Source organism: Bifidobacterium magnum (assembly GCF_000741255.1).
GTDB lineage: Bacteria > Actinomycetota > Actinomycetes > Actinomycetales > Bifidobacteriaceae > Bifidobacterium > Bifidobacterium magnum.
In genome coordinates, this window is sequence record NZ_JGZB01000001.1 from 173,015 (window position 1) to 225,629 (window position 52,615).

Below are 52,615 nucleotides of genomic sequence, written 5' to 3' on the forward strand. Positions count from 1 at the left end.
GCGGCCGCGAACGTCTGCGCAAGGTTGCCCGGCAGCATGCTCAGCGCCAAGGTGGGCGCGAACGAGCTTACGAACAGCACAAAGGCCGTCACATTGAACGCGATATTCACAGGATGGTCCACGCTCGTGTTGATCGCGAGGAATGCGGCGCCCGCGCTAAACAGCACCACGAGCGCGGAGGACAGGCCCGCGAACATACCTTCACGCAGGGCCAGGCGCTCATGCGCGTTCCGAAGCGCCTCAGAACGTTCCATAATCATGCGCAGACGTGCGTCGCCTTGGTTGAAGTGGATAATGCGCGCCAAGCCCCGCATGTCGTCGAGCATCTGGTCGTTGAGCTGAGCCGTCTCCTCACGCAGTTGCGCGCCCACGCCGGCCTTGTTCAGCACCTTGTGGAACAGCTGCGGCACGAGCACGCCGATCACGAGGTAGGCCACCACCATGAGCAGCGCCGTCATCGGGTTGAACAGCGCGCACGCGGCGACAATATAGAGAATCGACGTGGCCAAGGCAATAATCACTGGCGAAATGGTGTGCGCGAAGAAGATTTCGAGCAGTTCCACATCCGTAGTGACCAGTCCCACAAGATCGCCCTTGCCGTGGTGAACGAGCTTGGCGGGGGAGAGCCTGCGCAACGCGTCGAAGGATTCATTGCGGAACAGCGCGAGCATGCGGAACGCCACATTGTGGTTCATGTACTGTTCCGCATATCGCATGAGACCGCGCAGCAGCGCGCATACGGCCATCAGCGTTATGGCAAGCGACATGTTCATGCCCCACACCTTGTTGCCCGTGGCGATGAACAGCGCCATCACGCCGAATACGGGCACCATCGTGCCGGCCAAGTGGCCCACCGTGCCGCACAGGCAGGCGAGCAGCATATGGGAGCGCAGCGGGCGTACCGTAGAGGCCAGTCGCGCGGCCACCTGCAGGTCGCTCAAATGCGCGTCGGCCGCCGGAGTACCGCCTTCCAGTCCCGACGCGTCCGCGGATACGCCAGTGGTACCAGCAGTACCAGTAGCGCCCGCAGTGGCCGGATCGTTGCCGAAGGCCGTGACGGTCTTACCATACTTGAGTCCGCGCTTGCCGTCTTCGCGGTGGCCAACGGACTCGACCTGCGCCTGCGTGCGGAACATCGTCGCGTATAAGCCGTTCTGTTTCATGAGATCGGCGGGTGCGCCGCATTCGGCGACCGTACCGTTGTCGAACACGAGCACCTGGTCGGACTGCGTGGTGTTCGCCAAACGGTGCGTAATCTGGATCACCGTCTTCGTACGGGCCAGTTCGCGGATCGTTTCGTTGAGATAATTCTCGCTGTCCACGTCCACGCTGCTCGTCACCTCGTCAAAAATAATGATCGGGGAGTCGTGCAGCAGTACCATCGCCATCGCGATACGCTGGCGCTGGCCGCCGGAAAGATTCGCGGAATCCGGAGCGATCGGCATGTCTAGACCGCCCGATTTCTCGACGAAGGTGTCGATATGGGCGCGCTTGAGCGCCGCCATCATCTCGTCTTCCGTGGCGGACGGACGCGCCATCAACAGATTGGAACGCAAGGTTCCCGTAAACAGGCGGCTCGACGCGCCCACCATTGAGACGGCCTGCGAGAGCGAGCCGACCGTAAGATTGGCGAGTTCCGTAACGGAACCGTCTTTCGATTCCAGAGAGATAATGCCGCGGTAGCCCGTCAACGAACCGTTGAGAATATGGCCGAGCGTCGTCTTTCCGGAACCGGACTTGCCGACGACGGTCGTCAGCGTGCCCGGACCGGCCGTAAACGTGACGTTCGTGAGCGCCATCGGTACGGATTCTTCCGTCTGTACGGACTCGTAGATCGGTGCGAGTGTATCCGTATACGCGTGCTGTTCGTCGATTTTCTTGCGGATCGATCCCGTGTTGCCGTTTTGCGAGGCGACATCCGCATACGAATAGGCGACGCCCTTCAGTCGCAACGTGAACGCGCTGTCGTGCGTAACGGGAAGCTGCTGCGTGCCGCGCTCCGGTTCGGGAGCGTCGAGCAGCGCGAAAATGCGGCTCGTGCTCGTCATGCCGTTCATTGCCACATGGAAATACGATCCGAGCTGGCGCAGCGGCAGGAAGAATTCGACCGACAGCAAGATGATGATCAGCGCGCCTGCCACCGTCAGCATCGGGCCGTTCAGGAACGCGTAAATGCCGAAATCAAGATGCAGATGTGTCGAACCGTTATGAATGTACTGCCACACGGCCGTGCCGATACCCGCGGCCATGCCGCCGTAGGCGACAATATCCATGGCCGTCAGCGACCGCAGCTGAATTTGCAGCACATTCATCGTCATCTCGCGGAAACGTTCCGACTGCTCGTTGAGCTTGCGCGCCGCATCCTCGTCGGCGTCAAAATTCTTAAGCGTCTCAAGACCAGCCACATCGTCGAGGAACAGCGAACCGAGATCCGTGTACTCGCCCCAATACTTCTTGAAAATACGCGAGGCGCGCATCGCAACCAGGCCCACGATCAGCACCATAAGCGGCGCGCACACAAGCAGCACGAGCGCAGCCGGCAGATTCACAGGCGCTAACACGCAAAACAGCGTCACGGGAGCAAGTACCGCGTACACGAGCTGCGGTAGGAACCGGTCATAGAAGCTTTGCACCTGGTCGATGCCCTCGCTCACGGACTGGATCACGTCCGCCGTTTTCACACGCTGCGCATAGCTCGGCCCCAAGGAGAGCATCTTGCGGTACACGGCCTCGCGCAACGCCACTTTCACCGACTCCGCGGCGCTCGAACCCAACCTCGCCACAAGCGTGGTGGCCAAAAACTTGATCAACGCGATGCACGCGAACAAAATAAGGTAGACCGCAATCACTTGGCCAGGCCACAATGTCTGCCAAATCAGCGTACGGTCCGAACCGATGAACCAGTAGGCGTTGATCAACGCCATAAGATCAAGGCAACCGCCATGGGCGGGAATGCACACATGCAGCTGCGGCGCGTGCTTGTCCGCAACATCCAACAAATAGCCCAACAACGAAACCGAAGTGAACACCAGCGTAATGTTCGCCAGCAAATTCACCCACATGCACGCGACCTTGCCGGCAATGCGAGAAGCAAGGCCCGGCACCAAAGAAAATAGTCGTCTGTCGAACATGCGCCCTCCTCATGGTTGTGTTGCAGCGACAAACCTGAACAGCAAGCCTAACGGAACGGCCTGAACAAACGCTGTGACCGGTGAACATATGGAAATACTGAGATTGTGCAAGGATGAAAGCATGACGTTTATACATAGCAAAGCCGCCGCCAGCGTACCGCGCATCAGCCTCGCGGACGGCGCCACCATTCCGCAAATCGGACTCGGCGTCCTACGCATCGACGACGAAGGCGTAACCCCCGTAGTCGAAAGCGCCATCGAATCGGGCTACCGCCATATTGACGGCGCCGCCGGATACAACAACGAAGCGGGCGTGGGCAGGGCGCTCGCCAAGGAAGGCGTGGCCGGCAAGCACGCCAACGCGGACCGCCGTGCCGCCATGTGGGTGACCACAAAACTCAAGGATTCCGAGCAGGGCTACGACAGCGCCATGCACGCATTTGAACGCCAGCTGCAACTGCTGCAGCTCGACTATGTGGACATGTACATGATCCACTGGCCTACGCCATTCGACTGGCGCGCTGCCGAAACGTGGAAGGCGTTCGTGAAGCTGCGCGAGGAAGGCCGCGTGCGCACGCTGGGCGTATGCAACTTCATGCCCTCCGACTTGGAGCGTTTGCACAAGGAAACGGGCGAATACCCGACCGTGAACCAGATTGAGCTGCACCCCACGTGGCAGCAGCGCGATGTGGTGGCCTGCTGCAAGCAGCACGGTATTGCCGTGGAAGCGTACTCTCCAATGGCCCGCGGCGCCGACCTCAACGCCGGCGACGGTGTGATCGAGAAGATCGCCAAGGCGCACAACGTGAGCCCCGCGCAGGTGATTTTGCGCTGGCATATTGAAAACGGCACGATCATTATCCCGAAGTCCGTACACGCGGACCGCCAGCGCGAGAACCTCGATTTGTTCGGCTTCTCGCTCACCGCCGACGAGCATGCGGCCATCGACGCGCTCGACGGCCCGACGCGCGCGGGACATGATCCGGCCACGTTTACGTATGCATAGAGAAAGTACCGCCAAAACGGAGATAGCCAACGTAAAATAGCCGTTTTGGGCAATTTTTGCCTTCTATCTCTGCTTTTGACGGTGTCTCCTGTGTGCTACTCGCAAATATGAAGGAATTGTGCGCATTTTAGAAAACCTCATATGACGAGCGTCATATGAGGCGTACGATGAATTTGGCGCTGGAAACATACCAACCTATGGGTCCGGCGCCATCTTTTTATGACGCCGTCTTTTTTATTCAGTCGTCATTCGGCACTTCTTGGCCCGGGCAGCCATGCAGCACGGACAGCATCGCCTGCTTCTCGGCGCTCGTGACCGTCAAATCGTATTTATCTTTCACGCCGATCTGTCGCGCCACATAGTCGCAGCGGTACGCGCTATTTGTGGGCAGCCAGTACGCGGCCGACGACGATCCCTTTTCCTGGTTCGCCGGCCCGTCCACAGCCAGCAAGTTGTACATGTCGTTGCCGAACTGCGTGCGCTTGGTCTGGTCCCACTTTGAGGCGCCCGACTGCCACGCGTTTTCCAGCGCCACCACATGGTCGATCTGTACGGCAGCGCTCGTCTTCTGTCCGCGCTGGAAATGGATGGTCGTGGCCGTGTACGGATCTTCCAAAATGCCAGTTTTCACAATGCATCCGCGGCTTTTGTAGATCACGTCCGTCATGTCGCGTGCGAGCACATCGTCACGTACGTCGCATCCGTTGCCGTCGTCATCCGTGGTGCGGTACCCGAATGAGTCGCGGTCGTAGCCCGCTTTGGAAGGATGATCGTCCACGGTGAGACGGTTCAGCGTTTCCGCCGCCGTTCCCGTGGCCGTGTACTGACCCGTTACCGATCCGACCGAAGAATTGATGCGCGGCAGGATCCAGCCGAGAATGACGCCGATTACGATGGCCGCGATAATAAGCAGCCCGACCAGATTCTTGATTTTCGCCTGCTTCGTGCGGGCGTTGCGGAATCCGTGAGCGTAGGAAACGGCGTCATTGAGCAAATCCATATTCGTTCGGGAGGAACGTTTTTTACGAGTCATAAGCGCTCATTGTACCTCTGTACATCAGTGCTGTGCGTCGGCGGCGTTCACGTGGCCGTGTGGATGCACGTGTTCTATCGCGCGGCGAGCAAGCGCGGAAGCCGAGCCCGCGTCGTATCCGCGCACGCCCACGATAACCGTGATCAGCATGAGCACGGAAATGCCCGAGCTGATCGTCAGCGCCCAACGGATGCCGAAAATGTTGGCCAAAATCGCGTTCTGCGCCGACGTGCCAATCACGGACTCGCGGTAGGCCGTGAGCGTGGACATGATCAAAATCAGCACGGGAGCGCCAATCGCGCCTGCGATCTGGCGCACGGTGTTCGTGACGGCCGAGCCTGCGGACACGTACTTTGGTTCGAGGCAGTTGAGTGACCATGTGGTCACGGGCATCAGCACGCAGCCGATGCCGAGCTGGCGCACGAACTGGCAGATGGAAATCGACCAGATGGGGGAGAGCGGGTTGATCATGAACGTCATGCAGATGGTGCCGATTACGAGCATTGTGGTGCCCGCCAAATTCACGGGGCGTGCGCCGAAACGGTCGAGTGCACGGCCGCCAATAAACTGCGCAATGGCCTGGCCAATGGCGCCCGGCAGCATCACGAGACCGGAGATTGTGGCCGAGTAGCCGCGGCAGTCCTGAATGAACAACGGCAAAATCACGGTAAGCGAGCTGAACGAGAAAAAGCTCATGGCCGCGATAATCGTGCCCGTGCGGAAACCGCGGTTGCAGAACACGTTCACATTGAGCAGCGCCGGCTGGTCGCTGTCGCCCTGCTCAAAACGCTTCGTGTTCTTGAGCTGGCGCAGAATGAACCATACAATGCCGGCCGCGCCCACGAGCATCGGCACCCACACCACGGGATGCGTGAACGGGTAAGCCTGGATGTTCGTAAAGCCGTACATCAGTCCGCCGAAGCCGATCACGGAAAGCGCCACGGAGAAGAAATCGGCCTTGGCGAGCTTGTCGGTGCCGCCGAAGTTGTGCAATACGAAGAACGCCAATACGAGCGCGGCGGCGCCAATAATCGTGAGCGACATGAAAATGGATCGCCAGCCGTTGAAGTCCGTTTGCAGACCACCAATGGTCGGGCCGATGGCCGGGGCCACGCTCATGGCCATGCCCACGGTACCCATGGCCACGCCGCGCTTGTCGAGCGGGAAAATGGAGAAGACCGTGATCTGCAGCACAGGCCACATGACGCCCGTGCCAATGGCTTCCAGCAAACGTCCCGTAAGCAGCAGCGGGAAGCTTGGCGCGAGCCATGCGCACAGGGAACCGATGGTGAACACCACCATGGAAGTGAGCACAATCTGTCGCGTGGAGAAGCGGCGCGTAAGGAATGCCGTGAGCGGCACCATCACGCCCATGACGAGCTGGAAAATGGAGGTGAGCCACTGGCCCGTGGTCACCGTGATGCCGAATTCGGAAACGATGGTCGGCAATGCGGCCGACAGCTGCAGCTGCGTGAAGTTGCCGAGGAACGTAATAAGAGTAAGGACCGCGAGCGAAAGGAACGCCACGTGCGTCAGATGTCCGTTGCGGTATGAATCGGTGCGGCTCAGCGGCATGGACAAGTCTTCGCGGTACCCGCGGAATCCGGGCTTGCGAACACGCTCCGGAACTTGTTCTTCTGCTGGTTTGGTATAAGGTTTTCCTACTGCTGTATGGGATTGCGAACTATGTTCCGGTGCGTCGTGTTCGTTGTCTTGTGCCATGTAAAAATGCCTAATGTGTCCTTTAAGTACTAGCTGATACTAGATTTCTTCCTAGTGCAGTTTTGACCTACCGTAGGACATACGGGGGGATAAAAGACACGAAAGCGCTTTACAGATCCTTGTCCACAATTTCTTGCGTCAGCTTGTCGTCGGCCGGTTCTTCCGGATCCGCAGACTCGTCTCCCTCATCCTCGTCCGATTCTTCATCGGCCGCGTCAGCTTCGTCCTGTGAATATTCGACCATGTTGAGCACAGCCACGCCGTCCGGAGTCTTGACGAGCACGTTGGCACGTCCGCCAATTTCCTCGAGTCCCTTGAGCAGGTTGGAAATCGGTTCGGAGTCGAGTACGGGAAGAATTTGCGCCACCCCCTCGGCGTCGATCACGCGCAGCGCCTGGTCCATGCTGCCCGTGGCAAGCATGCTGTCCACTTCCTGTTCGAACTCGTAGAGTTCCTGGTTGTCGGTATTAACGTTCTGCGTGTTCGTTTCGTTCGCTGCTGCGTTTTTCTCGGCGATTCGTTTGGCAATGCGCATGTTGTTCTCCTTGCTGTCGTTATGGTGCATATCCTAACGGTGAACATGTTTCGCCTTATGTTTCTTGCCTCACGGCGAAAGCTTGGAATAGAAGCTTTCCATAAGATTTTCGGGGGCATATTCATTTCACTGTGCAATACGACAATTTCGAGTTCAATATCGCATTATTGCTATAGTGAGCCGTATATTGGGGCAAAAATACAACGAAATTAAAAATTATTACTAGTAATAAAACCCCGTGAATATCTAAAAAAAATTACAATGAGTGTTGCATTGTTGAAGTGAACGCACCGAGAAAAATCAGCACGTAGATACGCATGCAGATTTGAGCAGTAAGGAGGACGCCTCGTGTCGCAGGGATTCGTATCTCAGCTGGCTGAGCTGTCGTCAGAACGATCATCGCAGGTGATGAGTTGGCGTTTTATCTTGAATTTCTCGTTGATGGTATTTGACGCGGTGGTGTATATTGGCGTCTCCCTGTTCTTTTTCCTCGCGATGTTCAAGAATGTTCACCCATATGCGGAGCGTTTCGATTTCCCGTTCCCGATGCCCGTGTATGTGATAGTGTGCGCGTTGATCTGGATTATTTCGACGCGTGTGGCGGGCGTGTACCACCGTCACATGCTGGGTGACGGCTACCAGCTGGGCATGGCGTTGTTCAAGGGCGCGTTCATGGCGTGGCTGTTCATTTGCGCGTTCGATTTCATCTTCAAGATCGATATTCCGATGCGCCTGATCGTGTATGTGATCGCCGTTTCGTGGTTGGTCACGCTGATCGCGCGTTGTGTGGTGAGCGCGTTTTTGAACCGTGAGCGCAAGCGCGGCTTGTACATGTATCCGACGGTGCTCGTGGGGTCTCCGGAGGGCATTGGCCAGGTGCTTACGTTCCTGCGTAAGCGCGGCCAGTTCAACTACCGTCCCGTGGCGGTGTGCCCGATTATGGTGGACCGCAAGAGCGGCGAAATCATTAGTGACCCGGACTACGACCTGATGCGCAAGGAGATTAAGAAGCACGGTGGCGCTTCGTTGCCGATCATGCGCTATGACGAGCATTTGGCCGAACGCATTTCGCGCATGGGCGGCCAGACCGTGATGGTCACGGATGTGTTGGAGCGTTTCTCGGACAATCTCAACACGTTCTCGCTGCGTATGGAGTCTCTGAATCTGGAGATGGCGTTGATCACGTCGGCGGTGGATATCGCGGGCCATGTGACGCAGATGAGGAATTTGCGCGGGGTGACGATCATGACGATCCAGTTGCCGCAGTATTCCTTGTTCGCCAGGTTCAAGAAGCGCTTGTTCGATATTGTGGTCTCGTCGCTCGCGTTGATTGTGTCGTCGCCGGTTATGTTGGGTGTGGCGTTGGCGATCAAGCTTGAGGACGGCGGCCCGGTGTTTTACAAGCAGGAGCGTATTGGTTTGCGTGGCAAGCCGTTTTATATCCACAAGTTCCGATCCATGCGCGTGAACGCCGATGCCTATTTAAAGGAGCTGCTCGAGGAGCAGGGCCAGGAGATGGGTGCGCGATATAAGCTCAAACAGGATCCGCGCATTACCAAAGTCGGCAATTTTATTCGCAAGACAAGCCTTGACGAGTTGCCGCAGTTCATTGATTCTTTCCTTGGTTCCATGAGTGTGGTGGGTCCGCGTCCGCAGCGCCAGTTTGAAGTGGACGAGTATGACTCCGTGTATGCCACGCGTTTGCTGGTCAAGCCTGGTATTACGGGCCCGTGGCAGGTGTCGGGCCGCAACGATTTGAATGAGGAGGAGTCGCGCCAGCTGGACGTGACCTATGTGCAGGACTGGAGCGTGCTGGGGGACATCGTCTACATTCTGCGCACGGTGGGCATCATGATCCACCCCATGGGCGCTTATTAAGGATAAAGAAAAGGGGCTTGGAAAACCAAGTCCCTTTTCTTATTACGACGTTTAATTAAGCGATCTCACGCGCGCACTTCGAGCAATGCGGAATCGATCTGGCTCAGCACAGATTGTGCGTCATCGGCGTCGTTCACGAAATCGAAGCGGTTGCCGTCAATGCGGATCTTCGGGCTCTTATCATAGGACTCAAACCACTTCGGGTACGCTTCGTGCACCTGGTGGTAGTAGGCCTGCAGGGACGGGTCGTTCTCCACCTGTTCGAAGGAACGGCCGCGAATCTTGATGCGCTCCAGCATCTTGTCGAAGGAAACGTCAATGTAAACAAGCAGATCGGGGGCCTTCTTCGGCATGCCGTCGAGCTCTTCCATCATGTTGTCGAGCAGCTCGTGGTAAATGCGCTGTTCGGTCTTCGTCACGTTGCCGTTCTGCACGTTGAGATCGAGGAACAGGGCATCTTCGAAAATGGAACGGTCGAGCACGTTGTTGTCCTGCTTGTAAGCCTTCTTGATGGACTCGAAACGCTTGTTCAGGAAGTGGATCTGCAAAAGGAACGCGTACTTCTTGGGATCCTTGTAATAAAGGTCGAGTACTGGATTGTCGTCAACAGACTCGTAGAACACGTCGGTTCCGTAATGGTTGCCAACGAGTTCAGCAAGTGAAGATTTACCGGCGCCAATGGTTCCCGCTAATACTAACAACAGTTGAACTCTCCTTTATTTAGTGTCTCTCTATGTGCGTTTCTCTAGATATGGGATTTAACGCGAAAAATATTATCTAGTGGCACTATGACAAAATCGGGGGCAAACACACCGGCCATGGGGTGACGTATCTTCTTTTCTCTTGAAAATCCGCTATTTTACGAATCTATGTGATGTACATCTCTTGCGTTGTTTCGGCGAATGCAGTAAGCGTTGATAATAGGAGATATTGTTCAGGAAAAGGCAGAACCAGTGGACGGTAATAGTCAACGCGGCATACATGAAGATCCGGCAACTTTGCAGCAACAACGCAAACGCGATCATCTCACCTTCGCGCAACGCTATTACGACCATACACATCAGGATTCCGTATTCCGTGATGTTCGTCCTATTCATACGGCATTGCCTGAATCTTCCGTTGCCGCTGTGGATACGCATGCGGATCTCATGCAAGGCCTTCAACTGGAATGGCCGTTCTATATTGAAGCGATGACGGGCGGAAGTCCCGAGAGCTTGCGGATCAACGAACAGTTGGCGGCGCTCGCCGCAAAATATCAGTTGGCCATGGCCAGCGGATCACAGAGCATTGCCGTAAAGCATTCCGATAATGCGGATATTCGGCGTTCGTTTACCGTAATACGAGAACAGAACCCTGATGGCATCGTATTTGCCAATGTGGGAGCCCATACGGGCGTGGGCCGGGCCCGTATGGCAGTAGAGATGCTGCAAGCCAATGTATTGGAGGTGCATGTAAATGCTGCCCAGGAAATCGTGATGCCTGAAGGGGACAGGGGCTTCTATTGGCTGGAAAACATCGCATCCATTGTGCAGGGTGTGGATGTGCCTGTAATCGTCAAAGAGGTCGGATTTGGCATGAGCAGGCGGGACATAGAGCGCCTTTCCGAGGCTGGCGTCCGTCTTATTAATGTGGGTGGCCGCGGTGGCACCAATTTCGTACTTATTGAAAACGCTCGCAACGAAGACTTGGACTTCAGTGAACTTGAAACATGGGGGCAAAGCACACCGGAAGCCTTGCTTGAAGCGCAAGCCGCTACACAAAAGATGACTAACCCTCCTGCAATCCTTGCGACGGGAGGCGTGCGCTCGCCGCTGGATGTGATTAAAGCGGGCATGCTCGGTGCGTGTGCAGTCGGTGTGGCAGGATACTTCCTTAATGTGCTGCTGTCTCAAGGATCCAATGCCTTGGATGAGACAGTTGACTGTTGGCAGCGCACGCTAGTGCGCATGATGACGCTGCTGGGATGTAAGTCTTTTAGCGAGCTATCTCAATGTGATGTAGTGCTTACAGGCAATCTTCTGGAATATGCCAAGCAACGCCATTTGCGATAAATTTCTAGAAGATCTTCCCAACTGTCTAAAAAATTGTTAATTTTAGTTCTTAGCTGAGAACTCTAGGAAGGTTGGGCTTCCAAGTATTACAGTGGGCGCGAATAATTTAGATAAAAAATTTATATAATAAATTTTTGGTTGTTTGAAAATTAAGAGATGAGGTGAGATTATTTTACTAGCATTAGTTGGGGTAACGGGGATTGGGAAATCCTATTTCACCGATCTTATTTCTGAACGCCTTGATGTAAAAAAAGTTCATACCATTCGGACGCGCCCCATGCGTCCTGGGGAAGTGAATGGCGTAACGGGCTATTTCATGACCGATGATGAGCTGGACGATCTCAAGCGACAAGGCAAAATCGCATATGATTTGCCGTTGTTTGGTGCACGATATGCATATTTGAAGGAAGAAGTGCTCTCTTCTGACCCGTATGTATTTGAGATGCATTACACCATGCTGCGTGACTGGCAGAACCTTGTTCCCGACTTGGTCACCATCTATCTCTTGCCAAAAGACGTGCATGAGGCCATCGACCATGTAAAACAGCGACACTTGCCGCCGGAAGTGGAGCAGGGCCGTATTGCCGAATTGGAAGAGCATTATCAAAAATTTATGAGCAGCCCGGAGTTGGAAAACAATTTCGATTACATTGTGTATAACAACTACGATGCCGCTTCCTCTGAAAAAATTATTCATTTAGTCAGCGATATTTTACAAAAGCAGTAAAGTAATTAGGTGAACTATGAGCATTTATTTCACATTGGATGATGATTTTGCGCCGATCATTCGTGAGGCGCTTCCGAACGCCACCGTCACCGATATGCATCAAATCACTACCGGTTGGACCAATATTGTGTACGAGGTGGAAACGGACAAAGGCAACTATTTCTTCCGTTTCCCGCGTGACGAATTCTGGTCCCGCACCATTGTGAAGGACTGCGAATTCGCTGACTTCATCAAGGGCAAGACGAATTTCCATACAAGCGAACTTGAGCTGCACCGGGACAACGGCCGTCCGTTCAGCGTGCACAAGAAGATTGAAGGCACGCCGCTTGCGGACAAGATGAAGGATCTGTCCGACGAAGAACTCAAGCAGGTGTCCGAGGAAATCGCACAGTTCATGGCCGAATTGCACCAAGTTGAATACACCGATGAGCACATCTTCGACATCGACAACATCGGTTTGGACCTGCATAGCTTCCTCACCGAGCTGCTGGCCAAGCATGTGAGCCGCGAAGACATGGAATTCTGGAAGCATGTGACGGCGGTGGAACCGCAGTGCTTGGTACATGGCGATCTCAACCTCTCCAACGTGCTGCTCGACGAGAACAACCATATTGCGGCCGTCATCGACTTCGGTTTCAGCGGCTACGGCAACAAGTATGACGATGTGGCCCGCATTCTTTCCAGGGACACCGATCGCAACTTCAAGAACGATGTGATCGAGGCGTATGAGGCGTACACGAAGTCGCCGCTTGACAAGGATCTGCTCGAGAACAAGATCGCCGAGTGGAATAACATTGATCAGGGCTACATCACTTACATGCGCGGCATCGGCATTTACGAATAATGCTGCGGCAGGTGGGCGTGGCTGCGCGGGCTATGCTCACTGAGTAGTTTCCGGCTGTTTGGCAAATCGCCGCTCTAAGCTCATACGTAGTTTATGCATGATTACGCAATGTCAAGGAGATGGTGATGAGCGCACAGAGCAGCCGGAAACCCCCAATTTCACGCGGTTTTATTGTTTGTTTGGTCCTGTTTGTAGTTTCGTTGATCGGACTGATTGCGTCGCTGATCAATGAAGCCCTGGGTCACGAAAATACCGTGGTGTTCAGCGATATTTGCGTGGAAATCTCCGTGCTCGTGCTCTTCATCGCGGGCTTCTTTATGGGCACTCGTCGCCAACAGTTCATCTATCTGATCGTGGCGAACCTCTACAACATTGTCTTCCTCGCCATTTTTGGCAAACTTTCCTATGACGCCGCCAACCACGGTATTGGGATCCTGTTCGCCATTCAGATTATCTTCCTCATCATCAATCTAGTGCCGATTGTGATCCATCACTTGGCGAAGAGTGACTTCTACTTCACGTATCAGAACCAGTTGATGTACCCGACGATGTTCTTCCTGTTCTTGCTACTTTCGCGTTTGCCAGGCAGTGAAGTGCTCGTGGAGCAGATTTCCCATGAAGTGTTCTCGCTGATCATCTTCTCTCAGGCGTTTAGCATGTTCAACGCATTCCACAAGATTGGTAAGGCTTATCACTTGGCTACCTTTGCTTCGGAAAGCACAGAAGCTGATGGCGACGATGAGGAAGCGGAGCTGTAAAGTTAGGTTCTGGATAAACAAAAATCCCCGCCAATGGCGGGGATTTTTTAAGGGAGCGGACAACGGGACTCGGACCCGCGGTCTCGACCTTGGCAAGGTCGCGCTTTACCAACTAAGCTATGTCCGCATGTTTCTTGGTAACCCAAGCAACAGAAGTAAATAATAGGGGAAGTGCGGGAGAAACGCAAGCCTCGGCGCGTCGCGGTAATGACAGCTACTGAACAAGTGTGCAATTTTCAGCGCGTCGCGTTCGTGGGAATCGCATCGCATCTGTGAGAGATAGCGCGCTGCTTCGCCAGTAGCTCAGGATTGGCGCTTTTCTCAGCAACCTATTTGACAATGAAAACCAGTCAATACTGTCAGTTGATATGTGATATGCGCGGTGAAACACTGCGTGAAACATTATTGTGGGGAGCGGAGAACTATGAACAGTGCGTCAACAACGGTGCAACAGCGTACCAACACCAAAAAGCCAAGAATTCCTTCGGGATTCATTGTGTGCCTAGTGCTCTTTATTGCATCACTCATTGGCCTGATTATCTCGTTAATTGTGGAATCGGTAGGATCCAATGCTGCAGTAACACTCAGTGACATTTTTATTGAAGTCTCTGTACTTGTGCTATTTATTGCCGGTTTCTTTATGGTTACACGGCATATGCAGTTTATATATCTGCTCTTCGCCAACCTGTATAACATCATATTTCTTGCAATATTCGGCAAGCTCTCGTATGACGCTGCTAATCACGGCATTAGCATTTTGTTTATTATTCAGATCATCTTTCTGGTAATTAATCTGATCCCGATCATCGTCCATCACCTCGCGTACCGTGACTTCTACTTCACGTACCAGCGTCAGCTTATTTACCCAACCATGTTCTTCCTGTTCCTGCTGCTTAGCCGTTTGCCAGGAAGTGAAACGTTAATTGAGCAGATTTCTCACGAAGTATTCTCGCTCATTATTTTCTCGCAGGCATTCAGCATGTTTAACGCTTTCCATAAGCTCGGCAAGGCCTATCATTTAGCCACTTACTCGGCAGAAACTCCTGATGAATATGCCGAAGAGGATGAGGAAGAAGAGTTATAGTTAATACTGTCTGGTAAGTACCAATGACTACGCGGAAGCAGGGGAGTCATGGCGCTCACGGAACGCGAACGGGAAATACTCGGGTAGATTCATCAGAACCCGATGATTAGCCAGCAAGAACTTGCCCAACTATGCGGCATCACGCGTTCAGGTGTGGCCGCACACATTTCCAAGCTTATTCACAAAGGATATGTGCAAGGCAAAAGGATACGTGCTCGCTCCGCCAGAATACACGGTTATTGTGGGCGCCATTAATATGGACATTTTTGCTATTGCTGACGAACATATGGTGGAACTGAGCTCCAACATGGGACACATCACCATGTCGCTCGGCGGTATTGCGCGCAACATTGCCTTTGAACTCACGCGACTAGAAGTACCCTGTTACCTTGTTTCCGTATTTGGCAGCGATCATAACGGGGAGCTGTTTAAAGTGGATGCGCGCGCCACTAATGCGGTTATTGATACAAGCCTGACTGCTGAGGCTATTGACTGGATTTGTGAACATGTAACGGGACGCATTTTTGCGAGAGTCGTGTCCGTGAATAAAGCGCAACGACTACTGCCCGTGCTTGACCATATTGATACCGTGGCGCTCAGCAGTAGTGAAACTGAAGTGCTGCTTGGCATTACCGTAACCGATGAGGCGTCGGCAGACGCATGCGCTGAGATGCTCATTAAACGCGGTGTAAAACATGTGCTGATATGCGTAGATAACACGGGCATGCTATATAGAAATGCTACGCAATGCTGCTTTATGCGCTTTAGTGAAGAAGAACGCGGGCAATGGTATAAAAATGGTGTGGCATCAGCCGCTCTTGCCGCATTGGTATGGGCTGCTCACGAGCGTTTGGAATTTGAGGAGAGCTCTCGCTATGCGATTGTAGCAGCGAATGTGACCATGCGTGGCATTCCTTCGACGAATCCTGATTTCTCGGAATCAGAACTTACTGAAGTGTTGCGTGCTCCAATCACTCAGTTTAGGGATTGCTGCAATTCCCGCGAATCTTCCCATGAATCGCGCGAATAAAACAAGTGAGAACCGGGGATAATAATAAAAATCCGGGGAACGGCGAATAGAGGCGGGCGCGTATCGATGAGGATACGCGCCCAAGTATGTGTATAGACATTATGCGTCATTGCGGGCCCTCACAATGCTTCCAAAACTATCGGCCGGGAACATTGTGGTGAAGACGCGCATGCAGTAGACACCCAAAGGAGCTGAATCATGGTAGAAAAAATTATTCTCGATTGCGATCCAGGACACGACGATGCGGTAGCTATTATTCTCGCCGTAGGAAACCCAAACATTGATTTGCTCGGAGTAACCACCGTAGGTGGCAACCAGAGCCTCGAAAAAGTCACCTACAATGCGCGCGCCGTACTCGAAATGGCCCACGCCACCAATATTCCGGTGCATGCCGGATGTGACAGGCCCATTGTGCAGCCACAAGAAATCGCCGCCTCAATTCACGGTGAAACAGGATTAGATGGCGTAGAACTTCCAGTTCCCAGCCGACCGCTCGACGAGGGCCATGCAGTGAACTGGATTGTTGACACGATTATGAACAACGAACCTGGCACAATTTCGCTGGTGCCAACCGGGCCGCTCACAAATATTGCGCTTGCTGCTCGGCTTGAACCGCGCATTGTAGAGCGCGTGAAACAAGTGGTACTCATGGGTGGCGCGTACCACGGTGGTAATTGGAGTGCGTGCGCGGAATTCAACATTAAAGCCGACCCTGAGGCTGCGCATATTGTGTTCAATGAATCATGGCTCGTAACCATGGTGGGTATTAATGTGACCGAACAAGCGCTGTGTACTCCGCCGGTACAGCAGAAAATTCAGGAAATTGGTACGGATTTATCTCAGTTTGTTTCTGATTTAATGGATTTCTTCCGTGATTCGAGTTATAAGAACGATCCTGATTTTGTGGATCCGCCAGTACACGATCCGTGCACTGTGGCATATCTGATTGATCCAACGGTATTTACTACGCGTCGCTGCCCGATTGATGTGGAATTGCGCGGTGATTTGACTGTGGGCATGACCGTGTGTGATCTACGTGGTTTGGAACCGAGTGCTGATGAATGCAATAAACAGGTGGCAGTAAAGTTGGACTTCAATAAGTTCTGGGGCTTGGTGGAGGATGCCATAGCGCGAATTGGGCGATGCTTATGACAGTAGCACGTACCTGTTGCATGACGGTGATCCGTACATATTTGTACTGGATTGGCATCATGCTGGGAATGTGGTACGTACCACTGAATGTACTATTTACAGCGATTTCTGATGCTCCTGTAATGGTGCCATACGGTATTGCAGGAGTGTGTTCAGTACTCGTATTGCTTAGTATTGACCGGCCTACTACGTGGGGAAACTATGTTGTGGGTCAGTGGATATTGCGATGCGGTGGAATAAGTCTTGCATCGCTTGCTTTCACCGTGCTTTATTGTTCCGACCGGTATAGTAGCTTCACAAGCCACGGATATACTCGAATCCGTAGTAATTGTGTATGTGTTCCCACTCGCAGGAATTCTCACAGGCATTATCCTCATGGGTGTTGATGGCCCAAGCAGATGGGCTGAAAATTCATGGTGGCAGTGGGCGGCCAAATGTATAGCAACACTAATTGCGACAGTATTGATTTACCCGCTTTTAGGCAGCGATTCGATGATTCTGCGGGCGTTTATAATAGCGGCTTGGGCGCTGTATGTGTTTGTGGCGTTGGGTGGAGTGGTTTCTAGAAAGCAAAATTAGAGATTAGTAGTTATTAGTAGTTAAAGGTACATAAGACTTAATGGATGTGTAATTCATTTTCAGTCGAGACTGGTGATTTCTTTCATATATGTTTGGAATCGTCTTCCACCCGTTCAATTTCGCATTGATCTAAGAGCCTTGCAAGGAAACTATATGCACCTAGTCGCTCCATAGCATCTTGCTCTGTAAGTTCATTGCGGGAATGAACACAAGGATTTCTTACAGTATTCGTGAGTCCCTCAGCAAAAAACATTAGTGCTTTTACCAACGAAGGGATACCCTTATTCATATCTTTTGAAACCATCGAGTTGTTGTGTTCTTTAGACCAACGTAATCTTGGTTGGCCTTTGTCTGCGGGATGCTCTGACAAGGATTGTTGCCAAAATTTCGTGCCATCTACATCCATTCTCTCTAATTTCTCGCGCCAATGGTTTGTGAGGGCATTTGCGGCTTCGCTAAGTGCTACGCGATACTGGTGGGTCGTCCAATGAGGTGCAGCGGCCTGCCAGATTAATTTATGCATACTTGCAGGTGAAAAAGTTGGGATAGCGTCTCCTGAGCCATCTACTCCCATTTCATTTAGGTCAATCATTTGTTGTAGCCTTCCGCGCACAGTGGAGATACAACGTCTGATTTCCTGAGGAGAAAGCACAGCTTTTGGCATTGACATAATGCCCCAATTAGATAGTGGATCTATTAAACCCATACCCTTTATCTGGATATATGCGCCAGTAATGCGTACGGCTGTAGCAGCTTGTGCACTTGCCTCTCCCAACTTCACTTCAGTTTCGTTGATGCGATCCTTTGGGATACCAGATTTATTAAAGACTGTAGGCATTAGGCCTGGAGCAAGTAAAGGATCAGTTTCTTCCTGAGTTTTCATCCATTCCGAGAAAGCCTCCTCATAGTGATCGAGACCATTTTGTAGGTATTGGAGATATTCGGTGGTATAAGCCATACATTTCCTTCAATATCTTGATATCTATAGAAAAACAGTAAGTGTATGGCAACTGAAATATCGATGATGCTAAAATTTCGCTTGCCGATACCGCTAGCTGTTCTTTTAATTGAGGGTTTTGTGTTTATTTTTGTGCTAGGGGAGTGGGATGTCTATAGGGTAGAGAGGAGATATTATTCTATAGAATAGATTGCTTTAAGTGTTTTAGTTTTTATGAATAGATAAAATATTTCTTAAAATGTGTAATGACTAAAACAATAGCGTGGAAATAAATAAGATGTGAATGGTAGAGGGTCATTGTGGCATCGATGTCTGATGAAAAAGGCACTTATGCAGCGACTAATGCTAACAATAAGGAACAGCATGATGGATTGACACTAATCGATCTTTTTCATGTCCTTTTTAAACACGCTATAACAGCTATTATTGGTTTTGTCGTGGTTTTTGGGTGCGCGTGCGTTTACTTATTAATGGCAACGCCGCAATATTCTGCAACAACGCAAACATTTACTACCTATAGTGATACGTCCACAGCAGACGACAATTATTCTTCACTTGGTAGCGCAGCCTCTTATATCAGCACTCAAGTAAAGTCCTATCCAAACCTGATTAAAACCGATGTAGTGTTACAGCCGGTTATTAATCAGTTGCATTTGGATATCTCAGTGAATGGTTTAGCAGGAATGGTTACTGCGACTAACCCAAGTAATACCGCTTTCATTAATATTTCTGTAACCTCTTCAGATCCTCAGCAAGCTGCACAGATTGCCAATGCCGTTGCCTCTTCTTTCCAAAATGTAGTGCAGTCTTCACTATATGCAGATGGTAAGCCTTCCCCTGTGAAAATTACCGTTGTACAAAATGCTTCGGTTCCTTCCTCTCCAACTTCTCCGAAAACAGCTCTTGTCTTACTTGCTGGCATTGTGGGTGGTTTAATTGTTGGAATAGTAGCCGCCTTATTAAAAGATATCTTCACTCGCAAGATCCAAGATGAATCCGAATTGGAATCCTATATTAATGCTCCGGTATTGGGTCGTATTCCAGAAGATGAAGAAATCGGTAAGGATGCTTCGGTAATCGTGAGCCAGCCAGGTAGTGTGGCTGCGGAAGATTATCGTCGAATCTGCACGAACCTTACCTTTATTGCTCCGGTTTCCGGTACAAATTCACGTCTAATTGTGGTATCTGCTGTTGGTGCGAATGAGGGTAAAACCACAACTTCTGTCAATCTTGCTGCGGCATTGGCTGAAAATGGTGCCACGGTATTGCTAATCGACGCGGATCTGCGTCATCCTTCAGTCGCTAACAAGTTGAATATTGACGGTTCCGTAGGCCTTGCGCATGTGCTGTCTGGTCAGGCTTCAGTTAAGGATGTAGTCCAGCGCTATTGGAAGTCTAATCTGCATATTATGCCGGCAGGCCCTAAGCCGCCGAATGCTTCCCAGTTGATTAATTCTCCGATTATGAGTGAGCTAATTGAACATGCGCTGCACCAGTACGACTACGTGATTATTGATACGCCGCCACTCGTAGTGGCCAATGATGCAGTAATCTTTGCTAAGCAGGGCGGCGGTCTAGTGATTGTATCCCGTCGCGCTATGACGCGTAAGAAAGAGTTGACAGATACTGCAAACGAGCTGCGTAACTTGCATGTTGACGTTACTGGCTTTGTATTTAACGGTGCCAAAGACGAGAAGACATCGCTATACGGCAGCAATTATTACTACTACAGTAATGATTCAAAAGGCTCGGGTGAACACCACCACCATACGCGCAAGTCTTCTACTTCTCGCTCGTTAAAGAAATAAGATTGCCATGTTTGGGCCGTTGTACACCAACGACCCATTTTTATGAGCTTTGGTACAACACAGACGCAACATAAAGGACAGTATTGTGAGTAATTCCACCAGCAATTTCAATGACTGGGACAGTATTATGCAGCAAGCGCCTGAACCACCCCAGCGTGGGCATCGTCGGTCGACTCAGAAAAAGCATCATGTATGGCCATGGATTGTGCTTGCAGTACTTGTTGCCATAGTGGCCTTTTTGGGCATACTTGGTGCACAGCTGTATTCACAGGCTAGGCAGGTAAAAGCTCACGAAGAACAAGCATTATCCGTGCTTAGCGACATGAATGGTATTTCAGATATATCTAAAGTTAATGAAATATCCGCCGGGCTTCCGCAAGTGCAGCAAGAAACTAAAGAAGCTAACCGTATTGCTCACGGATTTGCATGGAATGTGTATAGCAAACTGCCGTGGATAGGCAGTGATATCACCACAGTTCAAGGCATGACTGAAGTGGTTGATTCGCTCACCAACCAAGCCGTACCACAATTCGTTACTGTTGTAGATACGTTACAAAAAGCGGATCTGCAATCTGGTGACGGAACATTGAACCTGCAGCCAATTCTCTCTACAGAACAGTCGCTTGTTGCTGCGAATAATGCTCTTCAAGAGCAGGTGACAGCCTATAACAAGCTGCCGGGTGGTAATATCTCACTGGTTTCCAACACTTACGATGCGGGAAAGACTCAGTTGGATTCGTTGGCTGGAACTGTTAACCAGCTGACTAATACCTTTAAAATGCTGCCGAGTCTACTTGGCGGTAATCAGACCTATGCAATTATGGCTGTGACTCCATCTGAAACGCGTTCATCTGGCGGTTTGGTCGGATCAGTAGGCGAACTCAAGGTAGATAATGGCAAACTGTCCGTAGGCGACTTCCATTCAAATGGTGACTATCTTAAAGATACGCATAATCTCTCTGGAACACTCACCGATGATGAAGCACAAATCTTCAAAAATACGGGTCCAATGCGCATGTCCTTCGATATTCGAGATCTCGCAGCATTGCCAGATACAGCTCATGTAGCTACGGCTATGCAATCTATCTGGGATCGTACGTCATGGGGTAGTGGCACACCACTGAACGGCATTCTTGTGATGGACCCAGTATTCCTGCAGGAACTCATTAGTATTACCGGTAACGTACAGCTCTCAAACGGCGTAACGCTCACTGGCGAGAACACAGCACAATATCTGCTCAACACGGTGTATATCGATTATCCAAACGATAACCCCATGATGGACTCGCTCTTTGAAGAAGCAGCCACGCAGAGTATTGACCACATGTTTGCTAACACGGATCTGACTAAGCTTATGAAGGTCGGTACCGTGCTGGGCCAAATGGCCCAAGAACGTCATTTCTCCATGTATTCATTCGATGCGAATGTGGAGAAGAACATTGAGGCAGCCGGATTCACGCCTTCTTCTCCGAATAGCATTGAGCACCCAACTATTGGCGTCTATCTGAATGAACAAAAAGGCGACAAAATGGGCTGGTACCTCGACCGCAAGGCAGTAATAACGCCCACCTCCTGCAAAAACAACGCACAGACGTACCACGTAGAGTACGAGATGAAGAACACAATGACGGAGGAAGAAGTCAGTACACTACCCATTTACATTACGGGAACTACACCGGGTGAAGAAGGGTGGATATACGCTAAAACCCTGATTTATGCGCCGAAGGGTGGCGCTATTAGCAACATAACAGCCACCGGTACTGGTACGGCTGAACAGGGCATAAAGCAAGTAACTATGGATGGTGCACAGCCATATCTGACTACTGCGAAACTACTTCCGGGACAAACGCTCACGTTCTCGTTTGATGTAACAGTCTCTTCAGATGCAGTCTCCCAACTTGCTGTAGATCAAACACCACTGAATCAGCCGGGATCTAACGTCACTTACAACAAAGGAACGTCCTGCAAGTAGATAAGTAAAAGAATCTCTTTAAGATTTAAGAGAGGGATGCACGCCGCTGGAACGATATGGGGATCCGCCGTTGAACACCCCATCGCATATTCAAAACGACGGCCGCAAGTCGCTATGAAATTGTGCGGTAGCGGTGTCGCACAGGCAACCATAGACGCGGCACCGTTACCGTGTAAGGACAGCTGTGCGGCGCCTTTGCTGTGGTGCGGGGGGAGTGACCGTCAGGCACGGTTCCACGCAACTGTCGGTACTACATACGCTACGGGAGCCGGGAGCAGAATTGAAGTAATGTGGTGTTCGATGCCAGAGTATCGAAAAAATGCATGAAAAAACGCAACGTTATGCCGCATTCTTTCGATTTTGAACGAAATCAGCGGAAATGTTGCGTTTAATTTATTTAATCCACAAGTGCCTGCTGGCGTACATGACGGCCAGTGTGCGGAATTACTGCGGCAGCAATGGTTTCAATAGACTTACCAATCTGCTCATGAGCAGTCTCAAAAGCGGCAAATTCCTTACGATATGGATCGGCAATATCATTCGTGGATCCGACCATGGGCCTTACGAGCGACATGTTGTCCAAAATGGACTGCATGCGCTCTTCATAGGTGTCGCCTTCAATAAGGCCTTCCTTGGCGCAGTACTGTGCAGTGGCTGCGAAGTCGTTCAGCGTTACGGTTTTGCGTGTGGCGGGAGGGGCGATAGTCGCGATTTTCTGCTGCTGGTGCTTGCTGAAGCAGAAAATGATGTCGCTGCCCAGCGCAAGTTGCGGTGTGAGTCGCTTGGATCGGAACGCGCTGGCGTCAATGCCGTCCTGTGCCATGAGCTTGCCGCTGGACGGATCAATCGGGCTGTCCACAAGTCCGTTCGTTCCCGCCGAATCCACCTGCAAATCGGGATCGGTGAAGAACTGGGGGAACAGCAGTTCACCCATGGGGGAGCGGCAAATATTTCCTGTGCACACAAACAGAACTTTCATACACTTCCTTTTGGTCGGCTCTCCGCGCCACGTTGCGTTCCGTCACATTATAAGGAAATCGCCGGGATAAACCGGCACGGGAACGCCATTTGTTGGCTGTGAACGTAGCGGCATTTTGCTGGAATGCTCAATTCCGACTATCTTTATTAGATAGTCGGACCCGGATTATTTTACGGAATTTCACACCGTTATATCGATATCTGTTTATTTTTGAGACGATCTGTTTTAATTTATGGTCATTCTTGTTTATTTAATGATGATTTTTGATAGATAACGCTCATCAAGAGCACAGATTCCCGGAAATCTTATATTTAGAGATCCTGTGAATATCCATAAAATACGGGATTTGGATTTGAAAAAATGAAAAATAATACATAATATTCGTAGGAAAAAGATATCCCTAAAGTATGTAGTGAGAGGGTGAGAACATGGCTATTCTTCAAGGATTCGACCCAGTAAGTCCTTCTATCCCAACCGGAAAATCAATTCTGACGATTACGCAAAACAGTCTTCATTTTAATAAAAACACCGTGCTGGAACTTGGCAGCCCGGCCTATGTGAAGTTCCTTATCAATTCGCGCACCAAGCAGTTCGCATTGCAACCGTGCTCGGCCAATGATCCGAGCGCATTGCCGTTCTGCAAGCCCGATTCCCGCAGGGTGTCGGTAACCATGAAAAGCCCGCTGCTGCTGGACGCGGTGCTCAAGTACTTCACGTTCCCGAAGGCCGCGGACGACGAGGTCGCTTACGCGGCGCTTCACGGCGAGGAATTGCGTGAAGATGGCATCGTGATTTTCGACGTGGACAAGGCCGAGCTTGGCGTTATGAAGAAGCGTGGCCGCAAGAAGGGCTCCACGCTTAAATAAATTGTAGATTTTCCCCCAATAAAAATCCCCCGCAATTGCGGGGGATTTTCATATCTACGGCACTATTGCAGCGCCGGGCCACGCTTTAGTAGCAGTGGTTGGCGAGCCAGTAGGCGTACGCGCCCTGGATGGAACCGTAACGTTCCGCACAGTACTGCCAGAACCACTTGAGCTGGGTCTGGTAGTTGGTCGCCCAGTCGGCACCTGCGGAAACCATCTTGGAACCGGGCAGCGCCTGCGGCAGGCCGTATGCGCCGGAAGACGGGTTCGTGGCGTTGACGGACCAGCCGGACTCGTGGCTAATGATGTAGACAGTGGCCGTGAAGTCGGCTTCCGTGTAGCCGTTGGACAGCAAGTAATCATGCGCCCACTGCTGCATCTCGCCAATAGGAGTCGTGGTGCCGATGGAACTGGCGCCGCTGTTGCCCGAATTGTTCGAGCTGGAACCGCTGTTGGAGCCCGAGTTCGAAGAACCGGAGGTCGTGGCGGCCGGCTGCTTCGCCGGAGCCTTCGTGCCTACGAGCACCACTTTGTCCACCGGAGCCGTCTTCACATACGACGTGAGCTCGTTGGAAGAGATGACCTTGTTGCCGGAACGCTGCACGAGGTTCGTCACCTCGAGCACGCCGTTCTTGCCTTCGGTCTGCACCTTTTCGCTGCCCTGGGCCAGGTTCGGGTCTTCCTTGCGGATCGTGTTGTAGGCGATATCCTTGTCCACGTTCTCGATCACGGCGCCAGCACGGTTGATCGTGATGGTGGTGGACTCGTCCACCTTCGTGGTCAGGGACGGGGAAACCGTATCGTCGGGTTCGAGCGTGATGTCCGCATCGTCCAGAACGGATTTGACATCCGTGAAGTTCGTGCCGAGCACGGTCTGGGAAGCACCGTTGATAACCACCTTGATGGAAGCGGTGTCGCCGCCCAGCTGTTCACGGGCGTTGCCACGGCTTGCCGCTTCGGCGTTTTTATCGGTCGCCGAGTATGCGGTTACCGTTGGCTTCGGGGATGCGGTTGTTTTCATGTAATAAGAACGCGTTACCAAGCAGCCGGTCACTACGAGAGCGATTGCTGCAATCACCACGCAGATGCGGATCCACTGACGTTTGCTCAACGAGCGCAACGTAGGTACGCCTACCTTGCGATGGTTAGCCATTCTGCTCCTCAAAAATCGACAATATTACACACTAGCCAATAATTATAACTGACCTATCCGGCAAAATCTTAGGGGGTATCCTCTGTGAGATGATTCATCACACAATATCCACGCAATGTTCACGAATGGATATGGACGGGATAAACGGCGCGAACATACGAAAATGGCGGAACCCACAAGTAGGTTCCGCCATAGTCCAATTACTCGAGTGAGGAATTAATTCACTGCTTGTTGGCTTCTTCCTGGGCCTTCGCCAGTGCGGCTTCGACGTCGAGCTTCTTTGCCTGGTCGATGACGCTGTCGAGATCCTCGGCGCGCAGGGCACCGGCCTGCTGGAACACAATGTGTCCCTTCTTGGCGATCATCAGCGTCGGAACCGCCTGGATGCCGGCCTGGTTGGCCAGATCCTGGTTCTTGTCGATGTCCACCTTGCCGAAGTAGATGTCCGTGTTGGCCTCGGAAGCCTTCTCGAAAATCGGGCCGAAAGCGCGGCACGGGCCGCACCAGGATGCCCAAAAGTCAATAAAGACGAGCTCGTTGTCCGCGATCACCCGTTCGAAATTGGCGGAAGTAACTTCATGCGTTGCCATGGCCATTCCTTTCTATAGCTGCTTATGCAGTGGAACTCGTTACGGTGTTCGGTACATTCCGTTCGCGTATTCCATGCTTCGTACTGTTCAACAGAACATAGCGCGAAACATTTCAAAACCCCTTGAAATAAGCCTGCAGGGGAACTCGGGCATGTTGGCAGGATTCTCACAGCGAGTTTGGTATATGTATGCCCCCGTAACGAGGGAAGCGGCATTGCGGCTTGGCGTTTTGCATGGATAATAGAGGCATGCCAGTTTTGAATGACGAAGTTCCGGACAACGACGACTTCGACGCGAACCGTCACCGCGGGGAATTCGACAATATCAATCCGGAAGATTTTATGCATAATTCGGGCTCGGGGCGGGGCAATCCGCCAGGTTGGCTGAGCCCGAGCGAGCTGGACCGCGCCCGGCGCGAAGTGCCCATGGCTTACATCCAGATTGTTCCTGTGCGCACCGATTCCATGGGACGTGTCTCGCAAGTGGGCACGCTGCTGCGCGTAAGCGAAGACGGTTCGATTGTGGAGCGCACGCTTATTGCGGGACGAGTGCTCTACCACGAGTCGTTGCGCGAAGCGATCGCGCGTAATATCGCCCGCGACATGGGCGACTTGGCGCTTCCCGTGCTGCCGCAATGCCTGCAGCCCTTTACCGTGGCCGAATTCTTCCCGACGCCGGGCGTAAGTCCGTTCTACGACGAGCGCCAGCACGCCATTGCGTTGTGCTATGTGGTGCCGATTGCGGGCGACTGCAAGCCGCAGGATGAAACGCTTGACGTGGAATGGGTGGATCCGCATGGTGCCACGGTTGGTGCGCTCGTGGACCAGATGATCAACGGCTACGGCACGATTATGCGCCGTGCGCTTTCGTGGATTGGGTAGCGGCGAGCGCCGTGGCACAATAGGAGCCATGACTTTTGAGATTCGTAACCATGTTGTGCGCGGCGGCGAGGGTGTTCCGCTGGTTCTGATTCACGGCTTCCCGGTGGACCACCGCATGTGGGACCGCTGCGTGCAGGCGCTGTTGGAAAATTGGGACGCAAGTGAGCTTAAGCAGTTCCCCGTCTGGGCTCCGGACATGCCGGGCGCGGGCGGTGCTCCCGTTCCGCCGGTTGCCGAGGTCGGTACGGTCGCCGCCGACGGCGCGTATGAGGATGCGCTCGACTTGTTGGCCGACAGTTATGTGGCCATGTTGCGTGACGCGGGTTACGAGAAGGCCGTGTGGGCCGGACTTTCGATGGGCGGCTATGTGGCGCTCGACATTCAGCGCCGCCATCCGGAAGTGGTGGCCGGTCTCGCCCTGCTGGACACGAAGGGTGACGCGGACAAGCCCGAGTCGCGCGCGAACCGCATCAAGATTGCGAAACAGTGCGTGGAACAGCACACGGTGGAACCCGTGATGTTCTTTGCCGAGCCTGAGCCGGGGGATTCGAGCGTCAAGAAGTCGGCGGCCTACATTGAGCAGTTCACCGAGTGGATCCAAGAGCAGGATCCCGAGGGCATTGCATGGCGCGAGCTTATGGCGGCCGGCCGCCCCGACCTTAACGACGTGTTCGAAACGGTGACGGCTCCCGCCGCCGTGGTGTGCGGGGAAGAGGATCCTTCCAGCGCTCCGAAGGTGATGGTGCCGCTGGCGCGCAAGATGATCAACACCGAGGTTGAGGTGACGCAAATCGAGGATTGCGGCCATTTCAGCGCATGGGAACGGCCTGAGGCCGTGGCGCTCGCGCTGCAGAACTTGGTCAACCGTGTTCGGAAAGAGGCATGATCATGGCGGGATTTTCTCCACTCGCGCTCACGCAGGCGCTTCCGTTCCTGCCGCTTGCACAGGGCGACATCGACTATCAGGTGGAGCGGCGCAGTGAGCCCAATCTGATCAACCGTGTGCTTGCCGAGCCGAGCACCACGGTGATTTTGGTGCGCCATGGCAAAGTGGCCGTACCGTTCGGACAGAGCAACATCATGTACCACGCGAACGTGAAGATGCGGCTGGCCACGCTGCCGGGCCTGTATGTGGCGGCGGAACTCAAGGAGTTCCCCGAGGCCGTGGCCATGTATTTGGGCAGCTATGGCGGCAAGCGCGACGAACATGTGGTGGCCGTGGATATTTCCGCATTGGACGGTGGCGCAGCGAATGCGCGCCAGGAGTCGTCCACGGTGGACCAGGCGTTTGACGAGTCGGGCGAGGACATGCAGGAGGACCAGCCGTCGGCTTCGCTGTTGCGCAATGCCGTGACGCGTTTCGACTGGGTGGATTTGCGCGCTTTCGCTCCGCACGCGTCGATGCGCGAAGTGGGCCAGGCCGTGACGGCCGTATGTCTGGGCGGATGGCAGGAATCGCAGCATTTCTGCCCGGCTTGTGGCGCTCCCACCGTACCAGCGTTGGCCGGATGGGCGCAGCGCTGCACGTCTCCGGACGACGGGCGCATCCTGTTCCCGCGCATTGAACCGGCCGTCATCATTACCGTGGTGGACAGCCAGGACCGTCTGCTGCTGCAACACAACAAGGCATGGCAAGACCCCGACTTCTATTCGGTGAGCGCCGGATTCGTGGAAGCGGGCGAGAACCTTGAGCACGCGTGCCGCCGCGAAACGATGGAAGAGACGGGCATCAAGGCCGGCGAAGTCAAATATTTGGGTTCCCAGCCGTGGCCGTACCGCGCCTCGCTCATGATGGGCTTCAAGGGACGGGCCCTCTCCACGGAAATCCAAGTGGACAATGCGGAAACCGTCAAGGCCATGTGGGTGACGCGCGACGAATTCACGAACGGCGTGATCGAGGGACGTATCCACGTTCCCAAGAAAGCCACGATCGCACGCTACATGATCGAGGAATGGCTGGGCCGTCCTCTCGACTGACCGTCACGTATCGCTCAGCGGGCAATAGTCGGGCGCGGCCCATATTGCTGGCCCATAATCGAAAAGAACACCAACAGGTAAGGGGAAAGCCATGAGCGCCACTTTAGATATCGATGTGCCACGTCACTTGCTGTACTCGGACGACCATGTGTGGGTCGACGAACATGTGGAGCCGGCCATGCTCGGCATTACGCAGTACGCGGCCGACCAGCTCGGCAAACTCGTGTTTGTGGACCTGCCGGACGTGGGCACGCATGTGGAAGTCGGCGACCAGCTGGCCCAGCTGGAATCCGCCAAGTCCATCGAACCGATGATTTCCCCCGTCGCCGGCACGGTACGCTACGTGAACAACGCCGTGGACGACGATGCGGAAATCATCAACGACGATCCGTACGGCGAAGGCTGGATCGTGAAGATTGAACTGGACGACGACGAACCGGACCTGCTCGACGCGGAAGCGTACGAAAAGCACATCCAGTAAGCGGAGCTATGGCGAAAAGATCAGCACAAGAACAAGAACTGCGCAACGTCAAACGGATTCTCGAATACGCTCTGCACGACGTGAAACACGAGACGCAGCACGTGCGCGCAAGCGTGACGCACGGCACGAAGACGGCGCAACCAGAATCCGCGGCTGCGTCGAAGACGGACGGCGAGGCTCCTGCGCAAAACGCGCAGTCCGTCAATACGGAAGTGGCACAATCCGCGGACGTTACGGAAACGGTGCCGGCGGAAACTGCTGTCGCCTTGCCGACCACGAGTGTGGTGACGGCGAACGACGCGACGCCCACCGTGCTCATTCCGCTCGGATCCGTGGCGCATACCTCGATCACGGCCGAGGAAGAGGGCGGCTCGTGCCCCGTTCCCGAACCGACGCGAGTCCGCAGGCGCGTACGCAGACGCACGAAAGCGGACCTGTTCGGCGACATTAAGAACATGGCGCGCGGCTCGATCACGGGACTGTTCTCGTTCTGGCTCAACATCTCCACGACGCTCGCCAAAATGCTCAACTGGTATCCGTGCGTCAAGCCGTACGTGGGCTACGGCACGGAAGAGTTCTCGCGACTGATCTGCCGCACGCTGTATGCGCCGCACAACGCGCGCATCGACCGGCCCGAGCGCGGCATCCGCGAAATGTTGCAGGTGCCCGCACCACACCAGCGCGTGTACATCAACATTGACAACGTGCCGCTGAAAACCGTGCAAATCGGCGAAATGGAAATCTACGATCCCGTGGATCCGGCCAAGAACAAGACGGCCAACTATTCCGTGTCCGACTCGTGCGGATATTTGGATTTGCTCGCCGAGCACAAGCTCGCGCCCGGCACGCACACGTGCACGGTACGCGTGAAGCACCGTCCGCCAGTGGACGCGCCGCTGTACATTATTCCCGACGACTGTCCCGTCGGCATCATTTCCGACGTGGACGACACGATTATGGTCACGCAAGTGCCGACCGTGTGGAAAGCCGCCTATAACATGCTGTTCCTGAGCCCGCACAAGCGTGCGAGTGTGCCCGGCATGTCCGTGCTGTACACGAAGGTACGCGACCTGTTCCCGGATGCGCCGTTCTTCTACCTGTCCACGAGCCCGTGGAACGTGGAGCAGCAGATTCGCGGATTCATTCGCGACTACGGTTTCCCAGATGGCCCGATGCTGCTGCGCGACCTGGACCCTAGGCCCAAGCGTTTCGTGCCTTCGGGCGTGGACCACAAGCTTGAATATGCCGAGCAGCTTATGGAGGACTTCCCGAACATGAAGTTCATCCTGTTCGGCGACGACGGTCAGAAAGACCCGACCACCTACGCGACGATCGCGAAACGGTATCCGGGACGCGTACTTGCAATCGGCATCCGCCAGCTGTCCGCAAGGGAAGCGACGGGCGGCATTGTCGGATCGCTCAGCGGCCTGTCGCTCTCGCATCCCATGCCTGAAGTGGACGTTCCCGTGTTTACAGGCAACACGGGAACGAACATCATGAAAACGATGCTGCCGTACCTCAAGCAGTTCGCCAAGGAGGCGGCCCGCGGTACTTCGGCTACTCGGTGATACCCATCACGCCCAAGCACCAGGAGTTCTCGTAACTGATCTGCTCCCACTGCTTGTAGCGTCCCGAAGTGCCGCCATGACCCGCTTCCGTTTCCACGCGGATAATCGCGTCCACGTCGGCAGCTTGGAGTCGGGCCACCCACTTGAGTGGTTCGACCACCATGACGCGCGTATCGTTCATCGACGTGGTGATGAAAATCTTCGGGAACTTTTTCGCGAACGCCTCGTTCTCAGGTCCGTCCTGCGCGCTGCCGCGCGGGGCGGGCGCGTTCTCATAAGGCGAGTACGACTTCATGTACTCGTACACCTCGGGATTGTGCAATGGGTCGCCCCACTCGTCCCATTCGGTCACGGTAAGCGGAAGCGTCGGGTCAAGCATCGTGGTCAGGGCGTCCACGAACGGCACGTCCGCCTCAATGCCCGCGAAACGTTCGGGAGCCATGTTTGCCACGGCGCCCATCAGCAGGCCTCCGGCCGAGCCGCCATTGGCCACCGTGCGCTTGACGTCAATAATGCCGGCGTTCTGCAGCGCCACCGTCACGTCGATAAAGTCCTCGAACGTGTGCTTTTTGTTAAGCTGACGTCCCTGCTCGTACCAGGCGCGGCCCATTTCGCCGCCGCCGCGCACATGCGGCAGCACGTAGACCACACCGCGGTCCAATAGTCCCAGGCGTCCCACGGAGAAACTCGGATCCGAACTGATCTCATACGCGCCATAAGCGAGCACAAAGGCCGGCGCCATATGCGGCAGCGGACGGCGGTCGGCGAAGTGGGCGGCTGCTGTTGCGCCCTCTGCGTCCTGCTCCAACTCCACCTTGTCTGTACGCCACACAAGCGAGACGGGCACCTGCTCGCCGTCGCGCACGGTAATCCATTCGCGGCGCTCCTCATAGTCGGCGGCGTTGAAGTTGAGCACGGTGGCGCGCTTGAGCAGACGGTCGTCGCCCGTAGCCGGATCGAGGTCATGCAGTTCGCCTGGGCGCGTGTAGCTGCTGAACGAGTAGCGCATACGCGGAGCATCGTAATTCGGGTTGCCGCCCGCGCCAATCGAATAGACATGCGTATCGCTGTCCGGAGGTGTGACGGCCTCAAACTGCCACGGCTCGTTGTTCAGGAAATTCTGGGCCGCGCGGTCCTTCGTCATGACGGCCAAATGCGGCAGGCCGTCTGCACGGTAGGAGAGTGCCACATAATGGCGGTGCATGGCGATGCCTTCCATCGCAAGACCCTTGGCGCCCTGCAGCAGCGGCGGATTCGTATCGCAATACCAAGGCGTGCTCACGGGCTGGGACGCCACATCGCGCGGATCGGCGCCGGTGTCGCCCTTGCGCGGCTGGCGCTTGTGGACGTTGCCACCCGTTTCGCCCCCCGGCTCCTCGCAGCCGTACGGCGAACCGCAGGCGATGCAGCGGCCTTCGCCCAGCTTGAACGGCGGCTGGTGGCCGCGCATGTCGATCACGTCGATCTCGAAATTCGGGTTCGTGCTGTTGTGGTAGACAATCGCGAGCGGAATGTCCTCGCCGTTGTCGCCCGCGCCTTCGAAGGACGCGAAGCTCACGTCATATTCCACGCCTTCCTTGCGTGGAATGAACGTTTGGAATTCGCCCGTCGGGTCGCTTACGGGCAGCATGAGTACTTCCGTCGTGGTCTTTGAACCCGTGCCGATCACGAGCAGCTTTTCATCGAACGACAGCCCGATGCCGGCCCAGAAACGCTCGTCATGTTCCTCGAATACCGTCACATCCTCGCTGCGAGGAGTGCCCACGCGGTGGCGCACAATACGGTACGGGCGCCATGCATCGTCGATTTCGGTAAGGAACACCCATTGCGCGTCGGGCGTGAAACAGGCGGCGCCCACCTGGTCGAAACAGTCGGGCAGCTCTTCGCCCGTCTCAAGGTCGCGGATGCGGAAATCATAGCGTTCGTCGCCATGCACATCCGTGCCGTACAGCATCCAACGGCCATCCTTGCTGATGTCCATGCCACCTAAACGGAAGAAATCGTGGCCTTCGGCTTCCTTGTTGGCGTCGAAAATAATCTGTTCGCCCTCAATCGAGCCCGGCTCGCTCGCCGCGTCAATGACGGGCGGATCCCAATCGTCCTTGTTTTGGATCGGAATGCGGCACTGGATCGCGTACTGCTTGCCCTCTTGCGTACGCACGAAATACCAGTAGTCGTCAATGCGCGTCGGCACGGACATGTCGGTTTGCTGAACGTGGCCCACGAACTCGTTGAACAGGGCCGTACGCAACGGTTTCAAATGGGCGTTGCGCTGCTCACAGTAAGTATTTTGCGCTTCCACGAACTCGCGGACGGGAACGCTGGTCTTGTCGCGCAACCATTCGTAATCGTCAATAAATGTGTCGCCGTGTACGGTACGCGCGTGCGGCTCGCGACGGGCGGCCGGCACTGCAGTGGGATCGAAGTCCTTACCAATCATGAGGTGCATTATAGAACGGAGGCGACGGGGGAAGCGCGCGGGCGCGCAAGATCGCGCCAAATCGGCATCTCATATTCCGTCTCATAATTCATCTCAAAATCCGGACGATATCCCACACGATGGGATTCACTCTCGCGGGCGCGCGCAAAATGGGTATCCTCACGGCATACATGTGGCGTAAAGGTAGGAACAGAAAGGCCTCAACATGCCAACGAACACGTACACAATCGCGGTCATCCCCGGCGACGGCATCGGCAAGGAAGTGACGCCGTGGGCACAGCGGGCGCTGGAACGCGCGGCCGAAGGGGTGGCCGAATTCACGTTCGAACCGTTCGATCTGGGAGCGGAACGCTATCTGCGCGACGGCGCGATCCTGCCCAAGGAAGATCTCGACCGCATCAAGACAACCGACGCGATTTTGCTGGGAGCCGTGGGGGACCCGCGCATCAAGGCGGGCATTCTCGAACGCGGGCTGCTGCTCAAACTGCGCTTCGAGCTCGACCAATATGTTAATCTGCGTCCGTCCAAACTCTATGAAGGCGTCACCTCGCCGCTGCGCGATCCGGGCACGATCGACTTCGTGGTGGTGCGCGAAGGCACGGAAGGGCTGTACTGCGGCTCGGGCGGATCAGTGCGCGTGGATACTCCGGAAGAAGTGGCCACCGAAGTCTCGATCAACACGGCCTATGGCGCCGAACGCGTGGTGCGATACGCGTTCGAGCTGGCCAACAAGCGGCGCAAGCACGTCACGCTCGTACACAAGAAGAACGTGCTCGTGCATGCGGGCGACATGTGGCAGCGCATTGTGGACCGCGTGGGCCGCGAATATCCGGACGTCACGCACGACTATTGCCACATTGACGCGGCTACGATCTATCTCGTGTCCGACCCGAGCCGTTTCGACGTGATCCTCACGGACAACCTGTTCGGCGACATCCTCACGGACGAAGCGGGCATGGTCGTGGGCGGCGTGGGCTATTCGGCGTCGGGATGCATCAACGCGTCGCGCGAATATCCGTCCATGTTCGAGCCGATCCATGGATCCGCGCCCGACATTGCGGGCCAGGGCAAGGCGAATCCGACGGCGGCCATTTTGTCGGCGGCCATGCTGCTGCGGCATCTGGGATTCGAGGAGCAGGCGGACCGGCTGGACGCGGCTGTCGAAGCAGACATCGCCGAGCAAGGTTCGCTGGAACGCACGACGGACGAAATCGGACAGGCCATTCTCGACCGGATCCGACGTTCCTTATTCGCACAATCTGCACGGCGGCTGTGAATTGGCGCCACCTTTTCCGACAGCACATTCACGGACCGCAATCCAACGATGCCGCTAGATTGATTCATGAGGGCGAAAGCCTGACCAATGAACGTTGAGCCGTTCTCGGACGGTTCATATGAAAAGAGGTACCTTATGTGCAACTGCGATTGTGATTACGACGTAATCATGTCCGACGAGTCCGACGAGAACTACCTGCACTGCTCCAACGGTGTACAGTCCTACGCGGCTCCGTCTGCCGGCCCGTACATCGCCGCCACGCATGTGCCGAGCGAATTCGGCCCGACTTACGTCGCCTGAGCGTAGCTCAATCAAAATTTGAACAGAACTGGTGGGCGCCGGTACTTGTGCGGGTCCGGTTTCCACTAGGGACGTTAGGCGTCCACAAATGCGAACAATTTGGAAAAATGCTTGCATTTGCGGGCGCTTTTTAGTTGGCTGTCAATAGTCATATCGAGTAAATGAGCAGTGGAAAAGGGGACCGTTATGACTGATCAGCGCAACAATAATGACGAATACTCGGCTATGGACGACGCAACGCGTCCCGTCGAACAGCATGCGAACGGATCGGAAGAACCGTCGTATCCGGAGCCGTCGTATCCTGACGCTTCCGGCACTTCCGGAACTGCCCCGACTGGCAATTCCGACGCTTCCAGCATTTCCGGCGCTTCCGCGGCGGGTTCCTCTCCCGCGAATGCTTCGTCTGCAAATGCTTCGTCCGTAAATTCTTCATCTGCGCCGGCCGGTTCCGAGGAACCGTCTTATCCGCAGCCTGACGGATCGTCTTATCCGCAGTCGGATACGTCGTCTTACTCGCAGACCGGCTACAGCCAATATGCGCAGCCGGCGTACGGCGATTACCAGTCTTCTTATGCCGCGCCTTCGTATACGACCGACCAGACGTACGCGACAGGCCAGACGTACACGGCGCAGTACCAGACCGCGGACGGTACGTATCAGAACGATCCGTACCAGAACTCCCAGAACGCCGCTTCCCAGACGGGCGCGCAGTCTTCCGGCCAGTACGCACAGTATGCGCAGGACCAGTCGCAGAACGCCCAGCAATATCAGGGCGGCCAGCAGTATCAGAACACGCAGCAGTACCAGTACACGGGCTCCGACAACACGGCCTACGGATACCAGCAGTACAATCCGGTTCCGACGGGCTACATTCAGCGCAACAAATATGTGGCGGCCGCGCTTGGTCTGATTTTCGGTACGCTCGGTCTGCACAATTTCTACCTGGGCAACACGGGCAAGGCCGTGGCTCAGTTGCTGATTACGGTGCTCGGCGCCGTAATTATTGTGGGCCCCATTGCATCGGCGATTTGGGCACTTGTCGAGTCGATGATGATCCTGTGCTCGAATTACGGATCCAAGTGGCATCAGGACGCCCACGGACTGGAATTGAAGGACTGAATCGGCCGGCCCTCGGGTACAAATGAATATGTGAGGGATCAAGTGGTGCAACGTGGCATCCACGTGATAATAATTGAATACAGTTAAATTGTGTGTCGCAAACGCGCAACATAATTGAAGAAATAGGAATGCGTGAGCAGTCTCGTGGTAGATTGCTCACGCATTTTTATTTGAGGTCTGTTTAGTGGCTGATTCGGTGGCTTATGTTGGTCAGTATGGGCGCGAGTTTGCGTAAAAATTTGCGGTTTGCTGCTTAGTTACGTATATATACGCAGGCTGTTTGTTATTTGCAGTTTTCGACCGTTAAAATTTGTGGATTGCTGCTTAGCCGCGTAAATATACGCAGTTAACGTCTTATCTGCATTTTTCGACCGTTAAAATCTGCAATTTCCTCGTTAGTTGCGTAAATATACGCGGATTACCCGTTAACTGCAGTTTTATTGCGTGAATATTTGCAAATAACGGCTTCGACTACAGTTTTTCACGTTAAAAACCGCAAATAACGTCTTAACCGCGCTTTTCATTCGCGTTCCGCGGCGTGTCTCGACTAAAAACCGCAACTAACTAGTAATCTGCAAAAATTCACGTGAATAATTGTCGTCTAACGAGTAAATTGCGTATTTTTACGCGGGTAAGAAGCAAACTGCGTATTTTCAGGCATAAGAAGCGCGGTTAAGAAGAAACCGGCGTATATTTACGCAACTAATTAGTAAATTGCAAATTTTTACGCAACAAACGTGCAGATAACCCGTGAAGTGCGGCTCAATTATGATTGCAGCATGCAGTCGAGCACGAAATATGAAGAACAGCCGGTCGAGGGCGAAAGGCACGGCAACGGTGGGATGGTCGAAGCGAAGATGCCGGGCGGAAAATTCGTGCGGCTGGCGCTTGACGGGAACGGCCAGATCCATATGGATGGCGACTTTTTTATTGAGGATCGTGGAAATGAGCCGGTCCGCAATATTGAGCGGCTGTTAAGTGCGCTGGTGCCTAGGGGTGTGGAGGATACCGCAACCGCCGCCGGATCCGTGAAAACCGTGTCAATGGGAAGCAGACCTAGAGAAAGCGGATCAATAGAAACCGGATCCATGAAAACCGGATCTAAAGAGACAATGGAAGATATGACGCCCGCGGCGATGTTCGGGGCGGCGGCGAGCGCCATCGACGCGGACATGCGCGCGATCAGCGGCGTGACGACGGGTCTGGTCGCGCAGTCGTTCGTGCGGCTCGTCTATCAATATTTCGGGCGTCTGTTGGAAAGCGCGGAAGAACGGGCGCAGCTCGATCGCGCGTACCGGTCGTGGGTTGACGAAACCGAGTTTGACGATACGGTCAGCGAGTCAGAGGCGCTTGATTTTTGGCGGAATTTGGCGCCGCAATTGCGGATCGTGCGCGACGTGCCGCGAAGTCCGCAAGAGCAAATGCAAATCGAGTCCGCATGGTCCGGCGAGGTTGCGTCGGGGAAGCGGCCGCCGACCTTGCGCGTGTGGGACTGGGCGTCGCGCGCGGTAGTACTCGGCAAATTCCAGCGCGAACAGAGGGAAGTCAACGAATCTGCGGCACGCAAACTGGGGTTCGATATAGTGCGGCGCGAGACGGGCGGCGGCGCGATGATCGTCGTTCCGGAAGACACGATCACGGTTTCGCTGTACATGCCGCTCGACTTGACAGACGGAAAATCGGTGGCGCAAATGTTCCAGCTGTGCGACTACTGGCTCGTAGAGGCATTACGGAACGCCGGAATTCCGGCACGCTTCGCGGGACTCAACGATATTGCGGGGCCCAACGGCAAATTCGGCGGCTCGGCGCAGCGTATCTATAAGAAAAGCGGCGCTCGCGGATGTCTATTGCATCACACGACGCTCGCGTACGACATGCGGCCGGAACTGTTGGCGACAGTACTGAACACGAGTCCCGTAAAGCTTTCCGACAAGGGCGTGGCGTCCGCGAAAAAACGCGTGGATCCGCTGCGCAACTACACCGATTTGAGCCGGACGGAACTGGTCGACGTGTCGGTCGACTGGGTGGCGGGCATGTAGAATCGGAATACTAGCGTCTATGGGAAGAGGTGGCTTGTGGCAATTGCGCGTTTGGCTGTGCAAAAGGAGTCGGATCGGGAAGCGTTGCTCAATACGGCGCTGTTCAAGCAGGTCACGCCGCAACAAGCCCAGGAACTCATGCCATACATGGAAAGCGTGTCCGTGCGCAAAGGCGAGGCCATTTTCCATGAAGGGGACACGGATCACCGCCTTTATGTGATTGCGAACGGCATGGTCAAGTTGACGCGCGTGGCGGAGGACAAACGTGTGCGACTGCTGAGCATTCAGGCGCGCGGCGAGATTTTGGGCGAGATTCCCGTGTTCGATCCCGAAGGCGGCCCGCGAACGGCCAACGCGATCGCGATGGTGAACAATACGCGCGTGGTCTGGCTTGACAATGACACGATTTATGCGTGGCTCAACCGTTATCCGGGTATCGCCGTGGACATGATGCAGGTGCTCGCGCACCGTATGCGCGAGAATTACGAGCGCATCTCCGACCTCGTATTCATGGATGTGCCGGGACGATTGGCGAAAACGCTGCTTGATTTGGCGAGCCGCTTCGGCCAGCCGATCGAGGACGGCCTCAAAGTGCCGCACGACTTGACGCAGGAAGAGATGGCGCAGCTCGTGGGCGCGTCCCGTGAAACGGTAAACAAGGCGCTTATGGACTTCGTAAACCGCGGGTGGATCGCGCGCGAAGGCCGCACGATCATCATTTACCAGCCGGGCGCGCTGATTCGCCGCTCGCATATGTAAGAACGTGCAACACAAGGCCGGCGCTGACCGGCCCTTTTGTTGTGGCCAAACGTAAAAAGTGCAACAAAAGGCGAGTACATTACCGCCTTTTGTGACGTCGTACACGGATTCGCCCAAATCTTTGCGAATTTTTTACAGTATGTTCAGGGACATAGTAGGCCTTTCGCTTTAGAATAAATCCCATGCCCAAGAACACATCCAAGAAGAAGACGTTGAGCGGACGCCGCATTGTGGCGTTGCTGCTCGCTTTTATTACTTTATGCGTTGCTGGTGGCGCGGTCACCAGCCTGCTGTTCCTTCCTGCGGTGCTCGGCGCGAACTCCGTAGTCAAGGCAGTTTCGCCGTCTCTGGAAGTGGAAGGCATTGATTTCGACGTCACGTCGTTGCCGCAAAAGTCGACGATGTACGCCAACGACGGCAAAACCGTCATTGCGGAATTTTATGCGCAGAACCGCGAGGTGGTTCCGCTCAAGCAGATTTCCACGGCCATGCAGCAAGCGGTGGTGGCTCGAGAAGACAAGCGCTTCTTTGAACATGCCGGCGTGGACGTTCAGGGCGTGATGCGCGCATTCGTGCAAACCTATGTTCGCTCGGGCGGCGACCAGCAGGGCGGATCATCCTTGACCCAGCAGTATGTGAAGAACGTGCTGGCCACTCAGGCGCGCGAATCGGGGGATCCGATCGCCGAGTACCAGGCCACGGAAGACACCGTTGCGCGCAAGCTGCGCGAGATGCTTATCGCGGAACAGTTGGAAAAGAAGTACACGAAGCCGGAAATTTTGCAGGGCTATCTCAACATCGCCCAGTTCGGCAACAACAGCCTGTACGGCGTGCAGGCCGCCGCGGAACGCTACTTCAACACCACGGCCGACAAGCTCACGCCGATCCAGGCCGCCACAATCGCCGCCATCACGAAGAATCCGGCGAAGTACGATCCGTCGATTCCGGCCAACCAGCCCGAATCCCAGCGCCAGCGCGACATTGTGCTCAAGCTCATGAACCAGCAGGGTTACATTGACAAGGCCGAGTATGAGAAGGACATCGCCACGCCGCTTGTGGATACGCTTGATGTTCAGGACGTGTCCCACGGCTGCATGGCCGCGTCGTACGACGCCGGCTTCTTCTGCGATTTCGTGGTCCACAAGATCGAGAACTCGTCCGAGTTCGGCAAGACGGCCGCAGACCGCGAAAAGCTGCTGCAGGAGGGCGGCCTGAAGATCGTCACTACGCTCGACATTGACGCGAACACGGAAATGATGGCGCAGGCCAACAAGACGATTCCGGCCAACGATCCTTCGGGCATGGAAATCGCCATCGCATCCGTCAAGCCCGGCACGGGCGAAGTGCTCGGCTTCGGCCTCAACCGCCAGTACGACACGACGGAAGCCGCGAACACCGACCAGACGAAGTCCGCCATGAACTACGCCGTGGACCAGGTGGACGGCGGCGGCCGCGGATTCCCGATCGGCTCCTCGTGGAAGCCGATCAACTTGATCGCATGGATGCAAGCCGGCCACTCGATTACCGAGCCGCTCGTAACGACCACCTACTACCAGACGAGCCTGTTCAGCTGCAAGGGCTACACGGGCGGCACCGACATGTGGCACGTGACGAACGCGCTCACGAACGGCACCGTTTCCCCGGAAAGCCCGCTCGACGGTCTGGCCCGTTCGCACAACACGACGATGGCCGCCATCGGCGCCAAGATCGGCTTGTGCGCAGTGGCCGACGCCGCCAAGCAGGTGGGCTACCACAACGCGATCGAAGGCCAGGAGGACGTGTACAGCTCGATCTCCATGCACCCGTCGCTGCTCATCGGCGGTACGGCGTCCGTGTCCCCGCTGACGATGGCGAACGTGTTCGCCACCTACGCGGCCAACGGCATTGAATGCACGCCGATCGCGATCAAGTCCGTCACCGACACCGACGGCAAGTCGCTGCAGGTGCCGTCCGCCAACTGCCACCAGGCCGTGGACAAGGACATCATCCAGACGCTTGCGTACGCGATGAACCAGGGCGTGGTCCGTCCGGACGGCGCCGCCACTATGGCGCAGCTCGCCAACGGCCGCAAGTCGTTCGCGAAAACCGGTACGAATGAGGATACGTATTTGACGACGGGTTCGTTCATTCCGAACCAGATCGCCACGTACGTACTCGTCGGCGACGTGCAGGACCCGATGAATCATCGTGTGGCCAACATTGCGATCAACGGCCAGTACCATTCCTATTGGGATGGCGGTACGATCGCCGCGCCGGCCGCGCGCGACTTCCTCAATACGTACGCGGAGAAGAAGAATCTGCCGATAGATAATAATTACGGCACGCCCGTCGCCAAATATATGGGCGGCAATGTGCCGAAGAGCTGACGCTGACAGCATAAGATAAAAGGCGGGGGAGACCCCGCCTTTTTTGTTGGGTGTGGAGAAAAGTGCGACGGCAGATGCAACGGTGTTGCTTTTTTGTTGCGGTTTCCTGAATATAGGAACGGCAAAAGGGCTGATATATGGCCGTTTTATGTCACATGTACCCGTTTCGCTGTGAGAAAGTGAGCGAGAATTGTGAACTTTAGGCATGTCGCTTTCCAAATCGAACAGATTTGTGCGATAATGTTCATATGATTTCATCACAACGTCAACATCTCATCGTGAGCAGGCTGCGCGCTCGCGGTGCAGTGCGCATTACCGCGCTGTCGAAGGAGCTGGGTGTGTCAGCGATGACCATCCGCCGCGACATCGCGGAGTTGGCCGATAAAGGGCTGTTGAAGCGCGTTCATGGTGGTGCGGTCTCGACGAGCACATTGTTGAGCGAACCGCTGTTTTCGGTGAAGTCGCAGATGGACATCGGCCTCAAGGACGCCATTGCCCAGGAAGCCGTAAAGCTTGTTTCTCCCGGTGACGTGATCGCCATTGGCGGCGGCACCACGGCCTACGTATTCGCCCAGCACTTGCTGGAATCGCAGCAGTCGAGCGGCATCACGATCCTGACCAACTCCATTCCCGTTGCCGAACTCGTGCAGGCGCTCGAATCCAAGGATGTGGAAGTCATCGTGACGGGCGGCGTCATCACGCGCTCCAATTCGCTGGTCGGCCCGATCGCGGACAAGGTGATCGCCTCACTGCGTGTGAACACGGTCTTCCTCGGTACGCACTCGGTGTCGGTGCCGCGCGGATTCCTCATGCCGAATTCGCTGGAAGCCGCGACGGACATGGCCATGATGGACATCGCCGACCGCACGATCATCCTGACCGACCACACGAAGTGGAGCAGCACGTCGCTGTCGCTGTTCGCCAAGTTCGAGCAGGTCGACACGGTGATCACGGACGACGAACTTGATCCGGACTCCATCATGAAGACGCGCGACCTCGTCAAGGAACTGATTCTCGCGCATCCGGCGGAACCGGAAAAACTCGAAGCGTAAATGAAGTCGGTTGCCGGTCGCCGCTGACCCACGACCGACTCGCGCCCCGAAAAATTTGATGTGTTACGCCTGTAGGGACACCGTGGTCTTTTTTTCACAGTCGAACTCACATAACGCAACAAAAATCAACAAAACTGAAAATCAAATATTTTGCCCACCCCTCACCAAAAGGACATCACTATGACCGAGCAGAAGAGCCTGACTCCGGAATTCGCCCATTACAAGCCGGGCGAGTATGCGCAGAACAACATCCGCATTACGCCGACCACGCTGGCAGACGGCCGCGAATTCTACTATCTCGACGACGATCCGGCCTATGTGTCGGGCGAGAAGACGCGCGAGCTGAAGGATCCACGTCCGTTGGCCCCGCGTTTTGATCCGCAAATCGACGCCGACGGCAATGAAGTGCCGTACGCGGCCCCGCAGATGCGCCGCGACCCGCTCACGGGCGACTGGATCCCGATGGCCACGGCACGCATGAACCGACCGATCACGGCGGGCGCTGGCGCCACCGCAAGCGGCAACCCGCTGGCCGCGCGCAAGCCGGGCGACCCGTACCAGGACGGCGAAGTGCCGGACACCGACTACAACGTCGTCGTATTCGAAAACCGTTTCCCGTCCATGGTGCGTGTGCCGGGCATGTCCGACGCGCCGACGCTCGTGGACAACTGCGAACTGTGGGAACAGAAGCCGGCCGCGGGCCGCTGCGAAGTGCTGTGCTTCGACCCGGACGAGAACGGACTGCCGGCCAACCTGCCCGTACGCCGCCTGCGCACGGTAGTGGAAGCATGGGCGTTCCGCACCGCCGAAGACAGCGCCATTGAAGGCATTGAGCAGGTCTTCCCGTTCGAGAACCATGGTGTGGAAATCGGTGTCTCCCTCGCCCACCCCCACGGCCAGATCTACAGCTACCCGTTCATCGCACCTAAGCTGGAAACGGAATTGCAGCACACGCAGGCCTACCACGAACAGCACGGTGGTAACCTGTTCAAAGACATCATGAACGCAGAACTTGAGCACAAGGAACGCGTGGTCATGCGCAACTCCAGCTGGATCGCCTACGTTCCGGCCGCGGCCCGCTGGCCCCTCGAGGTGCACGTGCAGCCTGTGCGCGACGTGCTCACGCTCGACCAGCTCAACGATCAAGAGCGCTGGGACCTGGCGGAAATGTACTCCACGCTGCTCAAGCGCGGCAACGCATTCTTCGACAAGGGCGACGGCAAGGGCATGGATCTGCCGTACATCGCCGCCTGGCACCAGGCTCCGGTCCACGATTCGCGCCGCGAGAACTACCGCCTGAACCTGCAGTTCTTCTCGTTCCGCCGCGACGTGAACAAGATCAAGTACCTGGCCGGTTCGGAATCGGGCATGGCCGCCTGGATTTCCGACACCACGCCGGAACTGATCGCCAAGCGCTTCCACGAGATTGGCGCCGTCGATATCGCTGACTGAGTTCATATAGCCGGCACACACTCAAAAACACCAAGCACACACTAAGGGGATAACGATGTCTCAAGTCGAATTCATTGAACCATTGACCGACGCGGAAGGTTCCGCAAAAGCCGCCGACCTGTTCACCGAGGCCTTCGGCGAGCAGCCGAGCGGCGTGTGGGCGGCCCCCGGCCGCGCCAACCTCATTGGCGAGCACACCGACTACAACGCGGGCCTGTGCCTGCCGATCGCGCTGCCGCACCGCACCTACATCGCGTTGAAGCCGCGCACGGACCTCAAGGTCCGTCTCGTCTCCGACGTGAACCCGGCCGATGTGGAAGAAGTGGATCTTGAAGGCCTCGAAGCCAAGGGCGTGGAAGGCTGGGCCGCATACCCGGCCGGTGTGGCGTGGGCCATGCGCAAGATGGGTCTCGACACCGTGCGCGGATTCGACGCCGCATTCGCCAGCTGCGTGCCGCTGGGCTCGGGCCTGAGCTCCTCGGCAGCCATGACGTGCTCCACGGCGCTCGCGCTCGATGACGTGTTCGGCCTGGGCTACGGCAACACCGATGAAGGCCGTGTGACACTTATCGAATCGGCGATCATGTCCGAAAACGACATGGCCGGCGCCTCCACGGGCGGCCTCGATCAGAACGCCTCCATGCGCTGCAAGGAAGGCTACGCGCTGCGCCTCGATTGCCGTCCGGAACTCAACGCCTTGGAGAACGTGCGCCAGGAGCCGTTCGACCTCGGCAAGTACGGCTTGGAACTGCTCGTCCTCGACACCCAGGCGCCGCACCAGCTCAACGACGGCCAGTACGCGGAACGCCGCTCGATGTGCGAGCAGGCCGCCGAGCTGCTGGGCGTGGCCAACCTGCGCGAAGTGGCCGACAAGGTCAACTCGCTGGACGATCCGGCCGCGGGCCTGGACGAAGTGCTTGCCAAGCTGCCGAGCGAAGTGATGAAGAAGCGCGTGCGCCACGTCATTACGGAAATCGGCCGCGTGGACGACTTCATTGAGGCCTTCGCCAACGGCGACGTGAAACTGACGGGCGAGCTGCTGAACGCTTCGGGCGACTCGCTGCGCTACGACTACGAGGTTACGGTTCCCGAACTCGATGTGGCCGTGGACACGGCCCGTGCAAACGGCGCATATGGCGCCCGCATGATGGGCGGCGGCTTCGGCGGCTCCATCATCGCGATTGTGGACGCGGGTAAGAGCCAGGAGATCGCGCAGAAGATCGCCGACGCCTTCGAGCAGCACGGCTTCAACGCTCCGCGCGCCCTGCCGGCCTACGCCGCCGCTGCCGCCACGCGCGTGCAGTGAGGGCTGCACGCAAGTCCGAGCATGGTTCTGTGCTCGGGCTTGCGGTTTTAGGCGGAATTGCGCAAGTGGGAGCAGGATCCTGTGGTCTCGGGCTTGCGGATTCAAGCAAAAAGCGCCAGTGACAGCACGGATCTGTGCTCCCACTGGCGCTTTTCTATGCCTTAAGTGGCTTAAATGCCCTAAGCGCCTTTAACGTCCTAAACGCGCACGCCCATTCACGCATCCACGCCAACGGCGTCGCTTACCTGTGCGAAACCGTCGCGCGTGAGCAGGTCGGCCAAGCCGCGCTTCAACACCGTGATCGTTTGCGGACCGCGGTACATCAGGGCGGAGATGAACATCACGAGGCTGGAACCCGCGCGGATCTTCGCGTACGCCTGCTCGGGCGTAAACACGCCGCCCACGCCCGCAATCGCGAAACGCTGGCCGTATTCGCGGTACGCGCGGCGGATGATCTCGTTGCCGAGCGCATAGCACGGCGAGCCCGACAGGCCTCCAAGCCAGTCGCGTGGAATGTCCGGCATGCCCGTGCGGTCCTTTTGCAGATTGGCGATGGTCAGGCCCTGCACATTGTGGTCCGCCAGCACGTCGATAAGCTCGCGGAACTCGTCCCACGTCTTGTTCAGCGGCATCTTCACAAGCGTCGGCTGCGGGCGTTCAATCTTGTCGAGCGCCGTAAACAGCTTGTCGAGCGCCTCGGGGGAGTCCGTAAACGGTTCGCCGACGGCCGTGTTCGGGCAGGAAATGTTCACTTCCACCATTGCGGAGCGTCCCGTCGCGCGCTTCATGGAGATGCAGTAGTCCTCGATTCCCTCTTCGAGGTCGCCGCACAGCTGGTCGTTCGAGCGTGCGATCGAGACGGACAGCTTCATGTCCTTGACGTGGCCGCGCGCCTGGTCCACGCGCGAAATCACTTCGTTCGAGCCGTCGTTGGCCAGTCCCACATGCACCATCATCGAATCGTATTCGGGCAGGCGGTGGAACCATGGGCGCGGATTGCCCAGGCACGGGCGCGAGGTGGTGGAGCCCACCGTTTCGAAGCCGAATCCCGCGTTGTCGAGCAGCACGGGCATGTCGCAGTCCTTGTCGAGGCCGGCGGACAGGCCGAACGGGTTGTCGAAATGGATGCCCATCACGTCGGTTTCGAGAATCGGATCCGTGTAGTTGAGCATGGAACGCAACGCCCACATCAGCGGCGGAATATTGCGCGTCGCTTTGCAGAATTCGATCATCTGGTCATGCGCCACGTCGGGCGTCTTGTTGAATACGAAATGCGGCTTGACCACGTGTTTGTAAGAGAAGGTGAACAGGTCCGTGGCGGCCTTATTTACGGCATCATGCAAACTATTTTCACAAACGTACGTCATAGTGCCATTGTGCCATGATGGAACGCGAGAAAGAAGCAAGTGAACGAAACTGTTCAGTCGTCAGGCGAATCGACCAATTTCCCCGTTCTTTCTACAGTTGGCCTGCTAAACCTACGTTGGATTGGAAAAGCCGCGATATAAGGAGGCGAAATGAAAGCTCGAATTTGCGTAGTCATGCCCACCTATAACGAGCGCGGGAATCTGGAACCGACATTGTCGGGCCTGTTTGCGCGCAACGCCGGTGTGGACGTGCTCATAGTGGATGACAATTCCCCTGACAAAACGGGCGATCTCGCCGACGTGATCGCGCGAGTGACGGCGTCCGCCCGCGATACGGTCCGCAGTGTGGCGCTTGACGACGTGAGTTTCCGTCTCAAAGACGTGGCGCGGCCGAGTTGCGAACTGTCGATCGGTTCCAGCGGCGCGCTGTCCGATGCGAACGTGAGCACGGCCGATATTGCCGTGGCGAACCGTCTGAATTCGTGTACGAACGGGTCGCGCGTTTTCGTGCTGCACCGCCCGGCGAAAAGCGGGCTCGGCTCGGCGTATGTGGACGGTTTTACTTGGGCGCTCGAGCGCGGGTACGACCTGATTTGCGAAATGGATATGGACGGTTCGCACCGTCCTGAAGACTTGAACCGCATGTTGCAGTACATGGAAGAGCATGCGGGCGTGGATTTGGTGCTCGGGTCGCGCCGTGTGCGCGGCGGCCGTACGGAACGCTGGGCGTGGTATCGCGACTGGATTTCGCGCATGGGATCGCTGTATGCGCGCACGATGCTGGGCTTGCGTGTGCGCGACATGACGAGCGGATTCCGTGTGTATCGCGCCGAAGTGCTGCGCAAGGTGGGTCTTGAAGAGATTGCCGACAACGGGTACGTGTTCCAGATCGACATGACGCGTCGCGTGGTGGGTGCGGGCGGCATTGTGGTCGAGTTGCCGATCGTGTTCCCGGAACGCGAGATTGGCGAATCGAAGATGAACGGCGCGATTGTGCGCGAGGCGATGGTCAACGTGACGCGCTGGGGATTCGAGCGGATCGGCAAGCGCGGATCCAAGAAATCGAAGTGACTGTCCGCGGGCGAGAGCGCGACGCCGTCTGCACGGGTCGAAGCCTTTCTGAAGGAAAGTTGACTATCGTCAGTATTTGAGATTTGTTTACCGCTTTTTGCCGTGAGTGAAATGATTGATAAGCGTCATATGTGAAAACGTATATGACGCTTGTTTTGTCTTTCATGAACGGAAGGGATTTCCCACGCCCCTGCGCCGCGTAAAAGCAAGGCATAGGGGAAGCGCGGGAAAGGTTGGAATCTCATGCACCATCGCCATGTACCCCTTCGTCATGCCGGCCGCACCACGGTGGCCGCCGTTTTGGCCGTATTCATGCTGCCGGGCGCTGACGGACGCGGCCGCGATCACAAAAGCCGGATATATGCTGAGCTACCGTCTTACGGATCCCTATTTAATCGAGCTGTACGGCGGCAATATTGACGGTCCGATCACCACGGCGGGCGGCAGCGAGCATATCGGAACGTTCCATGTCGACAAGGACGGCGTGGTCGTGATCCGGCTCGACGAATCGTATATCGACAACAAGAATCCGCCGTACCGCGGGTCGGTCGAGATGTTCGCGAACGGTGACGCCAATAAAGTCGCGCACGAAATCACGGTACGCAAGGAAGATACGCAGACAAATACGCCTGCGATTGTGATCAAGCCGAACATTACGCCCGCAACCGACATTTCAATTGGGAAAAACGGAAAACTGCGCAAGCATGACGGCTCCCACATGGCCCAATATTCCGTAACCGTTTCGAGCAATCGCGGCACCGACGGCAAACTGATCACGGTTGCCGATTCGGTACAGGGACTTACCTGCGAACAGCTGACGCTCAATGTGGAACGCAGGAACCGCAACGGTCAAGTCGAACGGAGTTTTGCACAGCCGGTGGATTGCGCCGTGGATAACGACGGCGCCGCGAAGTTTTCCACACAACTCGACGGATTTGACGCGGACGGCGGCAGCTATGTGCTCACCTATGATCTGGCCGTTCCCGCGGACATGGTCTACGACACGGTGCACAACTCGGCCACGGCCAGCTATATCGATCCGCATGGAACCGAGCAGAGCAAAACTACCACACACGTTGACTATCGACACGCGCACGCTGGAAGTGCGTAAGTCCGCGAGCGAGCCGGACCTCGCCAAAGGCACCGTCACATGGACCGTAACAGTGAAAGACACCGCTCCGCTAGACGGATACGTGCTGCATGACGTGTGGAACGGCAATGCGCTCGCGGCCGCGGATATGACAGGCGGCTCGTTCACGCTTGCGTTCACGGATGAGCATGGTTATGCCGACCCTGTGCAAACGATTGCGGGTACGCCTGACGGCTATGTGTTCCCCGCGTCGAGCGCGCCCGGAGCCTATGTGTTCACCTATACGACGCCGATGAACACGGCGCTCGCCATGGCCGTGGCGTTATACCGCAAAGTTCAGCATATCTAGATGCTATCTAGGCGGAAACGAGTGCGCCGCCGCACATGGCGGCCGCCCGGACCCACCTATGACGCCCCACGCTGAGAAGTGCAAAAATCTCAATATTCGTAACGATCCGCAGCTTTCTTCACATAGCTTTCATGTTGTGGACAACAGGCAAAAAAGTATGGACAATTGCTGGCGCGAATATTTGATGTTTGTCATAATTGGAAGTGGATCGGCTACCAGGCAACACGCAGCTTGGTGGACCGCCGAAGAATGAAAATGAAGAAGGATGCTCTCTCGTTCTTTTACAGGTTCCCAGCGGGAGAGTGGGGCGGCGACTGTTCCGGGCAATTTTGAGCAGCCGCCGCCCGCCTTTCTGGGCCACCGATGTTGGGGGCCTTTTCATTTCCCCATTCAAGTCCGCAACATTTCCATTCTACTCCGGAATACCCCCTCAAGTTGAACGTCTCCGTGATTAACCCGAACACGAAAGTGAACGCGTCCCTGTATAGCGGCACGCTCTACTCGGGTTCCGTCGCGAAGCTTACCTTCATTTGGAACAAATGGTGGCTTGACAGCGCCGACTACCAGATAGTCGTCAATGGCGCAATGCTCAATAAAGCGGATCTGCAATGGATTGACCTTGGTAATGAAGTACTCCAGGCCGTATGGGAAGGTACGCTGCATGGCGACACCACGGTGGAAATGTATGCGCAGAACGTTCCCGAAGACTACACCAGAGTTACTGTCCAAATCGAATCCGTGGGAGGGGAAGCGCAACCCGACCCCGACTTCATACGCCACGGCACACTGCCGTCTGCGGGCGCCCAAGGACGCATGACATGGCTGCAGATAGTGATCGGCGCGGGGCTCATCATGATGGTGCCGTTCATCATGCGCAAGGAACTGTTCCCCGAAATCGCCGAAAGCACGGGATTGGGAGGTTCGCGGCACAAGGCGCAAAAGTTGTAAAATTTGTGCGCAAAAATGCGGGACAATCTTGAGAAAACGGCGCAATTCCAAGCATAATGAAGTGTTATTGGAATACGGACGCGGATTGCTATGCGTGAGGAGGGCACATGAGCACGTCGCATGGCCCGACCACAGGTTCCACCGCGAAGAAGCCGAGCGCCCGCGAGAACAGGCGGTTCTGGATCATGGCCGTTTCCATGATCCTGCTGCTGATCGTGGGCGTCGGCATCATTTTGTACCCGTCGATCGCGGACATGCACAACCGCAGGGTCTCGAGCCGCGCGGTGGCGACCTATGTGGAGGCCACGGAAGATTTGGGCAAGGAAGAGCGTGAGCGCATGCTCGCCGACGCCCACCAGTACAACGCCACGTTGGTGGGACAAGGCAAAAGCAGGTTCTTGCCCAACGAGGAACAGCACAAGCACTATGAATCGTTGATGGACGTGACGGGAACGGGTATCATGGCTTACGTTTCCGTGCCGAAAATCAGCATTCGCACGCCCGTCTACCACGGCACGTCGGACACGGTGCTGCAGATCGCCGCCGGCCATTTGGAAGGCACGAGCCTTCCTGTGGGCGGCGAGTCGACGCACGCCGCGTTCTCGGGCCACACGGGATTGCCGAGCGCGCTGTTGTTCACAGGGCTCGACCGGCTCGAGCGCGGCGACACGTTCACCGTGACGGTGTTCGACGAAGTGATGACCTATGAGGTCAGCGACATCCACGTGGTGGTGCCGACGAATGTGGACAATCTGGAAATCCAGGAAGGCAAGGACCTCGTAAGCCTTATCACGTGTACGCCCTACGGCGTCAACTCGCACCGACTGATCGTGACGGGCCACCGGATACCGACGCCCGAAAGCGTGGAACATCCCGTGGATAAGGCGCTCGTCAAGGACATTACGCTGGTCGTGGTGGCCGTGGTCTTGACGATTGCGGTGGTGGCGAACGTGTTTATCAAACGCCGGCGCATGATGCGCGGCCAAATTGGCGGGCGGCACAAGAAATAAATCAAATAAACCATGAGTACGGACGGATCCGGCGGCAAGTCGGATTCCGTCCGTTTTTTATATGCCCGATTTTTATGGGCACATCGACTGACAGTACACAAACGTCACTTATACTGGGACAACTTACGAAACCCGGCAATGTACGAAATCTAGTCCGCAAGGAGCAGCATTGAACAAGGCCATCATTACGGTAGTCGGCCAGGATACGGTCGGCATCATCGCGAAAGTCTGCCTGTATCTTTCCGAACATCACACGAACGTCCTTGACATTTCCCAGACGATTATCCAGGGCTACTTCAATATGATGATGATCGTCGACTATGGCCAAGCGGACGTGAGTTTTGAGCAGATCGTGACGGACCTCGAGGAACTCGGCGAAGAAATCGGCGTGCGCATCCGCTGCCAGCGCGAGGAAATCTTCACCAAAATGCACCGTGTGTGAGCGAGGGGAATGCACATGCTGAACATCATGGAGGTCCACGAGACCAACCAAATGATCGAGCAGGAGAAGCTCGACGTGCGCACGATCACGATGGGCATCAGCCTGTTGGACTGCGCCACCACGAACGTGCAGGAAACTTGCGAACGCATTTACCAAAAGATCACCACGAAGGCGCGCGACCTTGTGGCGACGGGCAAGTCGATTGAACGCGATTTCGGCATTCCGATTGTCAACAAGCGCATTACCGTCACACCGATTTCCCTCGTGGGCGCGAGCTGCTGCAAGACGAGCGAGGACTTTGTGCAGATTGCGCACGCGCTCGACCGTGCGGCCAAGGAAGTGGGCGTGGACCTGATCGGCGGCTACTCGGCGCTCGTGTCCAAGTCGATGACGCCGGCCGAGGAGCTGCTGATCCGCTCGCTGCCGCAGGCGCTGAGCGAAACGGATATCGTGTGCTCGTCCGTGAACGTGGGCTCTACGCGCACGGGCATCGACATGAACGCCGTCACGATGCTCGGACACATCATCAAGGACATCGCGGCCGCCACCGCGGACAACGATTCCTACGGATGCGTGAAATTTGTGGCGTTCTGCAACGCTCCGGACGACAACCCGTTCATGGCGGGCGGCTTCCATGGCGTCACGGAAGGCGACGCCGTAATCAACGTGGGCGTTTCAGGTCCGGGCGTGGTTTCCAAGGCTTTGGACGCGGCGCGAGGCAAGGATTTCGAGTTCCTGTGCGAAACGATCAAGCGCACGGCGTTCAAGATCACGCGCGTGGGCCAGCTTGTGGCGCAGGAAGCGTCCGCAAGGCTGGGCGTGCCGTTCGGCATTATCGATTTGTCGCTTGCGCCGACACCGGCCGTGGGCGACTCGGTGGGCGAAGTGCTCGAGAAAATCGGTTTGGCCCAGGTGGGCGCGCCGGGCACCACGGCCGCGCTGGCCATGCTCAACGACCAGGTCAAGAAGGGCGGCATCATGGCGTCCTCGTATGTGGGAGGCCTTTCGGGCGCGTTCATTCCCGTTTCCGAAGACCGCGCCATGATCGAAGCGGCCGCCGACGGGTGCCTGACGATCGAGAAGTTGGAAGCCATGACGTGCGTATGCTCGGTGGGCCTCGACATGATCGCGATTCCGGGAGACACGACCGCCGCCACGATTTCCGGCATCATCGCCGACGAGGCCGCGATCGGCATGGTCAACCAGAAGACCACGGCCGTGCGTGTGATTCCCGTGGTCGGCAAAGGTGTGGGCGAAATGGCCAACTTTGGCGGCCTGATGGGCTACGCGCCGATCATGCCCGTGAACACGGCCTCGTGCGAAGAATTCGTCTCGCGCACGGGCCGCATTCCCGCACCGATCCACAGTTTCAAGAACTAGTTCAAGAACTAGTTGGCGTTAGATTTTGGCATCCCCTTCTGCATTTTGAGACAGACACGCCGCGTTTCATGTCTCAAAATGCAGAR

45 protein-coding genes and 1 tRNA gene (1 of these 46 only partly in view) are annotated in these 52,615 nt (G+C 55.7%); 34 read left to right on the forward strand and 12 right to left on the reverse strand.

What is annotated here, in order from left to right:
- On the reverse strand, positions 1-3,062 hold the 5' portion of the coding sequence (locus BMAGN_RS08490; protein WP_238548725.1) for a thiol reductant ABC exporter subunit CydD/CydC. It extends 868 nt beyond the left edge of the window; 3,062 of the gene's 3,930 nt are visible here — the first part of the coding sequence; the start codon lies at positions 3,060-3,062; its stop codon lies off the left edge, out of view.
- A 190-nt stretch (positions 3,063-3,252) separates the two neighbouring features.
- Between BMAGN_RS08490 and BMAGN_RS00665 the strand changes: the two genes are divergently transcribed.
- A complete protein-coding gene (locus tag BMAGN_RS00665; protein WP_026502013.1) occupies positions 3,253-4,137 on the forward strand; it encodes an aldo/keto reductase in 885 nt (294 codons plus the stop codon).
- A 238-nt stretch (positions 4,138-4,375) separates the two neighbouring features.
- Here BMAGN_RS00665 and BMAGN_RS00670 read toward each other — a convergent pair whose 3' ends face one another.
- The 3 genes from BMAGN_RS00670 to BMAGN_RS00680 form a co-directional block, all read right to left on the reverse strand.
- Positions 4,376-5,137: an HNH endonuclease family protein gene (locus BMAGN_RS00670; RefSeq protein WP_022859818.1), complete on the reverse strand. Its 762-nt coding sequence runs from the start codon at positions 5,135-5,137 to the stop codon at positions 4,376-4,378.
- A gap of 57 nt (positions 5,138-5,194) precedes the next feature.
- Entirely contained in the window at positions 5,195-6,892 is a 1,698-nt protein-coding gene (locus BMAGN_RS00675; protein WP_081640873.1) for an MDR family MFS transporter, read from the reverse strand.
- Between the two features lie 109 nt (positions 6,893-7,001).
- Entirely contained in the window at positions 7,002-7,427 is a 426-nt protein-coding gene (locus BMAGN_RS00680; RefSeq protein WP_238548726.1) for a hypothetical protein, read from the reverse strand.
- Positions 7,428-7,835: 408 nt separating this feature from the next.
- Here BMAGN_RS00680 and BMAGN_RS00685 point away from each other — a divergent pair, with 408 nt between their 5' ends.
- Positions 7,836-9,305 (forward strand): sugar transferase, encoded by a 1,470-nt coding sequence (locus BMAGN_RS00685; RefSeq protein ID WP_081640886.1) that lies wholly within the window; start codon positions 7,836-7,838, stop codon positions 9,303-9,305.
- Between the two features lie 65 nt (positions 9,306-9,370).
- Here BMAGN_RS00685 and BMAGN_RS00690 read toward each other — a convergent pair whose 3' ends face one another.
- On the reverse strand, positions 9,371-10,006 hold the full coding sequence (locus BMAGN_RS00690; RefSeq protein ID WP_202961070.1) for a deoxynucleoside kinase: 636 nt from the start codon (positions 10,004-10,006) through the stop codon (positions 9,371-9,373).
- A 252-nt stretch (positions 10,007-10,258) separates the two neighbouring features.
- On the opposite strand from BMAGN_RS00690, the gene fni reads away from it, so the two are divergent.
- From fni to BMAGN_RS00710, 4 genes are all read left to right on the forward strand, one after another.
- Positions 10,259-11,356: a type 2 isopentenyl-diphosphate Delta-isomerase gene (gene fni, locus BMAGN_RS00695; RefSeq protein WP_202961071.1), complete on the forward strand. Its 1,098-nt coding sequence runs from the start codon at positions 10,259-10,261 to the stop codon at positions 11,354-11,356.
- Positions 11,357-11,525: 169 nt separating this feature from the next.
- Complete coding sequence (locus BMAGN_RS00700; RefSeq protein WP_338010441.1) at positions 11,526-12,083, forward strand: nucleoside/nucleotide kinase family protein; 558 nt, start codon at positions 11,526-11,528, stop codon at positions 12,081-12,083.
- A gap of 16 nt (positions 12,084-12,099) precedes the next feature.
- On the forward strand, positions 12,100-12,927 hold the full coding sequence (locus tag BMAGN_RS00705; protein ID WP_022859825.1) for a phosphotransferase family protein: 828 nt from the start codon (positions 12,100-12,102) through the stop codon (positions 12,925-12,927).
- Between the two features lie 125 nt (positions 12,928-13,052).
- Positions 13,053-13,685 (forward strand): hypothetical protein, encoded by a 633-nt coding sequence (locus BMAGN_RS00710; protein WP_081640874.1) that lies wholly within the window; start codon positions 13,053-13,055, stop codon positions 13,683-13,685.
- A 54-nt stretch (positions 13,686-13,739) separates the two neighbouring features.
- Here BMAGN_RS00710 and BMAGN_RS00715 read toward each other — a convergent pair.
- A tRNA-Gly gene (locus BMAGN_RS00715) sits at positions 13,740-13,812 on the reverse strand.
- 297 nt (positions 13,813-14,109) lie between these two features.
- Here BMAGN_RS00715 and BMAGN_RS00720 point away from each other — a divergent pair.
- From BMAGN_RS00720 to uriH, 4 genes are all read left to right on the forward strand, one after another.
- Positions 14,110-14,769 (forward strand): hypothetical protein, encoded by a 660-nt coding sequence (locus BMAGN_RS00720; RefSeq protein ID WP_238548728.1) that lies wholly within the window; start codon positions 14,110-14,112, stop codon positions 14,767-14,769.
- 102 nt (positions 14,770-14,871) lie between these two features.
- Complete coding sequence (locus tag BMAGN_RS08685; RefSeq protein WP_081640875.1) at positions 14,872-15,024, forward strand: winged helix-turn-helix transcriptional regulator; 153 nt, start codon at positions 14,872-14,874, stop codon at positions 15,022-15,024.
- Complete coding sequence (locus BMAGN_RS00725; protein ID WP_026502017.1) at positions 14,960-15,799, forward strand: PfkB family carbohydrate kinase; 840 nt, start codon at positions 14,960-14,962, stop codon at positions 15,797-15,799. The genes BMAGN_RS08685 and BMAGN_RS00725 overlap by 65 nt, the downstream gene beginning before the upstream one ends.
- A 198-nt stretch (positions 15,800-15,997) precedes the next feature.
- Positions 15,998-16,951, forward strand: coding sequence for a uridine-preferring nucleoside hydrolase UriH (gene uriH / locus BMAGN_RS00730; RefSeq protein ID WP_022859828.1), 954 nt, complete (start codon positions 15,998-16,000; stop codon positions 16,949-16,951).
- Between the two features lie 661 nt (positions 16,952-17,612).
- Here uriH and BMAGN_RS00735 read toward each other — a convergent pair.
- Complete coding sequence (locus BMAGN_RS00735; RefSeq protein WP_022859829.1) at positions 17,613-18,488, reverse strand: TIGR02391 family protein; 876 nt, start codon at positions 18,486-18,488, stop codon at positions 17,613-17,615.
- A 308-nt stretch (positions 18,489-18,796) separates the two neighbouring features.
- Between BMAGN_RS00735 and BMAGN_RS00740 the strand changes: the two genes are divergently transcribed.
- Both BMAGN_RS00740 and BMAGN_RS00745 read left to right on the forward strand, forming a co-directional pair.
- Positions 18,797-20,296 (forward strand): tyrosine-protein kinase domain-containing protein, encoded by a 1,500-nt coding sequence (locus BMAGN_RS00740; protein WP_022859830.1) that lies wholly within the window; start codon positions 18,797-18,799, stop codon positions 20,294-20,296.
- Positions 20,297-20,381: 85 nt separating this feature from the next.
- On the forward strand, positions 20,382-22,268 hold the full coding sequence (locus tag BMAGN_RS00745) for a DUF4012 domain-containing protein (protein WP_238548729.1): 1,887 nt from the start codon (positions 20,382-20,384) through the stop codon (positions 22,266-22,268).
- A 397-nt stretch (positions 22,269-22,665) separates the two neighbouring features.
- On the opposite strand, the gene BMAGN_RS00750 is transcribed toward BMAGN_RS00745, so the two are convergent.
- Positions 22,666-23,247, reverse strand: coding sequence for an arsenate reductase/protein-tyrosine-phosphatase family protein (locus BMAGN_RS00750; RefSeq protein ID WP_022859832.1), 582 nt, complete (start codon positions 23,245-23,247; stop codon positions 22,666-22,668).
- Positions 23,248-23,675: 428 nt separating this feature from the next.
- On the opposite strand from BMAGN_RS00750, the gene BMAGN_RS00755 reads away from it, so the two are divergent.
- Entirely contained in the window at positions 23,676-24,113 is a 438-nt protein-coding gene (locus BMAGN_RS00755) for a hypothetical protein (RefSeq protein ID WP_026502018.1), read from the forward strand.
- An 85-nt stretch (positions 24,114-24,198) separates the two neighbouring features.
- Here BMAGN_RS00755 and BMAGN_RS00760 read toward each other — a convergent pair whose 3' ends face one another.
- Both BMAGN_RS00760 and trxA read right to left on the reverse strand, forming a co-directional pair.
- Entirely contained in the window at positions 24,199-25,266 is a 1,068-nt protein-coding gene (locus BMAGN_RS00760) for a G5 domain-containing protein (protein ID WP_022859833.1), read from the reverse strand.
- 221 nt (positions 25,267-25,487) lie between these two features.
- Positions 25,488-25,856 (reverse strand): thioredoxin, encoded by a 369-nt coding sequence (gene trxA / locus BMAGN_RS00765; RefSeq protein ID WP_022859834.1) that lies wholly within the window; start codon positions 25,854-25,856, stop codon positions 25,488-25,490.
- Positions 25,857-26,104: 248 nt separating this feature from the next.
- On the opposite strand from trxA, the gene BMAGN_RS00770 reads away from it, so the two are divergent.
- The 5 genes from BMAGN_RS00770 (at position 26,105) to BMAGN_RS00790 (ending at position 30,763) form a co-directional block, all read left to right on the forward strand.
- Positions 26,105-26,737: an NUDIX hydrolase family protein gene (locus BMAGN_RS00770; RefSeq protein ID WP_026502019.1), complete on the forward strand. Its 633-nt coding sequence runs from the start codon at positions 26,105-26,107 to the stop codon at positions 26,735-26,737.
- A gap of 28 nt (positions 26,738-26,765) precedes the next feature.
- A complete protein-coding gene (locus BMAGN_RS00775) occupies positions 26,766-27,623 on the forward strand; it encodes an alpha/beta fold hydrolase (protein WP_022859836.1) in 858 nt (285 codons plus the stop codon).
- Positions 27,624-27,625: 2 nt separating this feature from the next.
- Positions 27,626-28,714 carry an NAD(+) diphosphatase gene (nudC, locus tag BMAGN_RS00780; protein ID WP_026502021.1) on the forward strand — a complete coding sequence of 363 codons (1,089 nt, stop codon included), beginning with the start codon at positions 27,626-27,628 and terminating at the stop codon, positions 28,712-28,714.
- A 91-nt stretch (positions 28,715-28,805) separates the two neighbouring features.
- Positions 28,806-29,195, forward strand: a complete 390-nt coding sequence (gcvH, locus tag BMAGN_RS00785) for a glycine cleavage system protein GcvH (RefSeq protein ID WP_022859838.1) — start codon at positions 28,806-28,808, stop codon at positions 29,193-29,195.
- Positions 29,196-29,203: 8 nt separating this feature from the next.
- Complete coding sequence (locus BMAGN_RS00790) at positions 29,204-30,763, forward strand: phosphatase domain-containing protein (protein ID WP_022859839.1); 1,560 nt, start codon at positions 29,204-29,206, stop codon at positions 30,761-30,763.
- Here the strand turns inward: BMAGN_RS00790 and BMAGN_RS00795 are convergent.
- Positions 30,753-33,203 carry a S9 family peptidase gene (locus BMAGN_RS00795; RefSeq protein WP_022859840.1) on the reverse strand — a complete coding sequence of 817 codons (2,451 nt, stop codon included), beginning with the start codon at positions 33,201-33,203 and terminating at the stop codon, positions 30,753-30,755. The genes BMAGN_RS00790 and BMAGN_RS00795 overlap by 11 nt on opposite strands.
- A 205-nt stretch (positions 33,204-33,408) precedes the next feature.
- Here BMAGN_RS00795 and BMAGN_RS00800 point away from each other — a divergent pair, with 205 nt between their 5' ends.
- The 9 genes from BMAGN_RS00800 to galK all read left to right on the forward strand — a co-directional run bounded on the left by BMAGN_RS00800 (position 33,409) and on the right by galK (position 44,872).
- The gene (locus BMAGN_RS00800) at positions 33,409-34,479 is read left to right on the forward strand and encodes a 3-isopropylmalate dehydrogenase (RefSeq protein ID WP_022859841.1); all 1,071 of its coding nucleotides are present in this window, start codon (positions 33,409-33,411) and stop codon (positions 34,477-34,479) included.
- A gap of 135 nt (positions 34,480-34,614) precedes the next feature.
- Positions 34,615-34,779 carry a hypothetical protein gene (locus BMAGN_RS08450; RefSeq protein ID WP_022859842.1) on the forward strand — a complete coding sequence of 55 codons (165 nt, stop codon included), beginning with the start codon at positions 34,615-34,617 and terminating at the stop codon, positions 34,777-34,779.
- Positions 34,780-34,965: 186 nt separating this feature from the next.
- The gene (locus BMAGN_RS00810; RefSeq protein WP_022859843.1) at positions 34,966-35,898 is read left to right on the forward strand and encodes a TM2 domain-containing protein; all 933 of its coding nucleotides are present in this window, start codon (positions 34,966-34,968) and stop codon (positions 35,896-35,898) included.
- Positions 35,899-36,677: 779 nt separating this feature from the next.
- On the forward strand, positions 36,678-37,937 hold the full coding sequence (locus BMAGN_RS00815) for a lipoate--protein ligase family protein (RefSeq protein ID WP_022859844.1): 1,260 nt from the start codon (positions 36,678-36,680) through the stop codon (positions 37,935-37,937).
- 42 nt (positions 37,938-37,979) lie between these two features.
- On the forward strand, positions 37,980-38,696 hold the full coding sequence (locus BMAGN_RS00820) for a Crp/Fnr family transcriptional regulator (RefSeq protein ID WP_238548730.1): 717 nt from the start codon (positions 37,980-37,982) through the stop codon (positions 38,694-38,696).
- Positions 38,697-38,878: 182 nt separating this feature from the next.
- Entirely contained in the window at positions 38,879-41,062 is a 2,184-nt protein-coding gene (locus BMAGN_RS00825) for a transglycosylase domain-containing protein (protein ID WP_022859846.1), read from the forward strand.
- Positions 41,063-41,310: 248 nt separating this feature from the next.
- Complete coding sequence (locus BMAGN_RS00830; RefSeq protein WP_033510653.1) at positions 41,311-42,114, forward strand: DeoR/GlpR family DNA-binding transcription regulator; 804 nt, start codon at positions 41,311-41,313, stop codon at positions 42,112-42,114.
- A 180-nt stretch (positions 42,115-42,294) separates the two neighbouring features.
- Positions 42,295-43,566 (forward strand): galactose-1-phosphate uridylyltransferase, encoded by a 1,272-nt coding sequence (gene galT, locus BMAGN_RS00835; protein ID WP_022859848.1) that lies wholly within the window; start codon positions 42,295-42,297, stop codon positions 43,564-43,566.
- A 55-nt stretch (positions 43,567-43,621) separates the two neighbouring features.
- The gene (gene galK / locus BMAGN_RS00840) at positions 43,622-44,872 is read left to right on the forward strand and encodes a galactokinase (RefSeq protein WP_022859849.1); all 1,251 of its coding nucleotides are present in this window, start codon (positions 43,622-43,624) and stop codon (positions 44,870-44,872) included.
- Between the two features lie 215 nt (positions 44,873-45,087).
- Here galK and BMAGN_RS00845 read toward each other — a convergent pair whose 3' ends face one another.
- Positions 45,088-46,239 (reverse strand): quinone-dependent dihydroorotate dehydrogenase, encoded by a 1,152-nt coding sequence (locus BMAGN_RS00845; protein ID WP_022859850.1) that lies wholly within the window; start codon positions 46,237-46,239, stop codon positions 45,088-45,090.
- 150 nt (positions 46,240-46,389) lie between these two features.
- On the opposite strand from BMAGN_RS00845, the gene BMAGN_RS00850 reads away from it, so the two are divergent.
- The 7 genes from BMAGN_RS00850 to BMAGN_RS00880 all read left to right on the forward strand — a co-directional run bounded on the left by BMAGN_RS00850 (position 46,390) and on the right by BMAGN_RS00880 (position 52,529).
- Positions 46,390-47,310 (forward strand): polyprenol monophosphomannose synthase, encoded by a 921-nt coding sequence (locus BMAGN_RS00850; RefSeq protein WP_022859851.1) that lies wholly within the window; start codon positions 46,390-46,392, stop codon positions 47,308-47,310.
- A gap of 361 nt (positions 47,311-47,671) precedes the next feature.
- Positions 47,672-48,421 (forward strand): hypothetical protein, encoded by a 750-nt coding sequence (locus BMAGN_RS00855; protein WP_155802535.1) that lies wholly within the window; start codon positions 47,672-47,674, stop codon positions 48,419-48,421.
- Complete coding sequence (locus tag BMAGN_RS00860) at positions 48,387-48,749, forward strand: hypothetical protein (protein WP_022859853.1); 363 nt, start codon at positions 48,387-48,389, stop codon at positions 48,747-48,749. Before BMAGN_RS00855 ends, BMAGN_RS00860 begins: the two co-directional genes overlap by 35 nt.
- A gap of 447 nt (positions 48,750-49,196) precedes the next feature.
- Positions 49,197-49,697: a hypothetical protein gene (locus BMAGN_RS00865; RefSeq protein WP_026502026.1), complete on the forward strand. Its 501-nt coding sequence runs from the start codon at positions 49,197-49,199 to the stop codon at positions 49,695-49,697.
- Between the two features lie 107 nt (positions 49,698-49,804).
- Positions 49,805-50,707: a class C sortase gene (locus tag BMAGN_RS00870; protein ID WP_022859855.1), complete on the forward strand. Its 903-nt coding sequence runs from the start codon at positions 49,805-49,807 to the stop codon at positions 50,705-50,707.
- 169 nt (positions 50,708-50,876) lie between these two features.
- Positions 50,877-51,149: an ACT domain-containing protein gene (locus tag BMAGN_RS00875; protein WP_022859856.1), complete on the forward strand. Its 273-nt coding sequence runs from the start codon at positions 50,877-50,879 to the stop codon at positions 51,147-51,149.
- Positions 51,150-51,164: 15 nt separating this feature from the next.
- Positions 51,165-52,529: a PFL family protein gene (locus BMAGN_RS00880; RefSeq protein ID WP_026502027.1), complete on the forward strand. Its 1,365-nt coding sequence runs from the start codon at positions 51,165-51,167 to the stop codon at positions 52,527-52,529.
- Positions 52,530-52,615: the final 86 nt, after the last annotated feature.

What these genes read in the sequence shown, in the direction of transcription:
- BMAGN_RS00800 (WP_022859841.1), top strand. Translation starts at nt 33,409, where the DNA reads ATGCCAACGAACACGTACACAATCGCGGTCATCCCCGGCGACGGCATC.
- trxA (WP_022859834.1), bottom strand. Translation starts at nt 25,856, where the DNA reads ATGGCAACGCATGAAGTTACTTCCGCCAATTTCGAACGGGTGATCGCG.
- BMAGN_RS00870 (WP_022859855.1), top strand. Translation starts at nt 49,805, where the DNA reads ATGAGCACGTCGCATGGCCCGACCACAGGTTCCACCGCGAAGAAGCCG.
- BMAGN_RS00790 (WP_022859839.1), top strand. Translation starts at nt 29,204, where the DNA reads ATGGCGAAAAGATCAGCACAAGAACAAGAACTGCGCAACGTCAAACGG.
- nudC (WP_026502021.1), top strand. Translation starts at nt 27,626, where the DNA reads ATGGCGGGATTTTCTCCACTCGCGCTCACGCAGGCGCTTCCGTTCCTG.
- galK (WP_022859849.1), top strand. Translation starts at nt 43,622, where the DNA reads ATGTCTCAAGTCGAATTCATTGAACCATTGACCGACGCGGAAGGTTCC.
- BMAGN_RS00680 (WP_238548726.1), bottom strand. Translation starts at nt 7,427, where the DNA reads ATGCGCATTGCCAAACGAATCGCCGAGAAAAACGCAGCAGCGAACGAA.
- BMAGN_RS00710 (WP_081640874.1), top strand. Translation starts at nt 13,053, where the DNA reads ATGAGCGCACAGAGCAGCCGGAAACCCCCAATTTCACGCGGTTTTATT.
- BMAGN_RS00685 (WP_081640886.1), top strand. Translation starts at nt 7,836, where the DNA reads ATGAGTTGGCGTTTTATCTTGAATTTCTCGTTGATGGTATTTGACGCG.
- BMAGN_RS00815 (WP_022859844.1), top strand. Translation starts at nt 36,678, where the DNA reads ATGCAGTCGAGCACGAAATATGAAGAACAGCCGGTCGAGGGCGAAAGG.
- BMAGN_RS00725 (WP_026502017.1), top strand. Translation starts at nt 14,960, where the DNA reads ATGTGCAAGGCAAAAGGATACGTGCTCGCTCCGCCAGAATACACGGTT.
- BMAGN_RS00825 (WP_022859846.1), top strand. Translation starts at nt 38,879, where the DNA reads ATGCCCAAGAACACATCCAAGAAGAAGACGTTGAGCGGACGCCGCATT.
- BMAGN_RS08685 (WP_081640875.1), top strand. Translation starts at nt 14,872, where the DNA reads ATGATTAGCCAGCAAGAACTTGCCCAACTATGCGGCATCACGCGTTCA.
- gcvH (WP_022859838.1), top strand. Translation starts at nt 28,806, where the DNA reads ATGAGCGCCACTTTAGATATCGATGTGCCACGTCACTTGCTGTACTCG.
- BMAGN_RS00845 (WP_022859850.1), bottom strand. Translation starts at nt 46,239, where the DNA reads ATGACGTACGTTTGTGAAAATAGTTTGCATGATGCCGTAAATAAGGCC.
- BMAGN_RS00880 (WP_026502027.1), top strand. Translation starts at nt 51,165, where the DNA reads ATGCTGAACATCATGGAGGTCCACGAGACCAACCAAATGATCGAGCAG.
- BMAGN_RS00795 (WP_022859840.1), bottom strand. Translation starts at nt 33,203, where the DNA reads ATGATTGGTAAGGACTTCGATCCCACTGCAGTGCCGGCCGCCCGTCGC.
- BMAGN_RS00750 (WP_022859832.1), bottom strand. Translation starts at nt 23,247, where the DNA reads ATGAAAGTTCTGTTTGTGTGCACAGGAAATATTTGCCGCTCCCCCATG.
- BMAGN_RS00830 (WP_033510653.1), top strand. Translation starts at nt 41,311, where the DNA reads ATGATTTCATCACAACGTCAACATCTCATCGTGAGCAGGCTGCGCGCT.
- uriH (WP_022859828.1), top strand. Translation starts at nt 15,998, where the DNA reads ATGGTAGAAAAAATTATTCTCGATTGCGATCCAGGACACGACGATGCG.
- BMAGN_RS00760 (WP_022859833.1), bottom strand. Translation starts at nt 25,266, where the DNA reads ATGGCTAACCATCGCAAGGTAGGCGTACCTACGTTGCGCTCGTTGAGC.
- BMAGN_RS00740 (WP_022859830.1), top strand. Translation starts at nt 18,797, where the DNA reads ATGTCTGATGAAAAAGGCACTTATGCAGCGACTAATGCTAACAATAAG.
- BMAGN_RS00775 (WP_022859836.1), top strand. Translation starts at nt 26,766, where the DNA reads ATGACTTTTGAGATTCGTAACCATGTTGTGCGCGGCGGCGAGGGTGTT.
- BMAGN_RS00735 (WP_022859829.1), bottom strand. Translation starts at nt 18,488, where the DNA reads ATGGCTTATACCACCGAATATCTCCAATACCTACAAAATGGTCTCGAT.
- BMAGN_RS00755 (WP_026502018.1), top strand. Translation starts at nt 23,676, where the DNA reads ATGGCTATTCTTCAAGGATTCGACCCAGTAAGTCCTTCTATCCCAACC.
- galT (WP_022859848.1), top strand. Translation starts at nt 42,295, where the DNA reads ATGACCGAGCAGAAGAGCCTGACTCCGGAATTCGCCCATTACAAGCCG.
- BMAGN_RS00770 (WP_026502019.1), top strand. Translation starts at nt 26,105, where the DNA reads ATGCCAGTTTTGAATGACGAAGTTCCGGACAACGACGACTTCGACGCG.
- BMAGN_RS08450 (WP_022859842.1), top strand. Translation starts at nt 34,615, where the DNA reads ATGTGCAACTGCGATTGTGATTACGACGTAATCATGTCCGACGAGTCC.
- BMAGN_RS00665 (WP_026502013.1), top strand. Translation starts at nt 3,253, where the DNA reads ATGACGTTTATACATAGCAAAGCCGCCGCCAGCGTACCGCGCATCAGC.
- BMAGN_RS00670 (WP_022859818.1), bottom strand. Translation starts at nt 5,137, where the DNA reads ATGGATTTGCTCAATGACGCCGTTTCCTACGCTCACGGATTCCGCAAC.
- BMAGN_RS00720 (WP_238548728.1), top strand. Translation starts at nt 14,110, where the DNA reads ATGAACAGTGCGTCAACAACGGTGCAACAGCGTACCAACACCAAAAAG.
- BMAGN_RS00850 (WP_022859851.1), top strand. Translation starts at nt 46,390, where the DNA reads ATGAAAGCTCGAATTTGCGTAGTCATGCCCACCTATAACGAGCGCGGG.
- BMAGN_RS00855 (WP_155802535.1), top strand. Translation starts at nt 47,672, where the DNA reads ATGCTGAGCTACCGTCTTACGGATCCCTATTTAATCGAGCTGTACGGC.
- BMAGN_RS00675 (WP_081640873.1), bottom strand. Translation starts at nt 6,892, where the DNA reads ATGGCACAAGACAACGAACACGACGCACCGGAACATAGTTCGCAATCC.
- BMAGN_RS00705 (WP_022859825.1), top strand. Translation starts at nt 12,100, where the DNA reads ATGAGCATTTATTTCACATTGGATGATGATTTTGCGCCGATCATTCGT.
- BMAGN_RS00810 (WP_022859843.1), top strand. Translation starts at nt 34,966, where the DNA reads ATGACTGATCAGCGCAACAATAATGACGAATACTCGGCTATGGACGAC.